The sequence below is a fragment of the Cupriavidus sp. GW822-FHT03E04 genome, from assembly GCF_058801495.1.
Window position 1 is genome coordinate 1 of the sequence record NZ_JBXANI010000022.1, and the last position, 57,671, is coordinate 57,671.

46 protein-coding genes and 1 pseudogene (1 of these 47 running past the window's edge) are annotated in these 57,671 nt (G+C 59.3%); 25 read left to right on the forward strand and 22 right to left on the reverse strand.

Annotation, left to right across the window (positions count from 1 at the left end):
- Positions 1-218, reverse strand: a 218-nt coding sequence (locus tag AC1RQC_RS28300; RefSeq protein ID WP_492885246.1) for an MSMEG_0572/Sll0783 family nitrogen starvation response protein, incomplete at its 3' end; no start/stop codon positions are given.
- 73 nt (positions 219-291) lie between these two features.
- On the opposite strand from AC1RQC_RS28300, the gene AC1RQC_RS28305 reads away from it, so the two are divergent.
- The 3 genes from AC1RQC_RS28305 to AC1RQC_RS28315 all read left to right on the forward strand — a co-directional run bounded on the left by AC1RQC_RS28305 (position 292) and on the right by AC1RQC_RS28315 (position 3,645).
- On the forward strand, positions 292-567 hold the full coding sequence (locus tag AC1RQC_RS28305) for a hypothetical protein (protein ID WP_492885248.1): 276 nt from the start codon (positions 292-294) through the stop codon (positions 565-567).
- Positions 568-638: 71 nt separating this feature from the next.
- Positions 639-2,030, forward strand: coding sequence for an aminotransferase-like domain-containing protein (locus AC1RQC_RS28310; protein ID WP_416050594.1), 1,392 nt, complete (start codon positions 639-641; stop codon positions 2,028-2,030).
- Between the two features lie 274 nt (positions 2,031-2,304).
- Positions 2,305-3,645 carry a phage tail protein gene (locus AC1RQC_RS28315; RefSeq protein WP_492814425.1) on the forward strand — a complete coding sequence of 447 codons (1,341 nt, stop codon included), beginning with the start codon at positions 2,305-2,307 and terminating at the stop codon, positions 3,643-3,645.
- Positions 3,646-3,705: 60 nt separating this feature from the next.
- Here the strand turns inward: AC1RQC_RS28315 and AC1RQC_RS28320 are convergent, their stop codons facing one another.
- The 6 genes from AC1RQC_RS28320 to AC1RQC_RS28345 all read right to left on the reverse strand — a co-directional run bounded on the left by AC1RQC_RS28320 (position 3,706) and on the right by AC1RQC_RS28345 (position 10,816).
- Positions 3,706-4,500, reverse strand: a complete 795-nt coding sequence (locus AC1RQC_RS28320) for a hypothetical protein (RefSeq protein WP_492814423.1) — start codon at positions 4,498-4,500, stop codon at positions 3,706-3,708.
- Between the two features lie 104 nt (positions 4,501-4,604).
- Positions 4,605-5,186, reverse strand: a complete 582-nt coding sequence (locus tag AC1RQC_RS28325; protein WP_492814421.1) for a nitrogen fixation protein NifQ — start codon at positions 5,184-5,186, stop codon at positions 4,605-4,607.
- A 120-nt stretch (positions 5,187-5,306) separates the two neighbouring features.
- Positions 5,307-6,251 (reverse strand): EAL domain-containing protein, encoded by a 945-nt coding sequence (locus tag AC1RQC_RS28330; RefSeq protein ID WP_492814419.1) that lies wholly within the window; start codon positions 6,249-6,251, stop codon positions 5,307-5,309.
- A 313-nt stretch (positions 6,252-6,564) separates the two neighbouring features.
- A complete protein-coding gene (locus AC1RQC_RS28335; RefSeq protein ID WP_492372909.1) occupies positions 6,565-7,686 on the reverse strand; it encodes a hypothetical protein in 1,122 nt (373 codons plus the stop codon).
- Between the two features lie 173 nt (positions 7,687-7,859).
- A complete protein-coding gene (locus AC1RQC_RS28340; RefSeq protein ID WP_492885251.1) occupies positions 7,860-9,569 on the reverse strand; it encodes a hypothetical protein in 1,710 nt (569 codons plus the stop codon).
- 470 nt (positions 9,570-10,039) lie between these two features.
- Entirely contained in the window at positions 10,040-10,816 is a 777-nt protein-coding gene (locus AC1RQC_RS28345) for an XpsR family transcriptional regulator (RefSeq protein ID WP_492814456.1), read from the reverse strand.
- Between the two features lie 715 nt (positions 10,817-11,531).
- Between AC1RQC_RS28345 and AC1RQC_RS28350 the strand changes: the two genes are divergently transcribed.
- A complete protein-coding gene (locus AC1RQC_RS28350) occupies positions 11,532-12,641 on the forward strand; it encodes a helix-turn-helix domain-containing protein (RefSeq protein WP_492814415.1) in 1,110 nt (369 codons plus the stop codon).
- Between the two features lie 31 nt (positions 12,642-12,672).
- Here AC1RQC_RS28350 and AC1RQC_RS28355 read toward each other — a convergent pair whose 3' ends face one another.
- Positions 12,673-13,503 carry a transcriptional regulator gene (locus AC1RQC_RS28355; RefSeq protein ID WP_492814454.1) on the reverse strand — a complete coding sequence of 277 codons (831 nt, stop codon included), beginning with the start codon at positions 13,501-13,503 and terminating at the stop codon, positions 12,673-12,675.
- Positions 13,504-14,799: 1,296 nt separating this feature from the next.
- On the opposite strand from AC1RQC_RS28355, the gene AC1RQC_RS28360 reads away from it, so the two are divergent.
- The 9 genes and pseudogenes from AC1RQC_RS28360 (at position 14,800) to rfbC (ending at position 24,448) form a co-directional block, all read left to right on the forward strand.
- Positions 14,800-16,188 carry an undecaprenyl-phosphate glucose phosphotransferase gene (locus AC1RQC_RS28360; protein WP_492814452.1) on the forward strand — a complete coding sequence of 463 codons (1,389 nt, stop codon included), beginning with the start codon at positions 14,800-14,802 and terminating at the stop codon, positions 16,186-16,188.
- Positions 16,178-16,594, forward strand: a complete 417-nt coding sequence (locus AC1RQC_RS28365) for a VanZ family protein (RefSeq protein WP_492885253.1) — start codon at positions 16,178-16,180, stop codon at positions 16,592-16,594. Before AC1RQC_RS28360 ends, AC1RQC_RS28365 begins: the two co-directional genes overlap by 11 nt.
- Before the next feature lie 25 nt (positions 16,595-16,619).
- Positions 16,620-18,029, forward strand: coding sequence for a UDP-glucose dehydrogenase family protein (locus AC1RQC_RS28370; RefSeq protein WP_492885255.1), 1,410 nt, complete (start codon positions 16,620-16,622; stop codon positions 18,027-18,029).
- Between the two features lie 77 nt (positions 18,030-18,106).
- Positions 18,107-19,207, forward strand: a pseudogene (locus AC1RQC_RS28375) (glycosyltransferase family 4 protein); the annotation flags it as partial.
- A 224-nt stretch (positions 19,208-19,431) separates the two neighbouring features.
- A complete protein-coding gene (locus AC1RQC_RS28380; protein ID WP_492885257.1) occupies positions 19,432-20,853 on the forward strand; it encodes a mannose-1-phosphate guanylyltransferase/mannose-6-phosphate isomerase in 1,422 nt (473 codons plus the stop codon).
- 185 nt (positions 20,854-21,038) lie between these two features.
- Positions 21,039-22,103, forward strand: a complete 1,065-nt coding sequence (gene rfbB, locus AC1RQC_RS28385) for a dTDP-glucose 4,6-dehydratase (protein WP_492885259.1) — start codon at positions 21,039-21,041, stop codon at positions 22,101-22,103.
- Positions 22,093-23,019, forward strand: a complete 927-nt coding sequence (gene rfbD, locus AC1RQC_RS28390; protein WP_492885261.1) for a dTDP-4-dehydrorhamnose reductase — start codon at positions 22,093-22,095, stop codon at positions 23,017-23,019. Before rfbB ends, rfbD begins: the two co-directional genes overlap by 11 nt.
- A 2-nt stretch (positions 23,020-23,021) precedes the next feature.
- On the forward strand, positions 23,022-23,900 hold the full coding sequence (gene rfbA / locus AC1RQC_RS28395; protein ID WP_492885263.1) for a glucose-1-phosphate thymidylyltransferase RfbA: 879 nt from the start codon (positions 23,022-23,024) through the stop codon (positions 23,898-23,900).
- Complete coding sequence (gene rfbC / locus AC1RQC_RS28400) at positions 23,897-24,448, forward strand: dTDP-4-dehydrorhamnose 3,5-epimerase (RefSeq protein ID WP_492885265.1); 552 nt, start codon at positions 23,897-23,899, stop codon at positions 24,446-24,448. Before rfbA ends, rfbC begins: the two co-directional genes overlap by 4 nt.
- Positions 24,449-24,550: 102 nt before the next feature.
- Here rfbC and AC1RQC_RS28405 read toward each other — a convergent pair whose 3' ends face one another.
- The 8 genes from AC1RQC_RS28405 to AC1RQC_RS28440 form a co-directional block, all read right to left on the reverse strand.
- Complete coding sequence (locus AC1RQC_RS28405; protein WP_492885267.1) at positions 24,551-25,669, reverse strand: glycosyltransferase family 4 protein; 1,119 nt, start codon at positions 25,667-25,669, stop codon at positions 24,551-24,553.
- A 1,172-nt stretch (positions 25,670-26,841) separates the two neighbouring features.
- Positions 26,842-28,152: a hypothetical protein gene (locus tag AC1RQC_RS28410; RefSeq protein WP_492885269.1), complete on the reverse strand. Its 1,311-nt coding sequence runs from the start codon at positions 28,150-28,152 to the stop codon at positions 26,842-26,844.
- 11 nt (positions 28,153-28,163) lie between these two features.
- Entirely contained in the window at positions 28,164-29,105 is a 942-nt protein-coding gene (locus AC1RQC_RS28415; RefSeq protein ID WP_492885271.1) for a glycosyltransferase family 2 protein, read from the reverse strand.
- Positions 29,106-29,107: 2 nt separating this feature from the next.
- A complete protein-coding gene (locus tag AC1RQC_RS28420) occupies positions 29,108-30,295 on the reverse strand; it encodes a glycosyltransferase family 4 protein (protein WP_492885273.1) in 1,188 nt (395 codons plus the stop codon).
- 21 nt (positions 30,296-30,316) lie between these two features.
- Positions 30,317-31,792, reverse strand: a complete 1,476-nt coding sequence (locus tag AC1RQC_RS28425) for a flippase (RefSeq protein ID WP_492885275.1) — start codon at positions 31,790-31,792, stop codon at positions 30,317-30,319.
- A 209-nt stretch (positions 31,793-32,001) separates the two neighbouring features.
- On the reverse strand, positions 32,002-34,236 hold the full coding sequence (locus tag AC1RQC_RS28430) for a polysaccharide biosynthesis tyrosine autokinase (RefSeq protein WP_492885277.1): 2,235 nt from the start codon (positions 34,234-34,236) through the stop codon (positions 32,002-32,004).
- A 21-nt stretch (positions 34,237-34,257) separates the two neighbouring features.
- Positions 34,258-34,695 (reverse strand): low molecular weight protein-tyrosine-phosphatase, encoded by a 438-nt coding sequence (locus AC1RQC_RS28435; RefSeq protein WP_492885279.1) that lies wholly within the window; start codon positions 34,693-34,695, stop codon positions 34,258-34,260.
- Positions 34,692-35,831: a polysaccharide biosynthesis/export family protein gene (locus AC1RQC_RS28440; RefSeq protein WP_492885281.1), complete on the reverse strand. Its 1,140-nt coding sequence runs from the start codon at positions 35,829-35,831 to the stop codon at positions 34,692-34,694. Before AC1RQC_RS28440 ends, AC1RQC_RS28435 begins: the two co-directional genes overlap by 4 nt.
- A 1,321-nt stretch (positions 35,832-37,152) precedes the next feature.
- Between AC1RQC_RS28440 and AC1RQC_RS28445 the strand changes: the two genes are divergently transcribed.
- The 3 genes from AC1RQC_RS28445 to AC1RQC_RS28455 all read left to right on the forward strand — a co-directional run bounded on the left by AC1RQC_RS28445 (position 37,153) and on the right by AC1RQC_RS28455 (position 39,280).
- Positions 37,153-37,494: a hypothetical protein gene (locus tag AC1RQC_RS28445; protein ID WP_492885283.1), complete on the forward strand. Its 342-nt coding sequence runs from the start codon at positions 37,153-37,155 to the stop codon at positions 37,492-37,494.
- 404 nt (positions 37,495-37,898) lie between these two features.
- On the forward strand, positions 37,899-38,384 hold the full coding sequence (locus tag AC1RQC_RS28450; RefSeq protein WP_492885285.1) for a hypothetical protein: 486 nt from the start codon (positions 37,899-37,901) through the stop codon (positions 38,382-38,384).
- A 482-nt stretch (positions 38,385-38,866) separates the two neighbouring features.
- Complete coding sequence (locus AC1RQC_RS28455; RefSeq protein ID WP_492885286.1) at positions 38,867-39,280, forward strand: hypothetical protein; 414 nt, start codon at positions 38,867-38,869, stop codon at positions 39,278-39,280.
- A gap of 1,081 nt (positions 39,281-40,361) precedes the next feature.
- Here AC1RQC_RS28455 and AC1RQC_RS28460 read toward each other — a convergent pair.
- Complete coding sequence (locus AC1RQC_RS28460) at positions 40,362-40,685, reverse strand: hypothetical protein (protein ID WP_492885288.1); 324 nt, start codon at positions 40,683-40,685, stop codon at positions 40,362-40,364.
- A gap of 340 nt (positions 40,686-41,025) precedes the next feature.
- Here AC1RQC_RS28460 and AC1RQC_RS28465 point away from each other — a divergent pair, with 340 nt between their 5' ends.
- The 3 genes from AC1RQC_RS28465 (at position 41,026) to AC1RQC_RS28475 (ending at position 44,133) form a co-directional block, all read left to right on the forward strand.
- A complete protein-coding gene (locus AC1RQC_RS28465) occupies positions 41,026-42,390 on the forward strand; it encodes an SDR family oxidoreductase (RefSeq protein WP_492885290.1) in 1,365 nt (454 codons plus the stop codon).
- Positions 42,387-42,887 carry a DUF2269 family protein gene (locus AC1RQC_RS28470; RefSeq protein WP_492885292.1) on the forward strand — a complete coding sequence of 167 codons (501 nt, stop codon included), beginning with the start codon at positions 42,387-42,389 and terminating at the stop codon, positions 42,885-42,887. Before AC1RQC_RS28465 ends, AC1RQC_RS28470 begins: the two co-directional genes overlap by 4 nt.
- 85 nt (positions 42,888-42,972) lie before the next feature.
- The gene (locus AC1RQC_RS28475) at positions 42,973-44,133 is read left to right on the forward strand and encodes a GGDEF domain-containing protein (RefSeq protein ID WP_492829386.1); all 1,161 of its coding nucleotides are present in this window, start codon (positions 42,973-42,975) and stop codon (positions 44,131-44,133) included.
- 37 nt (positions 44,134-44,170) lie between these two features.
- Here AC1RQC_RS28475 and AC1RQC_RS28480 read toward each other — a convergent pair whose 3' ends face one another.
- Positions 44,171-44,632 (reverse strand): CopD family protein, encoded by a 462-nt coding sequence (locus AC1RQC_RS28480; RefSeq protein ID WP_441634672.1) that lies wholly within the window; start codon positions 44,630-44,632, stop codon positions 44,171-44,173.
- A 292-nt stretch (positions 44,633-44,924) separates the two neighbouring features.
- Between AC1RQC_RS28480 and AC1RQC_RS28485 the strand changes: the two genes are divergently transcribed.
- Both AC1RQC_RS28485 and AC1RQC_RS28490 read left to right on the forward strand, forming a co-directional pair.
- A complete protein-coding gene (locus tag AC1RQC_RS28485; protein ID WP_492814384.1) occupies positions 44,925-46,901 on the forward strand; it encodes a sensor domain-containing diguanylate cyclase in 1,977 nt (658 codons plus the stop codon).
- 90 nt (positions 46,902-46,991) lie between these two features.
- Entirely contained in the window at positions 46,992-47,453 is a 462-nt protein-coding gene (locus tag AC1RQC_RS28490) for a GNAT family N-acetyltransferase (protein ID WP_416050628.1), read from the forward strand.
- A 1,281-nt stretch (positions 47,454-48,734) separates the two neighbouring features.
- Here the strand turns inward: AC1RQC_RS28490 and AC1RQC_RS28495 are convergent.
- From AC1RQC_RS28495 to AC1RQC_RS28510, 4 genes are all read right to left on the reverse strand, one after another.
- Positions 48,735-49,757 carry a Bug family tripartite tricarboxylate transporter substrate binding protein gene (locus AC1RQC_RS28495; protein ID WP_492885294.1) on the reverse strand — a complete coding sequence of 341 codons (1,023 nt, stop codon included), beginning with the start codon at positions 49,755-49,757 and terminating at the stop codon, positions 48,735-48,737.
- A 95-nt stretch (positions 49,758-49,852) separates the two neighbouring features.
- A complete protein-coding gene (locus AC1RQC_RS28500; protein ID WP_492885296.1) occupies positions 49,853-50,674 on the reverse strand; it encodes a GntR family transcriptional regulator in 822 nt (273 codons plus the stop codon).
- A 15-nt stretch (positions 50,675-50,689) separates the two neighbouring features.
- Entirely contained in the window at positions 50,690-51,919 is a 1,230-nt protein-coding gene (locus tag AC1RQC_RS28505) for a CaiB/BaiF CoA transferase family protein (protein WP_492375807.1), read from the reverse strand.
- Between the two features lie 446 nt (positions 51,920-52,365).
- A complete protein-coding gene (locus AC1RQC_RS28510; protein WP_492885298.1) occupies positions 52,366-53,076 on the reverse strand; it encodes a GntR family transcriptional regulator in 711 nt (236 codons plus the stop codon).
- Between the two features lie 213 nt (positions 53,077-53,289).
- Between AC1RQC_RS28510 and araD the strand changes: the two genes are divergently transcribed.
- From araD to AC1RQC_RS28530, 4 genes are all read left to right on the forward strand, one after another.
- Positions 53,290-55,029: an L-arabinonate dehydratase gene (gene araD, locus AC1RQC_RS28515; RefSeq protein ID WP_492375805.1), complete on the forward strand. Its 1,740-nt coding sequence runs from the start codon at positions 53,290-53,292 to the stop codon at positions 55,027-55,029.
- A gap of 13 nt (positions 55,030-55,042) precedes the next feature.
- Positions 55,043-55,801 (forward strand): ribonuclease activity regulator RraA, encoded by a 759-nt coding sequence (locus AC1RQC_RS28520; RefSeq protein WP_492375804.1) that lies wholly within the window; start codon positions 55,043-55,045, stop codon positions 55,799-55,801.
- 137 nt (positions 55,802-55,938) lie between these two features.
- Entirely contained in the window at positions 55,939-56,943 is a 1,005-nt protein-coding gene (locus AC1RQC_RS28525; RefSeq protein WP_492885300.1) for a Bug family tripartite tricarboxylate transporter substrate binding protein, read from the forward strand.
- Between the two features lie 146 nt (positions 56,944-57,089).
- Positions 57,090-57,671 carry the 5' portion of a tripartite tricarboxylate transporter substrate binding protein gene (locus AC1RQC_RS28530; RefSeq protein WP_492375802.1) on the forward strand. Its footprint extends 408 nt past the window's final position, so only the first 582 of its 990 coding nucleotides appear in the window; it begins with the start codon at positions 57,090-57,092; the stop codon falls past the right edge of the window.

Here is a 57,671-nt window from a genome sequence, read left to right on the forward strand (position 1 = left end):
CCCGGGCCGTACAGCAGGATGGAGGTCTCGAAGCCCTTGCGTTGCAGGCGCGTGGCCTGCAGCAGGTTGACGAAGCCGATCGAGCCTTCGAAGGCCACGGTGTGGAAGGTGACCAGCGCCTTCTCGCCCGGTTCTGCCTTGACGTCCTCGAATACCTTCTCTTCGTAGTCGACCAGGAAATCGCCTTTCTTGTGGGCCGGTTTGTTCACTGCGGGCATGTTGCACTCCATAGGGTTGGTGGATCTGTCGATCGATCGGCGCCGGGCCGACACCAAACCTTGAGCATGGGACATGCCATCTGCCATGCCCATCCATGCGATCAATGACCGATCAAGCCGCGAATCGCTCGTTGATCGCATCGCTGATTTTCCGGATGGCGAAATGTGCGGGAAACGCTTGTGCGCTAGCCGCTACCGGCCCGCTGCGGGCCTTTTGCCGCCATGCACTGTGGTGGAACACGCCAGCCGGGAAACACGCCCGGGCGCGGTGCAGTCCCGCCATATCGCACCATCATTGCGCAAACAAAAATGCAATCATTTCAAGCGCAAAAAACGATCATTGTGGTAGCCTGAGGCCTCAGCTAACCCAGCTGAAGCCGCATCCGACAACCGCGAACAAGCGAACGCCAGGAGCCCACCGTGCCCGGACTTGCCAGCCACTGGCTCAAACGCCTCGGCGAGAGCACCAAACCCGCTTACCTGATGATCCCCGACCTGATCGAGGAAGACCTGGCAAGCGGCCGCTTGCAAGCGCGCGACCGCCTGCCGGCGCTGCGCGACCTGGCCGAAGCGCTGCAGCTCAACTACACCACCGTGGCCCGCGCCTACGCGGAAGCGCGCAAGCGCGGGCTGATCGACGCCAAGGCCGGCAGCGGCACCTTTGTGCGCGGGCGCGCGCCGGCCCTGCCGCTGCGCGCGGGCACCGGCGCCGAAATGACCATGAACAACCCGCCCGAGCCAGCGGCGCTCACTGTGAGGCTGCGCGAGTCGGCAGCGCGCCTGATGAGCACGACGGATCCCTACGACCTGCTGCGCTACCAGGATTTCGGCGGCACGCCGGCGGATCGCGCCGTAGCGGTGGACTGGCTCAAACGCTATGTGCCCGCCTGCCGCGCGGATACCGTGCTGATCTGCCCGGGGATTCACAGCGCCCTGGTGGCGCTGGTGTCGCTGCTGGCCCGGCCCGGGCAAACGATCTGCCTGGATACGCTGGCCTACCCCGGCATCAAGGCCATCGCCACGCAGCTCGGCGTGCGGCTGCAGGCCCTGCCCAGCGATGAGGAAGGCCCCCTCGGCCCGGCCTTCGAAACACTCTGCAAGACGCAAAAGCCAAGCGCGCTGTACTGCAATCCCACGCTGCAGAACCCCAGCACCAAGACCATGCCCCAGGGACGGCGCGAAATCCTGGCGGATATCGCCCTGCGCTACAGTGTGCCGATCATCGAGGACGATGCCTACGGCATGCTGCCGCAGCGCACGCCGGATGCCATGGCCACGCTCGCGCCGGAACTCACCTACTACGTGACCGGCCTGTCGAAATGCTTTGGCGCCGGATTGCGCATTGCCTTTATCCACGGCCCCACCGCGCGCCAGACCCAGCGGCTGGCCGGCACGCTGCGCGCCACCACCGTGATGGCAAGCCCGTTCAATACGCTGCTGGCCACGTCGTGGATCAAGGACGGCACGGCCGAAGACATGCTCAAGGCCATCCGCGCCGAGTGCGTGGCCCGCCAGCTCCTGGCCCGCGACGTGCTGGCGGGGCGGCCATATGATGCCGACCCGGAAGGCTTCCATCTCTGGCTGCCGATACCAGCGGACAGCGGCTGGCGTCCTTCCGAGCTGGCGCTGCATCTGCGCTCGCGCGGCATCGGCGTGGTGTCTAGCGCGGCGTTCGCCACCGATGGCAATCCCCCGGATGCGATCCGGATCTGCCTGGGCGGGCCGGGCGAACGCGACGAGGTCGAGGAATCTCTGCAGATCGTGGCGGATACGCTGGACGATCCGCACCATCTGCATTCGGCCATGCTGTAGCGCGCCACTGCGCCTTCGCCCTGCCGGCGCTTGGCCGGCGCTGGGCCGGCTTCGTTGGGTTTTGGCAACGGCATCAATGTCTGCCGGCGAAACCGCAAATGACTTTGCCGTCTCGCGGACAACCGTCGATAAAATACGCCCCGCTGCGCCCGGCAGGCGCTGCCATTCCATTTCGTTCCATTTCGTTCCATTTCAATACGTATAAAAAGTGCACCTCGGCATCGACCGAGACGTGTGCAAGCGGATCACTGTTTTTGGGAAATCACGGGAAATCATGATGCAAACAAAATTGCGGGCCCTCTATCTGTCCATGGCCGCGGCCTCGCTGCTGAACGCATGCGGCGGCGGCGGCGGCAGCGACACCGCGCAATCGTCCGGCAACGCGCCGGTCACGGTGGCACCGGCAGCCTCGATCTCCGGCGTTGCCGCCACCGGTGCGCCGATCGCCAACGCCACCGTGGCACTGAAATGCGTGGCCGGCACGGCCTCCGTCACCACCTCGGCCACCGGCGCCTGGTCGGTCACCACCGCCGGCCTGGTGCTGCCGTGCGCGGCCCGCGTGACCGGCCCGAACGGCGTGCTGCACACGCTGATCCTCGGCCCCGGCGTGACCAACATCACGCCGATCACCGAGCTGGTGGTGGCCAGCGCCACCGAAAACCCCGACACCGAAGCCTTCTTCAACACGTTCTCCGCCACCTCGGCCGGCGCGGCAAGCAACCGCCTGCCCACTGCCCTGGCCTTGACCAAGCAGCGCCTGGCCAACCTGGGCGTAACGGTGGACACGCTGAACCTGCTCAACCAGGTGTTCCAGCCGCAAGCCGGCGACGCCTATGACGACAAGCTCGAAGCGCTGATCGTGCGCCTGAAGGCCAACAACGCCACCCTGGTCACGGTGGCACAGGAACTGGCCCGGGGCGATGTGGGCCCGGCAGGGGCAACGGGCGCGACCGGCGCCACGGGTGCCGCAGGTCCCACCGGGGCTACCGGGGCTACCGGCGCTACGGGGGCAGCCGGCGCACAGGGTCCGCAGGGTGCCGACGGGAGCAATGGCGCCACTGGCGCTACCGGCGCGACCGGAGCGACTGGCGCAACCGGTGCGCAGGGCGTGACGGGGCAGACGGGCGCGACCGGGGCCACTGGCGCCACCGGCATGCAAGGCCCGACGGGAGTCACCGGCGCCCAAGGCGCCACGGGTGTCACTGGCCCGACGGGCGCTACCGGCGCCACCGGTGCGCAAGGCGTAACGGGTTCCACGGGAGCGACAGGGGCCACGGGAGCAACGGGAGCAACGGGAGCAACGGGCGCTACCGGCGCCACAGGCCCCGCCAACCCGGATCTGGGACAAAACACCGGAAACGCGGCAGGCGGCGGCACCGGCGCCCAATGTACGATAGGCAGCGTGTGGCTAACCGCCACGACATTCGGGCAAGGCCTGCCGGCCGATGGCCGGCTGCTCCCCATCGCGCAAAACACGGCGCTGTTCTCGCTGCTGGGGACTAACTTCGGCGGCGACGGACGGACCACGTTCGCATTGCCAAATCTTGCGTCCGTCACGCCCAACGGCCTGACGTACATGATCTGCACTGACGGCATCTTCCCCGGCCGGAGCTAAGCAGCCGGAGGCCGGGGACACAAAAAGCCGGCCTGCTTGCCGCTCAAGCCTCGGACGCGTTCATTGCCCGGGTGGTGCCGAGCGCGGCTGCGCGGGCACCGGCGCAAGGCTGCGCGCGATCACCAGTTGCTGGCTGTCCCCGCTCGCCAGTGCCAGGTCCCGCAGCTTTCTCCGGATACGAGCCTGGAAATCCGGATCGAGCCCCGCCTTGCCGGCTTCATAAAGGCCGAGCATCTGCCGGAACACCAGCGCCGGCGCAACGTCGGCCGGCAGCGCGGCGATCACCTCCGCCTCCCGCTTGCACCAGGCAAAATCCGCTGCGCCCAGGTCCGTACCGCCCACCGTCAGACTTAGCGTGCGCACCTGGCGGCTCTGCGCAAAGTGCGTGCCACCGCGGCTATTCGTCATGCCGCAGAACAGATAGCTGCCCTCGACGTCCAGCACATACGTCATCTTCGGCACCGGCGCGCCATCGGCGCCACCCGTTGTGGAGAATGCCCGGCCAAAATCGCCCTCCCCCACGATGGCGTCGAGAATCCATTGCGCCTGCGCATGGCGCTCGGGCAGGCGCACCGACACGGTACGGCCTTGCCGGTCGGTCATGCCGAAGACCACGCTGGCCTTGTCCCCCGGGCCAACCGGTATGCCGGCAATCTGGTGCTCAGGCAGGGCCAGCCGATAGCGCGCTTGCGGCATCGGTGCTCCGGTCACTGCATCGCGCAGCACGAACTGATGCCGGTATGGGCCTTCACCGACCGTTCCGGGGCCGCGATATTCGCGGGCCTGGGAGATGCCGGGCAACGCCAATGCCGCCAGCAGGATGACGCTGCTCAGGAAAGGGGGGGTTCTGGCCATTACCATTCATGTCGGATTGAATTCGCCCACACTCAGCGATTTTGCTGTTTATGGCGAATTTCAAGCGACGGATTCTACGTCAGCCAGGCCGCTGGCGTGGCTGCCTAGCGCCAGCCGATCACCGCCTCGGTGCCGTGACAGCTAGCGTAGTTGTCGCATCCGGCGCAGGCCGGTTCGGGACACGGGTGCAGGTCCAGCCGCCGGCATAGCTCGTGGTAGAAGAACTTCTTCCACTTCATGTCCGTGGTGTTGGCCGCGTAGAGCGAGGGAAAATACGCCTGCAGCAAGCGCGAAACGTCATGCCGGCCCGACAGGCCCATGTCGTGCCAGAGATGGGAGCCACCAAAGCAGCCGCTGGCCAGCGCGTGGGCGGCCCAGCGCATTTCGGGGCGAGCGGGGCGAGCGGGATCGCCCGATGCGATCAGCATCTGCACCAGGTCAGCAAACTCGCAAGGCAACGCGGCGGCATCAACCGGCGCCGACTCCGGCGCCCACCCCGCCGCCCTGGCACCCGGAAAACAGTGATCCAGCATCTGCCAGAACTCGGGCTCCGCAAGCCCGAGCCACTGCGCGAACCTGGGCAGCCTGGCAGCGTTGGCGCTTTCCAGCACACCCGCCAGGGCGCGGCAGGCCGGCTCGCCGGGAGCGAGCGAAAACGCGTCTAGGATCAGCAACGACTGGTTCACTGGCAATGCCTTGTGGAGCCGGGCCGGCAACAAAGAGGGGAGAATGCCCTGTGACCGCAATATAGCGATGTATATAACGACAGTCAAACGCAGGCCAGAGCATACCGGGGCAGGCATCGCCTAAAGCTGGAGCCGCTCGAAGGGCATCGGGGGTGAAATGGCATACCCCTGCAGCAGATCCGCGCCGAGCGACCTTGCCAGCACCACGTCGTCCGGGCTCTCCACGCCTTCGGCCACCGTCTGCAACTCCAGCGAGCGCGCCAGCGCCATCGAGGAAAAGAACAGCCGCCGGGCGCGCTCGGTATGGCGTGCGCGGTGCAGCAGGATCTTGTCCACCTTGACCTGTTTGAACGGCAGCAAGCCAAGGGCTTGCAGCGAGGCATAGCCCGAGCCGAAATCGTCCTGGGAGATCACCATGCCGCGGGCGGAAAGCGCGCTGAGGTTTTCCAGCAGGCGCGCCTCGCTACCGCGGGAAATGCGGGTCTGCTCGGTCAGCTCCAGCACGACGCGGGCGATATCCAGCCCATGGGACATGCTTGCGCGCACGAATCCCTGGACGAAGCCGGCCGCCGCCGCGGTCCTCGGGTTGACGTTCAGGGAGAACCGGCCTGCGTATTGCGGAAACCGCATGCGCACCCGGCCGCATGCGCCAAGGAAATGATCCAGCAGCAGTGTCTCCACGCCATGGCCGGTGATGCTGCCGACAAACTTGTCCGGGGCATGGTGCCGCCCCTTGTCGGACCAGCGCGCCAGCACCTCCAGCCCGACGATGCCGCCGTGCTGCGCGCTGATCTGCGGTTGGAACACCGGGTAGATATGCCCGAACTCGATCGCACCGATGAGGTCGCCCCGGGTGAGCGAGAGCAATTCCTCGTGATCCAGGCCGCGTTCGGTGGCATCCATGTCCTGCGGCCCGCCTGAAGGCCACGCCATCCTCTGGCGCAGCCCCGCCAGGCGCGCGGCTGCCGGATCGGCGAAGCCACCGTCGGTGCCGGCGCTGGCCCCGTCCGGATGCGGGACCCTGGTACCGGGAGACGCCGTGCCACTGAAAAACGCGTAATGCAATCTAAGCTCCTGGAAGGCATTTGGACGGCCGGGTGCGACATGCACACGCATCACGCAGGTTCCCCTCTGAAGGAGGACCACCTACCAAGGCAGGGTACTGACGTAATACAAGCCGTAAGACAATCCGTTCTAGCAAGACTGACCCCTTGCTGAACTGTTCAAGGGGTGTAGGAGCACCCTGCGCCTACACCTCCTTTTTTTTGCCCGGGTGTCCCGCACCTGGATCCAGGTGCAGCCCCCCGCCCAAGCCCGCATTGCCCCGATCCCTGTTTTGAAATTCCCGTTTTAAAATCCCTGCTTTAAAACCCCTGCCTTAAAACCCCGAAAAGCGAATACCGATCGAGCCATAGCCGTAGTAGCGATCGAGCTTGCCTGCGGTAGCGGCGTTATAGAGAAACGGGATCGTGCCAACGAAGTTGTACAGCGATGCCTGCCCACGCAGGAACACCTCGACATTTTTCACCACCGCATACGACAGCTCCATCCCCAGCGTGTGGTTTGACTTGATGGGGGAATAGCCGTAAGCACTCGCGCGGCTATCGACGTTGCTGCGCAACAGGTACTGGAACTGATAGCCCAGCCGCGCGCTGAAGTTCTCGTACTTCCAGCGCCAGGAGCCACCCAGGTTCAGGAAGCCGGCCGTGTAGTTGAAATCATCGTTGATGTTCAGGCCGTACTGGCTGGCATCCGTTGAAAACGACGCCGACTGCAGGTTGGTGTTGCCCACGCGGCAAGGCGCGGCCAGGTTGCCGCTGGCAATATTGTCCGAGCCGATGCTCACATTGAAATTGCACCCGCCCTGCTGCAGCCGCGTATTGATGCTGCCGATTGTCACGCGGCTGACGCCCAGGCCAATAAACCCGGTGAGCTTGTTGCGCTCGGTAAGGTCGCCAGAAAAAATCACATCGGCCTGGCCCTGGATGTCGTTGGCGTCGTTGACCGTGACGCTGTTGAACGTGGCATTCCTGACCTTGAGCGCGGATGAGCGGGTCAGGCTGCCGGCGCGGTCACCCCAAAGGGAAAAGCGCAGCATGATGCGGTCCCGCGCGCCAGGCTCGGCCAGCGGGTCATAGTGCAAGGCCAGCATCCAGCTATCGATCTGGTTGTTGTCCTGGCCGTAGTCGATGCCACGGCGCCAGTACGTGGCCGATCCCGACCACTTCGGCGAAAACTTGTAGCCCAGCATCAGCTTGCCGCCGCGATAGTCGCCGGCATTGTCCGGCACGGCACCCTGGCCCTCTCGCAGGTTAAAGACGTCCACGGTCTTGTTGACCATGTCATAGCTGGCCTCCACGCGAAATGACGTGAACTCGCCCGTAGCGGGCTCGGCCTGCAAAAACACATCGTCGGGGGCCGCATGGGCAACGCCGACGCACGACAAACCCAGCATCAAGGCACCGGCATGGCGGAGCCGGCGCGTGCGATACAACAGCATAGGGAGACTCCGAGGCCGGGAGCGGACCTCATCCATGGCGTCAGCCAGTTCTTGGTCCGGCCGACTGCACACAAAAAGAAGCCGGTCACCCGTCACAAGCACCAGAAGGCGCACATGACGGATGACCGGGCAGGCCCTCCCCTGACCATGGGAAGGGCTTCACTACGCACCGATCAGGGGTTCAGCGTGACCGAGGTCGTGATGCCGTTGCCGCTAACCGTGGAGGATTTGGTCTGCACCGTCCGCGCCAGCGTCTTCTGCGGGCTGCCGCTGACCAGCGTAGCGACGTTCACCGCCTTGCCGGCCAGGCCAGACACCGCGAACGTCACGGGGAAGGTGCTGGGCGACTTGGGCGTAATGGCATCGAGCTGCGCCGCGTTCAGCGTGCTTGCGCCCTTCAGCTTGGCCAGGAAGACCGAGAAAGGCAGGCTCAGTGTACCGCTGCCGGCGTACAGATTGTCCGCGACCGCGTTGGTCAGGGTCGTCTCGGCGGAAAGGCTCCCGCCCGTGGCGACGCGGAACGAGTATGTGGTGTTGGCAGGCACCTGCGCGGCCGTCAGCACACCGCTGCTAAACGTGAGCGCAACCTTTTCGATGATGACATCGACCTGGTTGCCGTTATACGTATAGCTCAGGCCCGCACGGACTTCAGCTGCGCCATCGCCAAACGGCTTGCCGACTTGCGAGGTCGCGACCGTGATGCTGCTCAAGGCACCGCCGCCCGTGACGGTCACGGCATCAAAGTTCGTGAACGGCTGGCCGTTGATGGTCATGCTGGCCAGCTGGATGAAGTCGGTCGGCTTGACGGCGTTGACCACGTCGGTGATGGCGCCGCTGTTGACGTTGCCGCCTAGGCTGCTTGCCGCGTTCTGGATTGCCGTGGCGTTGCCGGTAGACACGGCAGCGCCGAGCGCGGCCAGGTTGGTCGTCAGCGTCGGGTCAGCCAGCGCGGCCGGCGTTACCGCCGCCACCAGCGCATTGCTCGTCGTGGACTTGGCGCTGTCGGTCACCGCATTGACCGAGCCGCTTTGCTGCAAGGCAGCCAGCGTGGCAGCGGGGTCGGTGCCCAGCACGATCGTGCCCAGCGCGGTGTTCACGTTCGACACCTGGGTGGCCACAACCGGGCCGGCCAGCGCGGCGACGTTGGCCGCCACCGCGGCAATGTTGGCCTGGACGCTGGCCGGGAAACCGGCCTTGGCGTTCTGCACCGCCGAGTTGATCACCGACGTGACCAGCGTGCTGTTGGCCAGGTTAGCGGTACCGGTGGCGTTGTTCACCGCGCTAGCCACGGCACTGGCCGCCGCCGCTGCGGCAGCTTCCGCCGTCAACGTGCCGCCCGTCGCCTTCGACAAGCCTGCCAGCGTCTTCGCGACCTGGTCCACCAGTTGCTGCACCAGCACGGCTGCCTTGAGCACCGCAGCGTCCTGCATCGGGTCCAGCGTGGTGAGGTCCTTGCCTTGCAGGCCAAGCTTGGTCGCCAGCGCCGCGGCCTGGGTTGCGCCCAACTGCGCAACCAGCGTCGTCAGCGGCGTGATCACCGGGGTCTGGCCGGCCTTGTAGGCCACTGCCGGTGCCTGCAGCACGCCGGTGAACGGCAGGTTGGTACCAATGTCGGTACCGCCGGTCACCTTGAGTGCGCTGGTGGAGCAACCATCCGGGAACGTGAAGTCCCCGTTCGCCTTGGTCGTGGTGGTCTTGTTGCTGCAATCGAGGAACGTCACCGTAGCCTGTGACAGGTAGAAGTCGACGGCCTTGCCTTGCACGGTAACCGATGGCGTCGTCGGGGTCGGCGTCGAGTCCGAGCCGCCCCCGCAAGCCACAAGTGCCGCTGCCGCGGAAGCCATGATGCCGAGGGTAAAGATATTCCTGATATTGGTTTGCACTCTTCTCACTCCTGAATCGATACGTCGATTTGTCAATGCGTCAATGCGTCAATGCTTTAATGCGTCGATACGTCGATAGGTCAATGGGTCACTAGGTTGTCTATGGATCCTGACCACGCCTTGGCTGCGCACCGCATGCGGTGCCTTACGCTGCCCTGGCTCGTCGCATCTCATGGATACCCTGGCTGGCTCTTGCGATCGGAATCGGCAGCACTACAACAAGACTGCGCTACTGCCTTTGCCAGCTTCACTAGATAAACAATCTCCACAACCGTGTCACCCCTACTAGGAGGGGGAAAGCGCAAGCTTGCATGTCAGCCCGTAACCCCCACCCTCGCGAGAGTCGCAACGGCATCGCTGCCGCGTGCCGTTCCTACGGTTATCAGGACGCGTAAAACGATGCCGGCTAACGCGTATCCTTGCATTGCCTCGCATCGCGTCGCCTCGCCTCGCCTCGCATTACCTCGCGCCTAGTGCAGAACCGGAAAATCCGCCGGCACCAGCCAGCGCGCCACATATCGGCCCATGGCTTCGAGCAATACATCGGAAGTCAGCCCCGAAGCGCCCGCCAGCGCGGGGCACATGATCCAGGTCGTGCCATCGTGCTCCAGCACGCGCAGCGTCTTGGCCAGATCGGCCGGCTGCAAAATGAAATCCCCCACCCGGGCTTGCTCAAGCCCGAACGCCAATACGAAATCCAAGAAATGCCGCTCGCCCAGGCACACCACCACCTTGGGCTTCCACTCCCTGCGAATGCCTTCGATAAAGCGGAAGCGGTTGCCAGCCCGGCACAGATCCAGGTAGCGCTGCTTGGGCACGAGCGCCGGCTGTCCGCGAAATGCCTTGGACCAGGGCGTCTGGCCAATCAGGTGCGCCGGCAACGGAAACAGGCTGAGCTTGAACTCCGCGCCCCCCGGCGCATAGAGATGCTGATCGAAGTAATGCTTCCAGTCGCACTCGCTCTGCGGGCGCGCAAAGGTCTGCGCACGCGCCGCCGCCATGATCCTTGCGATCTTCTGATGCGACTGCCAGCGCTCCATGCTCTCGCGATGGCGCTCGCGATACGCGCGGTCCCAGGCGCCTGGTTGCATGCGCGGCTCCAGCGGCGCTACCAGCGACTCGACCCATGGATGCGGTGTGCTGTCGCAAAACCAGACTGCCGCCGCCGGATTTCCCCCTTCCATACCAACGTAAGACGCGAAGTACGCGTCCAGCTGCTCACGTGAGAATACTGTCTTCTGTTCTATTTCCATGCCCCTACCGCTTGGTGGAATTAAAGATGCCCACGCGCTGAGGCAGTACTTACCTATACGACGTGACGGGCCGTGAGACGCCTCGAATGCAACGGCAAATCTCTAATAGAACGATGGAGACAACCCGCTGACGGGGAATGCAGAGCTTCCCGCGCTTCCCGCGCTTTTCGCGCCTCCCACCTGCTTCGTCTCGGATGCCGGCCGGCATAAAACCAAAGCCTGGCTCCAACGGATTTGACCTGCCTACAACCAATCTGGATCAGTGCTTTTCCCTTTGGGAAAGCGATTGCCGGAACGTATATCGTCAATCCCGCGACGCTCCGGCTACCGCCCCAAAAAGCCCGATCTCGTTTGCGCGAAACAATCACTTGGCGGTGCAAGATTCTGCGTGAGATTTGATCATGACGCGCCCCCCTTTGGAGGGATTCGCGGCAGTCTTCTTTCCCTTCTTACGCGGGGTAACGACACTTTGCGCGGCATCGCACAATCGGGCGGCGGTAAATGGCGAATGCACGGCGAATGCACGGCATATGCACGGTATATGCACGACATGTGCGGGGCGTGTTCACAACATGTGCGTGGCAAGCACAGGCATGGAAGTGGGACAGCCACAACGCGTTGCCTGCAAGAACCTCGGTTTTTCGATAGAGTGGTGCCGATGCGCCGGCGTTTTGCCGGTCCTATGCAGCACCGGGTGCGCCCAACGCCCATGACCGAGCCTCCCATCGCACTTGCACCGACCCAATCGGAACCGCAGCCCGCGCCCCCGGACGCGCGTCTGCCGCATACCCATTTCCAGGTAGGCGGCGACGGGCCCCGTGCCACCAGCGTGGGACAAATCCTCGCCTGGCGCCAGCGCGTCGGGCATGTGATGGACGTCAACCTCACCCGGGACACCCTGGCAGCCCCGTTCCAGGCCTGCATCGACCGCTACCTGGTCGAGGACATGCTCTTCACCGACTGCCGCTGCGATGGGCTCACGCTGGAGCGCAACGTCGCGCGCATCTCCACGGACACCATGCGGCACTATGCGCTCCAGGTGTTCGTCGAAGGCAGCGCCGGCGTGGTCGAAGGCATGCGGCACAACCCGATGCCGCAACACGGCGGCATCCTGCTCACGGACCATGGGCAGCCCATCCACATGCACCGGGGTGCCGTGCGCGCGCTCTCGGTCTTCGTGCCACGCACGATGATGGATTCCATCTTTCTCGGCGCCGAGGCCGCGCACGGGCGCATCGTGCAAACCAACACCCCGCTGACCCGGCTGGCCGTGGAGCACCTGACGGCGCTGAGCCGCGAGATCCCCGGCATGGCGCCGCAAGCGGCTGTCCAGGCCATGCACGCCAGCGTGCAACTGCTCACCGCCGCCTTTCGCAAGGGCGCGCGCCTTGAGGAAGGCGCCCGCGCCGCCGCGCGCAGCGCCATGCTGGCCCGGGCACGCCGGCTGATCGACGCCGACCCCGGCGCGGCGGAGCTGTCCCCCGGCAAGCTGCTCGCCAGGATGGAAATCTCCCGCCCGACCTTATATCGATTGTTCGAGCAAGAAGGCGGCGTGCAGGCCTATATCCGCAAGAGCCGCCTGCGCGCCGCCGCCGCCGACCTCGTGAAGTTCCCCAGCTTGCCGATCAGCAATATCGCCTACGGACTGGGCTTCAATAGCGCATCGGACTTCACCCGTGCGTTCCGCCGATCCCTGGGCATGTCGCCCAGCGACCTGCGCGCCTATGCCACCAGCCCCGAGAACACCGAATTCAGGCTAGCCGCGTTCGCAGTGCAAGGCGATGACTTCCGGCAGTGGCTGCATCGGCAACAGCGTTGAGCTGCGCGCCCGCGGCCACTGCATCGCCATCTCAGGCCGGGTAGTACTCCGCCTCGCAAAGCTCCGCCTCGTGCGGCCTTACCTGAAAATCGGCCATGGTCAGCCATTGGCTGATAAAACGCCCCATGGCGTTCAGCAGCACATCGGACGCTAATCCGGCCGCCCCGGCCACCGAGGGGCAAATAATCAGGTTTGTCCCCTCGCTGACATAAACGCGCAACTCCCTCGCCTGATCGGCCGGCTGCAATGTGTGTGTGGTATATGGCACGCCCCGCATGCCAAAGGCCTGCAGGTAATCCGCCTCGAAGCGCTCGCCAAGGCAAACCACCACCTTGGGCCGCTCGAGCCGGCGCAACTGGGCGATAAAGCGGAACCGGGCACCATTGCGGCACAGCGCAAGGTATTTGGATTTGGGGTTCAGCTCCGGCTGGTTGCCGTGCAGTTGTGTCCACGGCAACCCGTTCTCAGAACGGATGGCCAAGGGGAACAAGCTCAGCTTGAAATCCCATCCGCGCGGCCGGTAAAGATATTGCGCAAGGTAGCGCTGCCAATCGCCGCTATCGTCCCGGCCGAACAGCACCATCTCCCGGGCCGCCGCCATGATGCGCGCGATGCGCTGGTGCGTTTGCCACTTGGCCATCTCGCGCAGATGGCGCAGCCTGAATTGCGCATCCCACGCCGGCACCTCAAGCACCGGGACAAGCTGCGCGGGCAGCCGCGTGCTATCCGAAGTCGGCATGGCGTCGCAGAACCAAACCGCGCTGGCCGGACTGCCCCCCTCCATACCCACGTAGGAAGCAAAGTAAGCATCGAGCTGCTCGCGGCTCAGGGTGCCCCCGCCCTGCTCCGTCGCTCCAGACATATCAGACAAACTAGCCAAACCAGCCAAACCAGATAGATCAGCCATCACCAACACCCCCATCATTCCCGTCGTACGCCTATTGACCCGTCAAGACACCGGATCGCTGCCGGCATTGCCCCGGCTGCGTCGGTTCCCCCCTCTCTTCGAGTTCCGGGGCAGGGGTCGCCAAGCATCCCCCCTTTCGCGCACGCCTTATAGACAATGGTCTCTAGCGTCCAAGATTAAAGCCACACCCGCGCGCCTCTTGACCGTGCGTCTCACTTTTTGGCAATTGGTGCGGTGATTGACCTGGTGACGGGCTCCGATTGGCGCGTCAGCCACACCGGCAGCCCGGCATGCCAGCGCCTGAGCCGGGTCAGCCAGCCGCCCGGCCACCCCCGCCAACACAAAAAAGCGTCAAAAAAATCACTTACAGCCTTCGCCCGCAAGCCTTCCGCCGTCGGGCTTTCGCGATGAGGCGCGGGGCGAGAAGGCGCTGCCGCTGGACAGCGGCTATAAGAACCGGCTGCACCCGCAAAAGGGGGCAAGCTGCAAGACAGCGCGAGAGAGATCGCAGCCATTTCCCCTACCTAATATCCGCATTCATCCGGCAATCCCCCCTCTGAAGCGGGGATAGAAAATTCAAAGGGAGAAAATCCCCCGCCTTTAGAAAAAGGCTTCATCCGACTTTCGTGTGGGTCGATGTATCTCTGGGCTAAATCCAGCACTGCCGTAGCTCCCCCATACAGTACCCACACAAAGGTCCGAAGCACCAGAAAAATCAAATATCGATCCTGATACAAACTCGATACGTCATTGAACAATCCACGCACCAACATCATCCATCGGCACCAAGACCGCCCCAGCATGCACAAGTCCCGAGCGCAATGCGCGGCCTCGCCAGCAACCCCGCGCCATGATGCCAACAATCCCCTCGCGTTCCCTTCTCTCGCAGGGTACCGGTAGATGTCGCTGCGCCGCACTATCTGCCCCATCGATAAGACGAGCAAACCGGCGCCCATAGCGCCTGTTTAAAACGAAGCGACGATATTCCAGCGACGCGTCCTTGCATGGACGACGTATGGGCGCCAGGGTCAGCCGCCCCAAGTGCCACGGAATCGACTGCACACGCTGCAGCCAGCGCCGACTTCCTTCGTCCGATCAAAAACGCCATGCCATTTGAGACAGCGCGCATGGCCGGGCCGACGTAGTCAATGGCACGTCGCCTTTACCAATTGGGGATAAATGGTTCGGCCGCACCAGCGTGCGGCGGGATTGCGAACGCTTTCGGGGAAGATCATGGGAGTTTATCGCGACATGTTTGCCAGGCATTACGACCAGCTAACGCTGGCCGCACGCCTGCTGGACGTAGCTGTCATCTGGATTGCCGGCTACCTGGCAACCGAATTACGCTTCGCAACGGACGCCACGCCCAGCGCGCCCATCCACCAGTTCATCCAGTATTTCGGCTGCACCGTCGCGTTTATCGTATTGCCCGCGTTCGACCTGTACGCCTCCTGGCGTGGCCGCAGCGCCTTCTCCCTCTTCACACGCATGCTGGCCGGCTGGACCCTGGTCTGGCTGATCAGCATCCTGGTCTGCTTCCTCCTCCATCAAGCCGACTCGCTCTCGCGCCTTTGGGCCACCTATTGGTATGTCGGGTCCATCGTTGGCCTGCTGGTGCTGCACATCGCCAGCCGCTCCCTCCTGAGCCTTGTCCGCGGCACCGGTGTGAACACCAAGCACGTACTGATCGTTGGCTACGGCCGCACCGGCCAGGAAATGTACCTCCGCGCCACCGCCAACCGCCGCACCGGCTACAGGGTGGGGGGCATCTACGCATCGCCGGTCGAAGCCACGCCGGCCGGTGTGCTGCGTGTGGAAGACAGCGCCAAGATTGCGGACTTCGCGCGCCAGCACAAGATCGACGAAGTCTGGATCACGCTCCCCATGAGCGCCACCCGCCAGATGCAGAGCATTGCGTACTCGCTGCGCAACGACTTCATCGACATCAAATGGATCCCCAGCCTGCTGGACTTTGACCTGCTCAACCACAAGGTGGGCGATTTTCTTGGCATGCCCGCGGTAGAACTCAACCGCCCGCCATCACTCGGCGTGCGTGGCGCAGTAAAGTCAGCATTCGACCGCAGCTTTGCCGCCCTGGTACTCGCGGCCCTCTCCCCGCTGTTCCTGGTCATCGCCGTGCTGATCAAGCGCAGCTCCCCCGGCCCGGTGTTCTTCAAGCAAGAACGCCTGGGCCTGGACGGCCGCGTGATCCACGTCTACAAGTTCCGCAGCATGAAACCCCACGACGAGCACGGCGTGGTCACCCAGGCCACCAAAGGCGACAGCCGCATCACCCCGATCGGCGCCCTCCTGCGCCGCACCAGCCTGGACGAGCTGCCCCAGTTCATCAACGTGCTCAGAGGCGAGATGAGCGTGGTAGGCCCCCGCCCGCACGCCATGGCCCACAACAATATCTATAAAGAACAGCTCGACCTGTACATGCTCCGCCACCGCGTCAAGCCCGGCATCACCGGCTGGGCGCAGATCAACGGCTACCGCGGCGAGACCGATACGCTGGACAAGATGGCCAAGCGCGTTGAGCACGACATCTTCTACATCCGCAACTGGTCGTTCTGGATGGACTTGCGCATCATCTTCTGGACCGCGTTCAAGGGCTGGACTGGACAGAATGCGTATTGAATCGCCGCCATCGGCGCGGCCTGCCGCGTCGATTCTTACCGCCCAGGCAACGCTATGGCTACCGGTAGCAGCGGTGTTCTACGCCGTCATGCTGCTGGTAGGCAACCTCCCCGGCAATGCGCAAGCCATGTCCCGGGAATTTGGCGACAAGCTGCTTCACTTTGCTGCCTACGGCTGCCTGGCCGGTGCGATTTACCTCTCATTCAAGCGGTACCGCGCTGTGATCACGCTAGCCGGCATCGCCCTGCTTGGCGGCCTGGACGAATTCATCCAATCGTTCTTTCCCTACCGCTCCTCGGACCTGACGGATTTGCTGACCGATCTGCTGGCAGCCGTCGTTGCTATCGCGCTGCTATCCCTGGCCTGCCGGCTCGGGCTAGCAAGCGCCATCCCAAGCAAACACTAAATTCTCAATATCTCAAACCGCAGTCATGAAAATCACAATCATCGGTAGCGGCTATGTGGGCCTGGTCACCGGGACCTGCCTGGCCGAACTCGGTAACGACGTACTCTGCCTGGACCTGGACGTTGCAAAGATCAGCATGCTCAACGCCGGCGAAGTACCCATCTATGAGCCCGGGCTGAAAGAGCTGATCCAGCGCAACCACGCCGCTGGCCGCCTCCAGTTCACCAGCGACATTGAAGCCAGCGTTGAGTTTGGTGATGTCCAGTTCATCGCCGTTGGCACCCCGCCCGACGAAGACGGCTCCGCCGACCTGCGTTACGTGGTAGCCGCTGCCCGCAATATCGGCCGCTACATGACTACACCAAAGATTGTGGTGGACAAGTCCACCGTGCCGGTCGGCACCGGTGCCAAAGTCCGCCAGGCGATCGAAGCACAACTGGCCGAGCGTGGCGTTCCCGAATTGGAATTCTCTGTGGTGTCCAACCCCGAATTCCTGAAGGAAGGCGCCGCCATCGAAGACTTCATGCGGCCGGACCGCATTGTAATTGGCACCGAGCCCGGTCCCGCCGGCCTCCATGCTCGCGAGGCAATGCGCACGTTGTACGCGCCGTTCACCCGCAATCATGACCGTCTCCTCAACATGGATATTGCGTCGGCGGAATTCACCAAATATGCCGCCAACGCCATGCTGGCAACCCGGATCTCGTTCATGAACGAGTTGGCCAACCTAGCGGATGCGGTAGGCGCAGATATCGAACTGGTACGCCAGGGCATCGGTTCAGACCCTCGCATCGGCTACAGCTTCCTGTATGCCGGCACTGGCTATGGCGGGTCGTGCTTCCCGAAAGACGTGCAGGCATTGGAGCGCACTGCCGCTGAATATGGCCAAACACCACGCATCCTCGCTGCTGTCGAGGCGGTAAATCAGCAGCAGAAGCACATCCTGGTTCAGAAGATCGTTGGTCACTATGGAGAAGATCTCTCCGGTCTGACCTTTGCTCTCTGGGGGCTGGCCTTCAAGCCCAATACGGACGACATGCGCGCTGCGCCTAGTCGAGTGGTGATCAAAGAATTGCTGGCGCGCGGGGCTAGCGTTCAAGTCTTTGACCCAGTGGCCATGGAAGAAGCCAAGAAGTCCCTCCAGATCGACCTGCTAGCAGAATCTGGCGCGCTCGCGCGTGTCCATTTTTCCCAAAGCCAGCAAGATGCACTAGCAGGCGCGGATGCGCTAGTTGTTGTCACAGAATGGAAGTCCTTCCGTTCGCCGGATTTTTCCACGATCAAGGCCACTTTAAAAACGCCGATTATATTCGACGGTCGCAATTTGTACGAACCTACGGAACTGGCTTGTTTGGAATTCACCTACTATGCAATTGGACGAGGCCGTCAATCTCCCCAAGCGCGCGGTCGCCAGGCGATGGTGACAACGGCCTGATAGCGGCTCTTTCTTCATTGCAGAAATTTACATTTTTCTACTAGCCTGCCACAAAACGCAACTCCTCATTTAGATTACCCATGAAAATCGCAATCGTCCATGATTGGTTAGTTGTCTACGGAGGCGCGGAGCGTGTGCTAGAACAGATGCTGTACTGCTTCCCCGAGGCGGACATCTTCAGCATTGTCGACCATCTACCTCCTACTGATCGAAAGTTCCTCCACGGAAAAAATGTAAATACCAGCTTCATTCAAAATCTTCCATTCTCAAAAAGAAAATATAGAACCTACTTGCCTCTGATGCCATTGGCAATAGAGCAATTCGATCTATCGAAATATGACATCGTAATATCTAGCTCGCATGCTGTCGCCAAAGGCGTTATTACTGCGCCAGCACAATTACATATAAGCTACGTTCACTCTCCAATGAGGTACGCATGGGACCTGCAACATCAGTACCTTCGGGAGTCAGGCCTTGATGTCGGATTGAAAGGTTGGCTCGCAAAATTCACTCTTCACAAACTCCGCCTATGGGACCATAGGACGGCGAACGGAGTGGACTATTTTGTAGCAAACTCTCGATTCATATCTCAGAGAATACGAAAAGTATATGGTAGAAATTCGGACATCATCTATCCTCCTGTCGATGTCGATTCATTCTCCATTTGCACGAATAAAGAGGACTTCTACTTAGTGGCATCTCGCTTGGTTCCTTATAAGCGAATTGACTTAATTGTTGAGGCATTCTCCAGGATGCCAGATCTTAAGCTTCGTGTTATTGGATCCGGTCCTGACATAAACAAAATAAAAGAAAAATCCACCTCCAATATAGAAATAATGGGGTATCAACCTTTTTCAACTCTGCTGCAGTCTATGCGCTCAGCGAGCGCATTTGTTTTCGCCGCTGAGGAAGATTTTGGCATAGCCCCGGTTGAAGCGCAGGCCTGTGGAACTCCGGTGATTGCTTTTGGTCGCGGTGGCCTAGCGGAGACAATTGTCACCAGGGGAGACTCGCCCACTGGAATCCTGTTTGACAGCCAGACACCTGAGGCTATTTGTTCAGCAGTGAGAGCGTTTGAACAAAACAAAGAAAAATACAACCATCACAGCTGCAGAAATCGAGCCGAAATTTTCTCAACAGAGGTATTCAGAGAAACCTTCTATGAATACGTAAAAAGCCGCTGGGATATCTTTCTTCACAATAACAGAACTTTAGATAGTCCAATATATCCTCCTGTCAGGAAAATCACCGATACGGCATCAAATGATGCGATCTCTGATGACACGATAAAGCACCCCGCTAAACACATCCGACCCTCATAAAGACTGGACCCGCCGTAATAATCGCATCCTATCTTGGGGTCTACAGATTTAAACCGAAGCTATCTTTCTGAGAGCTGGCAATGAACATTTATCCCGTCATTCTTTGCGGTGGTAGCGGTACGCGACTGTGGCCGATGTCCCGCGGAGGATATCCGAAACAGTACTTGAAGTTTGATGGCGAGCATACACTCATGCAGCAAACGGTACTGCGTCTTCAAAGCGTTTGCAATACGGTTGCCCCCATTGTTCTTACCAACGAAGACCAACGTTTCCTGGTTGCAGAGCAACTCCGTAGTGTCGGCATACACTCATCTACGATTGTGCTAGAGCCGGTTGGTCGCAATACTGCGCCGGCAGTGGCTGTGGCCGCCATAATAGCCATGCAAACAACAGCTGATGCCATATTGTTTGTTCTGCCAGCCGACCACGTTATCTCAAACGAAGCAGCCTTTAGTCGTCTCGCTAACCGTGGAGCCGAAATTGCGAGAGATAATTATTTGGTTACCTTCGGAATTGAGCCGACCGAGCCGCATACCGGTTATGGATATATTCGCAGCGCAGAAGAGTCAACCACGGGTGATGGCGTCTATTTAGTTGATCGCTTTGTAGAAAAGCCGGACGCACCTACTGCCGCACTCATGATACAAGAAGGCGGTTATCTCTGGAACAGTGGGATTTTCATGATGAAAGCATCCACATATCTTGAGGAACTCGGACGCCATGAACCGGAGGCCCTGCGCCAGGCAGAACTGGCTGTGGAGGCCAGCAAACACGATGCCGACTTCCTTCGACTGGATGTGGAGGCGTTCACAGCAAGCCCCAGTGTGTCGATCGACTATGCCGTCATGGAGAAGACTAAGCGTGCAGTGGTGGTCGCGGCCGCTGGCCTGGGCTGGAACGATATTGGCTCATGGACAGCTCTCGCTGATATTGCCGAGGTCGATCCAGATGGGAACGCTCTGTCCGGCGACGTGTTGACAGAGGATGTCTCCAACACCTACGTACGAGCCGAGCATCGAATGATTGCGGCTGTTGGCGTGAAAGATTTGATCATCGTCGAAACTGCCGATGCCGTCCTAGTCGCCCACCGCGACAAGGCACAGGACGTGAAGAAGATTGTTGAGCAACTAAATCGCTCAGGCCGACAGGAATCGGTAACTCACCGCAAGGTATTTCGGCCCTGGGGCTCCTATGAGGGTATTGATCAAGGTGATCGTTTTCAAGTTAAGCGAATCATTGTAAACCCAGGATCTCTTCTCAGCTTGCAGATGCATCATCACCGTGCAGAGCATTGGATTATTGTCCGTGGCACCGCCAGAGTTTTCAACGGCGATCAAGTTATTCTGCTTACAGAGAATCAGTCAACTTACATTCCTTTGGGAGTAACGCATCGCCTAGAGAATCCTGGAAAAATACCTCTTGAATTGATTGAAGTTCAATCTGGCGCTTATCTTGGAGAAGACGATATCATCAGGCTCGAAGATCGATATTCGAGAATATAATATTATTCTACGATTTAAAATATTTATAAAAATTTAATACTTATATTTTATAACATAAAATTCAAATATATTCACCCATAAATATAAATACAATCACTTCCATAGCTTCACCTCGCAAAAATACACGTTTTTTTCAGGTCAATAGGTAGTTGACCTTATCGCAGTTCCAAATGGGGAGTTTATACTTGAAAAGTATCGTTGTAACCGGCGGCGCGGGCTTCATCGGTGCAAATTTCGTGCTGAACTGGCTTGCCCAGTCCGGCGCTGACAGCGTTGTCAACGTCGACAAGCTCACCTACGCCGGAAACCGCACGACACTTGCATCGCTTGAAGCTGACAGCCGCCATGTCTTTTCGCAGACGGATATCTGCGATCGCGCCGCCCTGGACCAGTTGCTGGAAATCTATAAACCGCGCGCCGTGGTGCACTTTGCCGCGGAGAGCCATGTCGACCGCTCGATCCATGGGCCGAGCGAGTTCATCCAGACCAATATTGTCGGTACGTTCACGCTGCTCGAGGCAGTGCGCACCTATTGGACGGTGCTTGATGACGAAGCCAAGGCTGCCTTTCGCTTCCTGCATGTCTCCACCGACGAAGTTTTCGGCTCACTGGAAGCCGATGATCCCCAGTTCTCCGAGACTACGTCCTACGCACCCAACAGCCCGTATTCGGCTTCTAAGGCGGCATCAGACCATCTAGTCCGCGCTTATCATCACACGTATGGTCTGCCTGTTCTCACGACAAATTGCTCTAATAACTACGGTCCCTATCACTTTCCCGAGAAGCTGATTCCACTGACCATCGCCAACGCGCTGGCTGGCAAGGCACTGCCTGTCTATGGTGATGGCCTGAACGTGCGGGACTGGCTTTATGTTGGCGATCACTGTGCGGCCATCCGTGAAGTGTTAGCACGTGGCCAATTGGGCGAAACGTACAACGTTGGTGGCTGGAATGAGAAAACCAACCTGGACGTAGTGCACGCCCTGTGTGACCTGCTCGATAACCTGCGCCCGAAGGCTGCGGGCTCCTACCGGGACCAGATCACTTTTGTCAAAGACCGTCCGGGCCATGACCGACGTTACGCCATTGATGCTCGCAAGCTGGAACGCGAACTTGGCTGGAGACCCGCCGAGACGTTCGAAAGCGGTATGCGCAAAACCGTCCAGTGGTACCTGGAAAACCAAGCCTGGGTGCAGGATGTGATGTCCGGAGAATATCGGAATTGGGTGGCGAAACAATATGCCGCATAAGGTTCTCGATTTGCCCACCCTCCTTCTAACAGGATGCAACGGCCAAGTCGGCTTTGAACTGCGCCGTAGCCTGGCTCCGCTGGGTCATGTAATCGCGCTGGACCGGTCGACATGCGACCTGACGAATCCAGATGCCTTGCGCCAATTGGTTCGTCGGTACCGGCCGGACGTGATTGTCAATCCAGCTGCTTACACGGCGGTGGACAAGGCAGAGACCGATGCCGAAACCGCATTTTCGGTCAACGGCACGGCGCCTAGCGTGTTGGCGGAAGAGGCCGCGACGCTTGGCAGCCTGCTGGTACATTATTCGACCGACTATGTATTCGATGGGAAGAAGGTAATCGGATATGTCGAATCGGATGCAGTCAATCCGCAGTCGGTCTATGGCAAGAGCAAACTAGCCGGGGAGCAGGCGATTTCAGCATCCGGCGCCAAGGCACTGGTACTACGTACCTGCTGGGTGGCGGGTGCCCATGGCGGCAATTTCGCCAAGACGATGCTCAAGCTGGGCCGCGAGCGTAATAGCCTGCGTGTGATCGCGGACCAGTTCGGCGCGCCGACCACGGCTGCCCTGATTGCAGATGTTACCGCACAGATCCTTGGGCGTTTCTGGTTCGGTGGCCAGCAGAGTGCGTTTCCTTCCGGCATTTATCATCTGGCCGCTGCTGGCGAAACCACCTGGCATGGCTACGCTACCGAAGTGCTGAAGTATGCGAAAGATCGGGGCATGCCATTGAAGGTCGCCCCTGCAAGCATAGCAGCGATCCCAGCAACCGCCTATCCGCTGCCGGCCCCCCGCCCAGCCAATTCGAGGCTAGATACCAGCAAGCTGCGCCGGGCCTTCAATATCCATCTTCCCAACTGGCAGCAGGGTGTTCACATCCTGCTAGACCAGATCCTCTCCTGCGAGAGCTAAATATGCGTAAAGGCATCATACTTGCCGGCGGCTCTGGCACCCGGCTTTACCCCATCACTCGATCGGTATCGAAGCAACTGCTCCCGGTATATGACAAGCCGATGATCTACTATCCGCTCTCCACGTTGATGCTCGCGGGAATTCGCGACATCCTAATCATCTCGACTCCGGAAGACACGCCGCGCTTTGTGGAGATGCTGGGTGACGGCAGCAAGTGGGGAATCAACCTGCAGTACGCCGTGCAGCCGTCGCCGGACGGGTTGGCGCAGGCCTTCATCATTGGCCGCGACTTTATTGGCAATGATCCGTCCACGCTGATTCTGGGGGACAACATCTTCTATGGTCACGATCTTGTGCGGCAGCTCGACCGCGCAGCGGAGCAGCAGGCGGGCGCTACGGTGTTCGCGTATCACGTGCATGACCCCGAGCGATATGGTGTGGTGGAATTCGACGAGAGCTTCCGTGCGCTATCGCTCGAAGAGAAACCGGTGAGGCCACGTTCGAACTACGCCGTAACCGGCCTTTACTTCTACGATCAACAGGTTTGTGACATCGCGGCCGACATCAAGCCCTCTGCCCGCGGCGAACTTGAGATTACCGACGTCAACAAATGCTATCTGGATATGGCACAACTCGACGTGGAGATCATGGGGCGCGGATATGCGTGGTTGGATACGGGTACGCATGATTCATTGCTCGAGGCCGCCAGCTTTATCGCCACTCTACAGAAGCGCCAGGGTCTGATGGTGGCATGTCCGGAAGAAATTGCGTACCGCAGACGCTGGATCAATGCCGAGCGAGTTGCTGAACTTGCCAATCCACTGGCCAAGAATGCTTATGGACAATATCTACAGCAAGTTATTTCGGAGTCGATCAAATGAGCGTGAAAGTCATCTCCACTATTCTCCCGGAAGTTCTGATTATTGAACCAACGGTCTTCGGCGACGATCGGGGCTTCTTCTACGAAAGCTTTAACGCGCGCCAGTTTGCCGATGCCAACGGCACTCACCGTACATTTGTGCAAGACAATCACTCCCGATCAGCACGCAATGTGCTGCGCGGGTTGCATTATCAGATACAGCACCCCCAAGGCAAGCTAGTGAGGGTTATCGTTGGCGAAGTATTTGACGTCGCAGTGGACATAAGACGCAGTTCACCCAACTTCGGTAAATGGGTAGGCGTAAGCCTATCTGCAGAAAATAAACGCCAACTTTGGGTGCCGGAAGGCTTTGCGCATGGTTTCTTAGTAATATCAGAGGCCGCCGAGTTTTTATATAAAACCACAGCTTACTATGCTCCAGAGTTCGAACGAAGCATACTATGGAGTGACCTCACGATCGATATTGATTGGCCATTGACCGTGGCTCCATTACTTGCAAAAAAAGACAAATCGGCCGTTTCCTTAAAGCATGCCGAAGTATTCCCATGAGGCTTGCGACGAAGGAAAAGGCCAGAATATCCTCCGAGAAAAAGTGTATTCCTCCGCCCTCTTCCCGCACCATATTGGTCCACGCTGGAATTCTTCTATAGCTTAATTTATAGATTCCGCAACCGCCTTCGATTTGCAAGAGGGCGGGCGCAAGAGTGCCAGAAACCGCCTAACTGAGACATCCCATTGGAAGGCATTTGCGTGCGCAAGCCCACGCTCCCTCAACGAGGCTACCAGTTCTGGATCTTCGCTCAACTTGATGATCTGGGAAGACAGCTCCTCTGGTGATTGCGGATCAAAAAACAATGCCGCATCCCCACAGATCTCGGGTATCGCGGCAACTCCTGCCGCAATAACTGCACATCCGCAACTCATGGCCTCAATCGGAGGTATTCCAAACCCCTCATATAGAGACGGAAAAACAAAACATAGTGCCTCTGAATAAAGAGCTTTTAATTCAGAATCACTAACGTACCCCAACCTAATAACGTTCTCCTCATCAGATTTCCCCTCAGACGCAAAGACCTTCTTATTACCCCCACCGGCTAAGACTACCTTAATACCGGCCTCCCCCAACTTCGAAGCGGCACCAATAATTGCTCTTTGATTCTTGTGCTTCGCCGAGCTACTTAATCCCAAAACAAAAGAGCCGCGCGTCAACCCATATCGCCTACACACCGAGGAGCTGGCGCCAATCTTCGAGATATGATCGCATCCTTGCAATACAACCGATACTTTCTCTTTCGGAATTAAGAAGCACTCTGAAATTTCTCTTTTTGAAAATTCCGAGACTGTGAGGATATGCCTCGCCACACGTCCCACCATCGGCAGCAGCACACGGTAAACCACACGAAATCGCATACTAAACGATTCCGGTATTCGTACCACCGCCGCATCATGAATAACAACAACCTGATTTCGCATAAAAATGGGGGCCATGTTGCATAGATTAATCAGCAACTCACCCGACTCCACGCCCGCGGGAAGGATAAATTGTTCCCATACATAGCCCGTCACCGAACCAAAATGTCGATATCTAATATTCCTGAATTTAGGAAAATCTCCAACGCCACCCCTAGGAACAATCACGGTAACATCTATTTCGCCCCGAATATTGGGATCTTCTAGCAATCTGTCGATCGCCCAAACCAATTCCGTAGCGAAGCGCTCGACGCCAGTAATAGATCTGAGCAAAAAACGACCATTAATAGCAAGCCTCATATCACTCCTTTCAATATGAAATCCGGAGCGGCAACCGAACCACATCTCGAACCCTATTGCGCAGTGCCCCACCCATTGATCGCCACAAGACGAAATACAAAAACGGACTGTCACCGCTACTCTCAAAGTTCTCTGATCTTGAGTTCTCATCGATCAACGAATAGTAGAATGACGGGAATGGCATCCCTGCGGACCACGCATACATTGGCGTCGCGCCAAGCAACATGCGATCTTGGGACCAGTTTACCAAGTCCTTCGACACGCTGTAATAAACTCCCCTTTCCTTCTCGATCCCCACCCCAATAAACTGCTTAGATTTTTCGTGATATACGATAGAACTGATGAATCTTCCGAACACAACTTTGCACGTTTTTGCTACATCGCCCTCTGGCCGGTTGTAAGGATTGTCGAGCCGAACATTGAACCCCACCCCATCCCAGGCAAGCCAAGGCTCCTTTAGCGGATCTCGTGAGCGAAAAACGCAGGCTCCATAATCCATCCCACGAAATTTTGACGATGTAGCCAAGAAATAGTAGTACCCATCAATCTGACTCCTGACAATATTCGTGGGGTCATGAATTCCAAACCATCTTGACTCACTGCTAAAACGCTCAGTCGCGGTTGCAATGACCCCTAGTGGACCGGTTACTCTTTGAAAAGATTTACCACCGTCCTCCGATTTTGCCGCTGTAAGGCTCGCATATGTACAGATTGGAGCCCCCAATGAACTATTTGAAGGAACACGCTTCCGACAATCGGCGTTATAGCGAGCGCCATGGTATTCGTTATGAATAATGGCATAGATAGTTCCACTTGGTAGCCGATATGGAGACACTAACCATTCATGGTCCCTCAATGCGCCCGGATCAGGGTTCAAAGCGGAGATAAAAACTGATTTACAGTCCTTCCGCGCAAGATTCCTTGGGCTCAGACCATCATAGAGTCGATTGTCTAGATGCGAGGCGAACCCGAGTACTCTAGCACCATTATCCCGGATTAGTCGTAGTGGTGCATCAGGGATATCTGCTTTCAGTTCTGTACTCCTATCCTCCGTCGCACAGGCATCGGGAGCGGAGGAAATAACAGTCTCAGGCGAAAGTGAAGTTGGCTCCATTACAAACTCTGAACTAATTGCTTGTCTCGACAATATCAAATACAAACAAAAGAGGACTCTACGCATATACTCTCGCATGATCATCATAAATCTCCGCCACCATGAACTTTGATATCCAAGCGACCAAAAGGACAAAAATAAACTCAATTCTCAAAAGGAAAATGTTAAACGCACCAAACCAGCACAATATACTGACCGCGATATATGGGTATGCAATTACCCCAAAAACCCTATAGGAGCGAAAACTACTCCAAGCAGCCGCAGCGATTAGTCCATACAAAACAAATGCGATGATTGAAAACCATCCCATGTCATAGTAAAAACAACCGAATGAGGTCAACCAGTTATACGAGTGATCCAAACCGGTACTGGCAACCCCATCAAATAGGGCATACCAAAGCTCGTTATCCGAAGGAATCCAGCCAAATCCCATCGCCTTCAATGAATCTTTAATCGGCAGAAATGAACCAGCCCCTGGAATATTTAGCAAAAAACCAAGCGTGAAACCCGGAAAATCGAACGGCAATTTGAAATCACCATTTATTACAATTGGTATTCTGTTGAAATTTGCAACAAAATATCCAAATATAAGTTGTATAGTCCCTGTCAACGGAGAAAACGAGGAATCAATCTGCGACCTGGCGAATGAGAAGGCCACAAACACGCCCCCCATAACAACTAATGCTAGTAAAATCGACAATCTAATCTGAGACCAAGTAAGCCGCCCACGCTGCTCGCGAGTCACTAAAAAAACCATCAAACACATAAGCAAAAGAAAAAGCAAATGGCCTCTTGTTTGGCCTAAAACATACTCGAATGAATTCAAAAAGAACAATACAATGGCCAATACTACGTAAACAAATGAGCGCCTAGCATAATTGGAAACAAACACGAGCAGCGGAAGTGTCGCAGCCCCCAGCGAAGAAATGAACCCCATATTAGAACCAGTGAAGATATCCCGAAAATCTCCTCTGATTGCTGTGGTCGAGTAATCTTGCGGCGATACAATCATAACAATTACACTGGACATTCCCAGCTCGCTCACCAACTTATACACACGAACTGCGGAAAGAAATGTTACAACAATTGCAAAAATTCCGACCCTAACTCCATTTATTCGATATGCCCTAACCTGCCGGTAGCCTTTCGATGCAGAGTTGCTATTTATTGCTTCATTCAATTTCAAGCCAATAAAAAATCCGAACCCGCATAGCACAAGAAGTGTAAGGGTCCCCACATCCAGGAACATTAAATTCCGCTCCTGAATAATTGCCTCATAGATTTTCGGAGGGATCAACGTCGTGAGTACAGCGAACGAAAACAAGGCGAACGCCAATCTACCCGGATTTAGTATCGAAATTGGATTCATTGCAATCGCGTCTATTTCAAGCCAAAAACACAAAACTGAAGGAACAGAAAAATTCCATTCCTAGCGGAACGAATCGATTTAGCTAGATACTTGAATGCGAGAACTCGATCTGGGAACGCGGCTCCTGATTTATCGAGCAAAAACAGTACGTAATCTTTTTTTTCAGAATCCATCCTTTTACCGTGAATCTCCAAGAGCCGCCCCATCAGGTATTTTGGAGTAACTACTGGATAATTTCCCGCCAATTCACGCGCTTTTTTCCTTACCAATCCCAATACGGTATTACTAGCACCAATGACGTTGTTGCCGTGTTGGCGATAGAGTATAGAAACCACTTCGTCATAGAAAACCTTCCCGGTGGCCGCAACCGACAGATAAGCCCACCAATCATGACATTTTACTGCACGCCCCTTCCCCGCAAGTATTATGTCTCTCGCCGTGTTGTTGAAAACGACAGTACACCCCACCGCAGCATTAGCAAATACCGCGTAATTAAAACCAAAAGCCGTAATTTCTCTTGAACTGCCTATTTCTCGAAGATCAGAATCTACTAGTGTTTGGCGCGAGAAATATAAATTCGGCGTCGCCTGTGATGCACCAAGAATATGCCTTGCGCGAGCCAACTTCTCTGGAAGCCAGACGTCATCCTGATCGCAAAAGCAATAATACTCATAGCCCCCACCCGCGAAACTCAATACATCGAGAAAGCTATCGCAAACACCTATATTTTTTCCTAGATATACATGAATATTTTTATTATCTTTCGCATAATCTTCGAGTATCTCAACTGTGCCGTCCGTGGATCCATCATCTCGAACAAACAAGTCCACATTTCGAGCCGTCTGTTGAATAATTGACTCTATTTGCTGTCGTATATATTTTTTTCCGTTATACGTAGACATGACAACAGCGATGGAACCCAACTGATCATCCTGTGAATAATAATTACTCATAGCTATCGCACCAGGCTCTTATACATGTCGATGTATTCAGTTGCCATTCTTTCGGGGCTTAAGAACTTTTCTACACTTTTCTTGGCATTACCAGACAGCCTCTTCAGGAGATCAAAGTCCTCCACCATCATCTGTAGTGCATCTTCAATCGAGTCAGTCCGCTCAGGATCGAAGACAAGTCCATTCTCCTGGTGTCGAACTACATCCTTAAGGCCACCTCTATTTGAAGCAATAACCGGAATACCGTTGGCGCAGGCTTCCACGGCCACCATGCCTAAAGGTTCATCCCAAATCGACGGAACTACAATCACATCCACTTTCGAGTAGAATTCTGCAGATTTGCAGTATCCCAAGAATGAAATTCTATCCGATCGATATTTTTCTTTTAGGAGCGAAAAATACCCTTCCTCACCCACACCAGCAACAAGCAAGCGTGCTTTACGCGGTAGTTTTTCAAATACCGATAGTAGGGCCTCAACGCCTTTTGATGGAGCGATTGTTCCTATATATCCGAAAATGATGTCGTCTTCCGGAGAGGGATCTCGGCCTCTTCTACTTGAATATATATCCCTAGCATTACTGATTACTCGCCACTCTACTCCGCGAAAATAACCCCAACCCCTAAATTTCTCGATAATGTCAGTGCTAATACCCACTACGGCAGACAGATTTGAAGATTCCTTCGGTACACCTGATCGCAGCACGCTGCATTCAAGACATTGATTTCTACAAGTAATATTAGCTTTAAAACAAGTAGCCTTAAGGCATCGAAGATAGTAATCATGTAGGACCTGCACACTCGGAATTCCAGCCTCATGTGCCACCTTCCATATGGCTCTAGACCAGCCCGAAAGATTGTGAAAACTGATCAGATCAGGCCTAAATTCTTTTACAATTCTCCGAAATTCTGAGACCATTTTCTTGTTTCGGCTATCTTTCAGATGCCAAAACATTTTTTTGGCCGCGGTTCGAGTACTGCGGTCATGCTGCCAGTAGCTATTATTTGGCGGAACTCTATGGACTTCGATTGAACCTATGATCTCTTTTCGGGATGACTGAATATTGGCGGTGCATGCAACAGCAACTTCATGCCCAGCAGAACTCACGCTCTCGGCCAATAGTTTCAGTGTATACTCGGCGCCCCCGCCATAGTCTGGAGCATAAAGAGAGTTTACGTATAAGATTCGCATTTTAGATTACGATAATACTCTTCATGTCGCTAGACGGACGTTTTTAAATACTCGAGATGAGAGCATTGTTATTATGACTCCCGCGCTGAAAATATTAACTCCACGCTCCAAAAAATCGCCGGCACCTAATAGGCCAACAAAAACCGCTGCCAAAAGCGCTAGAATACATATCAGAGTCGCGGATATATTTTTAAGCTGAATATTTCTCTTTGAAACCTCGCGAGCGGCCACGCTAAGAAGGATGAGATCGACTATCGTTCGGAGTGCCCAAACTGAAGCCGCGCCGAGAAGCCCCCAATTTGATGCCGCTGCGTAAAAAGCAGCGAGGTAGAACGGCATCTCTAATAGGTTAATTATGGCAGAGATATCCGGGCGGCCCGCACCCTGCATATAAGTGAACGGAACTCTTGCTATGGAGTTTGCTAGATAGCCGACGCTGAACAATTGGAGGCAGAGTGCGCTGCCAGATGCGAAGCTACCGCCGAGCCAGATATCCAGAATCGGATGGGCTAAAAAGAACAGCAATGCCGACGGAATTGCTGTTAGTACAAAGGAAAGATCAATCGACTTATTAAATAGATTGATTTGAGTTACTCTACTACTTGATGCGGACCTGGAGAATTTTGAAAACAGAACGGCGGTAATAGCCGATGGAATTACAAAGAGCCGGCCAATTACTTCCGCGGGCACAGTATAGTAAGCGACACTTGCCAGTGGAATTATTGCGGCGACAATAAATTTATCAATCTGGGCCATAAGCGGATTCACAATATTTGAAACCGCTATCCATGAGCCAAATCTGAACAGACTATGAAGTACCGAGAAATTAAAATCGCCGATATTTATCTTCAGTTCACAATGCCAACGACACTGTAGATAATAAGCCCCGATGGCCACGATTCTGGAGCAGAGGATCAGAATTGCAACAGACACAAGGCCCCACTCATTCATGGCAGCTAATGCAGGTAGCAAGAAATTCGAGCACCCCAGGCAAAGACGAACGACATTAACTTTGTCAAATTTTTGATGCGCCTCAAGAACTCCAACCAAGGCATTTGAAAGCATTACGAAAGGAATACTTCCCGCGACAACCATAATGCAAAATTTGGTCTCCGAAAGCAGCGCTTCGTCGCCTTTAACTACAGCATGTGCAAGAGTAGAGGCACCAATCGCCATCAAAACGGCAATGAGAGTTCCAAGCACAAGGATGGCCGCGATTCCCACAATGGCGTGGGTATTTGCGCTTTGATTCGTACCTCGGCTTAGCTGCATGGCAACCGCGTTTGTAACGGCCCGCCCCAAACCGAGGTCAAAAATACTAAGATATCCAGTTAACGCCCAAATAAGGGTAATAATTCCGAAACGCTCAACGCCGAAACCGTGCAGAAGATAGGGAGTGCTACAGTATCCAACGACTAGCGGCGCGCCCATTCCCAACAGGTTCCATGCAACACCCTTGAGTGAGGAGGACTTAAGTATTTCTGACAACCTCTTCACGATTCCACTATCTCCGATATGATCTACCCAATGTGAATGTATTCAATCATCGAGTGGAAGCGATCCGTTGCAAAATTAAGCGGCATTAGTTATCCCAATTTAAAATTGGCCGCAAAGAACATATAAATGCCGTGCATTTTCAAAGGTTTCGCGGAAACTAAAAATCGCTACTGTTCTAAATAGACAAATATGGTTTACTTAAACCATATTTACCGATCATCAATGGGAGCGTATTCGTACGTCGTATAGCGGTATCTACCATACTTCGATCCATACCCATAACGGTAGGCACTGAGATCTATTCCGTTAAAGATTACACCTTTTATTTCTCTATTTGCGTGCTTAAGCTGCTTAGCACTTTCCGAAATTTCGCCAATTGTGCTTTTTTCAAATCTGGTAACTAAGAATGTCGTCCCGCAACGAGACGAAAGTATTGCGCCGTCGGACACAGACAGCAACGGTGGCGCATCTATCAGTATGAGGTCGTATTCTTTGCTCAACGAATCCAGCAACTGGGGCAACCTTTCATTCAGCAGAAGTTCCGCGGGATTTGGAGGGAGGGTTCCAGTGGTGAGGAAATCCACATTAGCAACCACGTTACGATGAATAATATCGCCATCGGGAGAGTTATCGGCCAATATATTCGATAGTCCCGGTTGTCGATCTTTTCCAAAATATTGGTTTAAATAACCCTTCCGTAGATCGGCGTCAATCAGAAGAACTCGCTTCCCAGCTGTTGCCATCACAACGGCCAGGTTCGCGGAAACAAAGGATTTTCCAACGCCGGGAGTCGGACCTGTTATCAGCACTCGATTATTATCGGCATCCAGCATAGCAAATTGCATTGCCGTACGTAGACTACGTAGGCTTTCCACTGTCGGTTCATTCGGCTTGGCAATTGCCAACAGATGACGCCCTGGTTTGCGAGATGCCGCGTTCGCACTCAGCAAATCCTGGTCTCTGGAAAACGGAATTGTTGCGTACACGTTGAGCCCCGAATGCCTCTCAATATCGTGTGAGTCGGTGACTCCCCGATAAAGCATGTTTCGTAGAAATGCTGCCAAGATGCCCGTCATCAGGCCAAGTAGTGCTGAGAACACAATTACTAGAGGCTTCTTTGGTTTTACCGGCTCCTCCGGAATCGCTGCCTTATCAACAAGGCGAACATTACCCACTTTCCCTGCTTTGACCAACTTGAGTTGCTGCATGTTATCGAGAAGGCCGACATACAGATCATTATTAACCTGTACATCGCGCATCAGGCGCAAGGTGTCCTGTTCGATATCCGGAAAGGACTTCATTCGGCTGCCGATGCCACCCACTTTCGCCTTGAGCGCCGCAATCTGCTGTTCAAGCGCTATAAGCGAGGGATGTCCAGGCGCAAAACGTGTCAGAAGTTCCGCACGCTTCTGCTTAAGTTCGAGCAAGCTTGTTTCCGCGTTTACACTTTCCTGTAGAAAAGCTTTGCCTTCCTCGCTCAAATTGAAAGTTCCGCGCCTGTCTCGCATTTTGTTGTAGCGTACTTCCGCACGCTCAAGCTCGGCTTTTATTTGGGGCAACAATTCATCCAAGAAAACTAGTGATTTCTCTGCTTCAGCTGCCTTGCGTCGTATATTCTGCGCAACATACTCACTCCCGATCTCATTCAGAATTGCAGCAGTGCGTACTGGATCATCACCCTGAAGCGATGCACCGATAATCCCGCTCTGCTTTCCTTTTTCAGCTATTTTTAGGTCATCTTGCAAATCTTCTAGCGTTTTAAGTCGGGAATCTCGAACCAGTTTGAAGGCAGTACCTGGCTTAGCCTGGATTTCGCTTACCAGCAGAGTGATCTTTCCGACCTCTTGTGTCACTTCTATTTTTTTCCCTATGACACCTTCGATGGGAGAATCCAGATCAGGTTGCTCCAAACGGAAGCGGCCCTCACCGAGAGTGATAAGGCTGAATTTTTCCCCTTGTAGCAGCTCGGGTACGTCAAACTCGGCGACATTTATCGACTCCGTTCCCCAAGCAAATCCGCCAAGCCCGAATATGCCAGGATCAGAGAGACGTTTTGCATTTCCGGCAATTATTCTTCCTATTACAGGAAAATATTTCGGCTTTGCTGTAATATAAAGTTGAAGATTATCAACTGACTTACCTACTACAAGGCGGGAACGTAGAATTTCGATTTCGGCGGAGGCTTGCGTTTTTACATCGAACAGAGACGATACATCCCCCAGGAGGCTGTTTGCACTATTCGGATTGTCCTCGACCTGCACAAGGATATCCGCCTCAAATATGGGACGAGCAAGAAATGCGTAGGCAACGCCTAGCGCTATCGTCATAGCAACAATACTAGCAATCAGGCGACGGTTTGCCAGTAGTACATCAAGATACCTAACGAGTTCAATTTCGCCATTTTCTGATTGAGGTTGAGAGACGTAAGTTGAGTTCTGGTTCATAGTAGGAGTCTACAAATTCAATTAGTCTACGGCCAGGATACGCGGTACCCAGGCATTGACTCCGCGCTGAATCAGATCGAGCGCGCCTTCAAACGCAGGGCGGGCCTTGCTATATGGGTCGGGTACATCTAGCTTTATTAGCTCGCCCAACCGAAAAACGCGACCTGTGCTTTCCGGATGCAAATGATGAATTTCTTGCCTCTGCGCGCCACCCATCACAAAAATAATATCCGCCTGCTTGACTAGATGACTATGCAATTGTTGCGCGCGATGCCCCGTGATATCCAAACCTAGTTCCCTCATTAGGGAAACCGCGTGCGGATCTGCAGGTCGCCCAACGAGCGCACCCAAACCAGCCGAAATAACCTTTGTCCCTGCCATTTTCTGGCGAAGTAATGCTTCTGCCATTGGGCTTCGGCAGATGTTACCGACGCAAACGACTAAAACGGTCTCAATCATTTCAGAGCATTGGCTGTCGAACTGAAAAAGGTACCGCCCGGAACCAATTGGTTTACTACGCGGCCCCAGCGAACTACACCTGCCGCATCAACGTAAACGACGTCTTTCGGCTTCAGTTCAAACGATTCCGCTAATGCCAATGAAACTGGCGACTTTCCGTCAAGATGGAAGACCTGCGCTTCACCATCCGTGCTCTTGCGAATAACGTACACTTCCCTGGCATCAGCAGAATTCGGATTGACGCCACCCGCTTCACCGATAGCTTCGTTCAATGTCAACCTACCATTACGAGGAAGTACGATGGATGGTCGCATTACTTCCCCTGTGACAAAAACCTTACTATCTTCACGTTGTTCCACTCGTACGATATCGCCATTGCGTAGCAGAATTTTCGACGGATCTATACTTCGTCGCAGCAGTTCTGGCATGTTTACATAGTAGGTCTTGCCTGCACGTGCGATGCGAATGCGGCTGTTATCACCGGTAAGTACGTTGACTCCCCCGGCACGATTCAGCGCCTCGACTAGCGTCATGGGTATGTCGTCGATGTTCTGAGTTCCCGGGACTTTCACCTCGCCATCGAGATAGACTCGCTTGCTCCGGAATGCCAGTACACGCACGGTGACTTGTGGCAGAGCGATCACTTTCTTGAGCTGAATGCTGAGCTCGCCACGAATTTCTTCCGGGGTCTTACCGTCGACGTGAAGTACCCCGGCGTAGGGAAATTGAATCGTGCCGGCAGGGCTAACCACGTAGCCTGGTACATTCGCCACACCACTGTAGTTGGGCACGTCATACGCCGACCCGATTGAGTACGTCTGAGTAGGGAAAACTAGCTCCGGATGATCCCATACGACAATTGAAAGCACGTCGCCGGCCCCAACCTTGTATGGACTTGGAGTTCCGAATAGATCTTCTACTCCCTCATTAACCCTCGCCGTCTCCGCCTTCTGCATGCGTAACAACTCCGGCGTGATCTGAGTCACCTTGGGAGCCGAATTTGGATCATCAGGGTTCAGCGGACGCTGCGGATCGAATCGCATGCCAGGAGCCAATGCGCACGAGGCCAGCAACGGAAGCATCGCAAACGCCAATACAGCGCTGCGGAAAGGCTGAATACTAGAAAGCTTAAACACGTCTGAATAATTCCCTTGATACCCGAAAGTCCGCGCTCCTGGCCGTCTCCCGGCTTGGGATTGCTGCGACGAATCCGCTTGTCCAACATGGCACACGTCGGTGCCTTTCCGCTGCGATGACCTGCAAGGCGGAGATAAACGTTGCGGCGGTGGCTTCTTGATGCCTGCACGCTTGGCTCTTGCAGTGCATCACTGCGCGAAGACCGGCGAAGTGTATGGCTCTTGGGGGTAGATCTTCAAGGCGATACGGCCGTTTTTGCCGTGTTTTCTATCCCTACTGAAGAGTGGACCCGACAAAAGTAGGGATGCCCCTAAAAGGGGTAATGCAGAAGAATTTGGTTTGTGTTCATGATGGAGTTTCCTGCCTCTTTTGGTATGTTGTCACCCGATTGGGCTACGCGGTTTTGCGCGGATTTTCCGGGGTTTTTTGCGGTTTTCCGTTATCGCGTAGCGGAGTGGCTTGCGGAAGGAACGCGCGCGCTCATCGCCCCTATTTCGCCGGTCACGCGGTGGCCATGCATGGACCCTGCGGGGCTTTCATTTCCCCACCAAGGTGGGGATCGAATAACTTCGGGGGGACTTCCCCGGCGATGCGAATTCGTGCTTGTGTGGAGATGGATATATGGGCTCTCGGCGAGCGCTAAAACATCATGTTGTGATTCATTGTTGCTGCGCTCTGTTGAGCATTTCCGATTGCCATGCCCTTAAAAAATGAACCTCTGACTTTTGTGTGGGTGCTGCATGCGGCTGCGAATGCCGGAAGCAAAGCGCTGGTTTGCTCCCCTCGCCCAATGAAATGGGTGAGGGGCCGGGGGAGAGGGCGGGCGCTCGCTCAACGTGATGCGCCTCGCGCTTGCGCAGGCCCGCCCTCTCCCCCAACCCCTCTCCCGCCGTGCGGGAGAGGGGAGCTACGGCAGCGCTGGAATTGGCCCAGCAATGGCTGGAACTAGCCCAGCGATGCATCGACCCACACAAAAATCGGATGAGCCTAAAAATCAGATGAACCTAAAAAAAAGGGTGTAGGCGCGGGGAGTGCCTACACCCTATCGGGAATTAGCAAGGGGTCACGCTTGCTGGTGCTGATTATTGGTGCACATGTCTATTACAGTTACCCCGCTAAGGTAGGTGCCACGCTTAGGTGGGGATAGGAATGTGCTGTCGCCGTCGATATGGCATTGGCGGCCGGGCGGGGCATGCCTTTGTCCAGACATTCTTACCCTGCGCCGGGGTGGGTCCTACCAAGGCAGGGTACCGACGCTGCGTTTGCCTAACGAGAATGGTTCGCTGTTGCACTGGTTGTCACCTTGAAGGGCAGAAGCAGATGCTGGATTCAATCGAAAAAAACCTGGCGGCCGATGCGGCGGTGTTTGCATCGGGCGAGGCGTGGATCGAGGCGCATCTGACGCCGTCGGGCTGGGTATATGGCAGCTACAAGGAGGAGGATGCGCACCCCGTCTTGATTCCGGCGCCCGGCGAGTCGGTGCTGACGGTGCGGCGGCACTATATAGTGAGCGGCGCGGCCGCACCCCGGCGGCTTAGCGAGATCCGCACGACGCGCGCGGATTCTGCCCGGGAGATCATTCGCTTGCTGGAGGCCTACGGCGAGCCGCATTTCAATATCAAGACGCGCCAGGTGCCGAGAGTCCCCGGCGTAACGTTCTGACTGGCATTGTCTTGTTGCCTTGCCTCCCCGCCTGATCACGGCGCCTGCTGGCGCCGGGTATTCCTGGCCTTCGCCCTGGCCTTCGCCCTGGCCTTCGCCCTGGCCTTAGCCCCGACCTTATTCCCGACCTTAAGCGCCAGAACCTAGCCCGAAAGGATGACGGGCTAGGGCAAACGGTGAATTGACGGCCTATGCTCGGGCGCTACCATCGAATTAATCTGGCTCGATCTCCTTGGCTACGGCCTGTTCAGCCGGACACAGCAGGGAAAGCGCCTCTGGCTGCATGCGTATACACTGCCGGTTCTCCGCGGGGGACAGGGTCCTGCGAGTGCCGCGCCGGGAGCGCGATTTTGCAGCGTGGTCTAGCCTGCGCGGCCGTAACAACGAGACAAGACAATAAAACCATGAAAGTTTCGACCACCAACGTCCTCAACGTCCTGGAGCAGGGCGAAATCACTGCTGTCCGGGATCTGGCGCGGAACATCTCGCATCCTCGCGCATTTGTTCTGCTTCGCACTGCGTTTATCGCGATGGCGGCGGTGGCCGTGCTGTGCTTCGCAGCGAGTAGCTTCCATCTCGACGGTTTCGAGAACGTGGGGATTGGCGCGGCGGTGGTGGCCGCGCTGCTGCTCCTTGGGGAGCGCCGCTGGTTCGGTAACCGCGACGAGGTGGTGGTGCCGGCCGAGCAGGTTGCGATGCTGCGCGGGCAGCTTCGCCAGGAGATGTTTGGCAAGCTGGAGGAGGTGGCGAGGCGCCTGACCCATGATGGCCCCGGGGATGGGGTGATCCGGGTTCGCACCTTGTGGCAGTTCCTGTCGGAATCCGTGGCCAGCGATACGCTCAAGCGCCGGGATGCGCGCCGGCCGGCCAAGGAATCTCAAGCGGGCTGAGCAAGCACGCACGACCGGGGCGGCCAGGCCGGCCCTCCGCGACATCCTAGCCACATCGCCAACGACCACGCTGCTTGACCGCGCCTAGCCCTTGTGCGGCAGCCTATTTGCCGCCCCTCGTTCTGTAATATTTCTATGCGCGAACGTTACAGATCAATGGGTTAGCTGATTTCGCCTAAGTATCTGCGTAAAGCAGCATCCAGCCTTGCGGGTGGATCGTTTGATGGCTCAACCGGCGGCAGAACGACAAATCCAAGCTCAAATCGTCGAGCAGTCCCCGTTTTGGGATGTCGGGGGTACCCCCTCCGGATCAGTAAGCCGCATGCGCTGCCCCCCTTCGTGCATCCCCTCATCAGAAGGGTACGCATGCCGGTGCTATGCAGCACACTATCAACGGTGACCTGATCCCGTGTTGCCATTCCTCGAGGGTTAGGCGCTTTTTCCTTGCCGCCTCCCACCTTCTCTATCGACCGGAATACAGCATGAGAGTCACTCTTCTTCTTGCCCTGCTAATAATCTCGGGCGGCGCTCACGCGCAACTCTCCAGCTACAAATCTTCTGGCGCCTATGCTTACGGCAACCACTCGGCCATCGCATCAAGCAAGCACGGAAGCACCACGTATGGCTCGGCAGCACAAAAACAGCGTGATTTGCTATCCGGAGTGAACGGAGATATCACCCAGCGCTATACCGCCCACCCTGATCGCCAGCAGAATAGTTTCTCCTACGGCGCAAACGGAGACATTGCACGCCGCTATAGCAACGTCCAGAATCGTAAGGGGCAGGACAATACTGGGACTGGGGAGAATGACGATACCGTACAGCGTTACAGTGGACAAAAAGCCGCCAACACGAGCCGACCCGCAACTGCTCCGAACTCCAGTTCGAGCAACTGACCACACGCTTGCACGCACTTGGGCAAATGGGACTGGACTCCCATTTGCCCCACCCCACTTGCACGCCGCCACTGCGGCCTGAAGCCGGAGCTCATAACCAACGTCCAGCATAAATTCAACCAACGCTGCGCGAAATAGCTCGAAGTCGCTGTCGGTCGCCGGCACCTTCGCCAGCGGCCGGTCCGGCTCGGGTCCTCTGATTCTTTGGACCGTCGTCCTGACGACCGGCTACGATGGTCGATTGCGAGAATATGAACAGCACCTAATGGTTGAGCAGTTGGACATGGCTCAACGCGACTTTCGGCCAGACGAATTCCTGATTCCGCTGCCCTCATTTCACCAGGATCACCGGTACTGTTGGGAAGCAGGCATTGCAGCGACGCGCCCCAGCGCAGCACAACATTCCCCGCCTCTTGTCGCCGCTTACGAGTATCCTGGGAACTGCCGGCCGCCCAACGAGAGCTCGCCGAGTACCATGGGCGGGATATATGTAGACGTGAGCGATACCTGGAGCCAGAAGTCAGATGCCCTACTCCAGCACAAAAGCCAGGTTCTGGATCGCCCTGGCCTCCTGATCGGAATCGAAGGGGTCACTGCCCTAGCAAAGCTGCGCGGCATTGAGTCTGGGTGCGAGATGGCGGAGAGACTTCACTGCCTCAGGCTTCTTGTGCGTTGACTTGTCCCAATCGCTGCACCTCCACTGCGCATCGTGGCTATCGTCCTTGATCTGGCGTTCCAGTCAGCGCGGCGGAGCAATTCGCCAAGCACTCCGAGGAAGTCGTCGGCTAGCTGGCTTACTCTGTCAGCGGCTGGCAACCCCTTACGGTTCTTACCCACACTTCTCAATAGCTGAAAGGAATGCACGCCAGTGGCGGACGAACTCGTCAAGTGACGTGCTCCGCCTCATCTGATCGAGTGCCATTTCCGCACTGGCGAGTTCTGCACGAGCCGCAGCCAATGGAGCGTTCTGAGTCGTTGTCGACCTTGCTTCATCCTCATCGGTGCCTTAACCCCAACGTGAAGTTAGACAATGCTGCTCAAGTTAGACGAAATAGACGAAAGGACTAGCGAGTAAAACCCGCTAGGCCGTCTTAATAGTGGTCGGGGCGAGAGGATTTGGATCTCCGAGCACCTGCATCTCTCGCTCCGCCGCGAGTTCGCTCAGCACCAGTATTTCTTGCGCCAGTCCGGTCGCCAGCGAGAGCAGAGGGCCCTGGATGTCTGCGACCAGATCACCGAATGTTCCGGCGGCGGCGCTGTCGCGGGTCATGAAGAGTAGCGCGTAGAGTTGTGCTGCTTTTTCGCCAGCGAGGCTCCGCGGGCTTTCGCATGGGGTATGGGCGGTCACGAACATGTCCGCACCGGAATGTTCGGCAGTGACGCCGTAGCGGCTGTGCCTAAACATGGGAAGCCTCCGTCGCGGTGGCGTTCCGGTGTGTGTGGGCGAGTGGACTGGGGCGGGTCAAGCGTTGCCCGGAATGGGCGAGCAAAGACAGGGGCATGGGAGTGCCTCCTACGTTAGCGAATCGAAAAATCCCGCCTTGCGGCGGTCGTTCGTCTACGTTTTTCGGGCTGCTATTCCCGGCCGCTGTTTTGCAGCGACGAGCAGAGTATACCTCGACCAGAACCCGGAGAGAAACGTCACGCTGGGTCACCCCATCCCCCTGAGCGGCAGCGCTTGACTTCCCGCCCCCCGTTCTGTAATTTCTGTCTACACAGAAATTACAGAACTAACAGGTGACGCGATGAAGATCTTGGTGACCGGGGCGAGCGGGCTGGTGGGATCGGCGCTGGTGGCCAGTTTGTTGGCCGAGGGGCATCACGTGGTGGCGCTGGCGCGCCGGCTCGATGCGCTGCCCCGTCATCCGCGGCTTCACCGCGTTGCGGCGGACTTGTCCACCTGGACCACGCCGGCGCATTGGCTGGCGGCCTTGCGCGGTGCCGATGCTGTCGTCAACACGGTGGGCATCTTTCGGGAAACCGCGCTGCAGCATTTCCAGGCCTTGCATGTGGATATGCCGCTTGCCCTGATGCGGGCCTGCGAGCGGGCTGGCGTGCGGCGCGTGGTCCAGCTATCCGCGCTGGGCGCGGCGGCGGATGGGGCTACCGCCTACTGGCGCAGCAAGGGCATGGCGGACGATGCCTTGCGCGCTAGCGCGCTGGACTGGGTGATCGTGCAGCCGTCGCTGGTGTATGCGCCGTGCGGCCGCAGTGCCACATTGTTCCGGCGCTGGGCGGCGTTGCCCTTGCTGCCGGTGCCGGCGGATGCCGGGCATGTGCAGCCGATCCATATCGACGACCTGGTTGCGCTGCTGCTGCGGGTAGTGCGCACTGACTGCGCGGGCCGGCGCACGGTGGCGGCGGTTGGGCCGGTCCGGCTGCGGTTTGGCGACTGGCTTGGCGCCCTCAGGGGCGGCATGGGGCTGCGCACAGCGCGGGTGCTGCGTGTGCCGGGCTGGATGGCCGGCCTTGGGGCGCAATGCCTGGCGAGGCTGCCGGGCAGCCTGGCCGATGGCGACAGCCTGGCCATGCTGCGCACCGACAACAGCGCCAGCCCGCGCGCCGCGGCCACCTTGGCCGCGCGGCGCTTGCGCGCGCCGGCCGCCTTTGCCACCGCTGCCGAGCGGCTGCCTGCCTTGCTGTTCTGGACCCTGCTGGCTGCCCGGCTGTCCATTGCCGCGGTCTGGCTGGCCACCGCCTTGATCTGTTTCGCGGACCCGGCCGCGGGCACGGCCTTGCTGCGCGAGGCGGGGCTGCCGCCGGCCTGGCGCGCGCCGCTGGTGTGGCTGGGCGCGGGGCTGGACCTGGCGCTTGGCGTGCTGGTGCTGTGGCGCCCCACCCGCGCGGTGTGGGCCATGCAGATGGCGCTGGTGCTTGGCTATACAGCGCTGATCACCTGGCTGGTGCCGGCGTGGTGGGCGCATCCCTTCGGGCCGGTGCTGAAGAACCTGCCGATGCTGGCGTGGTTCGCCCTCTTCCTGCAGCTGGATACCGATACCGATGCCGATGGTAGTCCCGGGATCGACACCAACATCGGCACCAACATCGGCATCGACACCAACGTCGGCCGGCAAGCCACCGCATATGGATCAACCGAGGAGCAAGCATGACCTACCTGACCGTCAAGTGGCTGCATATCTTGTCCGCCACCTTCATGTTTGGCACGGGCTTTGGCACCGCCTTCTATCTGTTCTTCGTGAACCGCAGCAAGAACCTGCAGGCCATGGCGGTGGTGACCCGCTGGGTGGTGCGCGCCGACACCTGGATCACCGCGCCGGCCGTGGTCTTTCAGCCGCTGAGCGGGCTTTACATGATGCATGCGGCGGGGTATCCGCCTTCGGCGTCCTGGCTGTGGATCTCGCTGTCGCTCTATGCGCTGGCCGGGGCTTGCTGGCTGCCGGTGCTGTGGCTGCAATGGCGGATGCGCGATATGGCCGGGCAGGCTGCGCAGGCATTGCAGGCATCAGGCGGCGCAACCGATGCCGCCGATGCCGCCGGGCTTGCGCCGCGCTACTGGCTGTATGAGCGTATCTGGGTGGCGCTGGGGTTTCCGGCGTTCGGCGGCTTGCTGGTGGTGTACTGGCTGATGGTGAGCAAGCCGGCCTGACCCACCACGCAAGCCGGCGGGCAACCCTAGCCGATCAGTCTTTGGTAGGATGGCCAATCGCCACGGATTGAGATGCGTGCTGACAATGCCCCAGATCGACCTGAGAACGACTGTCTTGCTGTCAGCGGTGATGTCGGCCCTGATGTCGGTCGTGCTGTTGTCGGCGTATTACAGTTTCCCGCGGTCGATCAAGGGAATTGGGCGTTGGGTCAGCGGCTCGCTGCTGCTGATCGTTGCGCCGTTGCTGTTCTGGTTGCGCGATATCGCCCCGGACTGGCTCTCCATCGTGGTGGCCAACTGCCTAGTGATGGCTGCCATGGCCCTGTGGATGCTCGCCGTGCAAGCGTTCTACGGGCGGCCGCAAACATGGCGGTCCGCCGCCGCGCTGACGGTGCTGGGCACGCTGCTGCTGGCCTGGTATGCGCTTGGGCAGCCGAACTATGTGGCCCGGGTGACCATCGTGACCTTTGTCGCCGGGATCTTCTACGTCGCGCAATGCGTGCTGATCGTGCGCTATGGCGAACGCCATTTCAGCACCTACTTCTTTGGCACCCTGATGATCGTCCAGGCGCTGGTGGTGGAGCTGCGTTTCGTCACCAGCCTGTTTGCCGGGATGACCAGGCAGTCCTTTTTTGCCCCCGGGGACGTCATCCAGATCATCTACCTGAGTTCCAACACCCTCATGGACCTGGCCTTGTCGGTCGCCTTCATGCTGGTGATCACGCGGCGCCTGCACGTGGAACTCGACATGCTCTCAAGGACCGACCCGCTGACGCTGCTGCTGAATCGGCGCGCCTTGAATGCGGCCGGCCAGGAGGCGCTGGAGCGCATGGCCGAGGACGGTAGCGAGATGGCGTTGCTGTTGATCGACCTTGACCACTTCAAGCGCGTCAACGACAGCATGGGGCATGCCGAGGGCGACCGGGTGCTGATGGAGTTCTCGTCCATGCTCAAGCGCGAGCTGCCGCCCGGCGCCTGCCCGGGGCGCTTCGGGGGCGAGGAATTCCTGGTGTTGCTGCCGCATACCGGCATGGCGGGCGCGCTGGCGCTGGCGGAGCGCCTGCGGGCTACGTCGTCCCGGTTTTTTGGCGAGCGCGTCACGCATCTCACCATCAGTATCGGCGTGGCCTGCGTGGAAAAATCGGAGACGCGCCTGGACGACGCCATCGGCCGCGCCGATCTTGCCCTGTACCGCGCCAAGAGCGCGGGCAGGAACCGGGTCGAGGCGGTGATGCAAGCGGCCTGAGGGGACTGAGGGGGCGGAGGGGACTAAGGGGCAACCATCAGGCGAGCAGCCGGCCCAGCGTGGCTACCGCGATGGTGAGTGCGCCAAGTGCCAGGTTCAGGCCGACGGCCTGCCGGATGCGGCCCAGCGCGGCGCCGGCGGCCTTCCAGTCCTGCGCATCGACGCCGCGCCGCAGCGCGCCGTAGGGGCCGAAGAACACATAGGCAAAGATCCCGATCATGATCAGGCCAAGGCCGAACATGATGTGCCAGTGGACAGGCGCGGCGGCAAACCCGAGCGCGCCGAGCATGGACACGCCGCTGATGGCGATCAGCGCGACGGCGCCCCAGACCCAGGCCAGGAACCGCGCGAACACGGCACGCCACAAGCGCAGCCGCTGCGGCGGCTCCAGCAGGGTGGCCGCCGCCGGACGCAGGCAGACATAGGCGAAAAACATGCCGCCCACCCAGAGCGTGACGCCAGCGATGTGCAGGAAGCGGAGGACGGGATCGAGGGTCATGGGTTTTTGGATTCTTCGGATTCTTCGGATGACGGGGATGGGCAGGCTCCAGCCGGCGAACCGCGGCGGGGACTGTTGGGGGAATGCCGCATTCTAGCCCCCGAACGCCACTTGTGCCGGCCAAAGCAACGAATAAGACACACATGCCAGAGCAATGGCGTCGGCATAAGCGGAGCGCTCCCCCGCTTCTGCTAACCTACCAACCGGGTCAGTCGCCCACGATGGAACATGGGCAGCCAGGACGGATAGGCCAGTGGTCAGGCTGGTCCGCAAAACCAAGAATAAGATACTCATGCGGCACTCTTTAAAGTATCGGGTCGCCTTAGCCACGGCGCTCGTGGTGACATTCATCATCCTGGCGCGCGCGCTGTTTACCCAGTACTACGCGTTCCAGACCCTGGCTGCGCTGCGCCAGGCCCAGCAGGAAACGCTGGTCAAGCTGGTTGCCGAGCAACTCGACGAGAAATTCGAGACGCGGGCGATCGCCCTGCGCCGCCTGGGGCGCCAGCTGGCGCCCATGCTCGGGCAGCCGCCCGCCGACCTGCGGCGCTTTGCGTCGCAGGCCGTGTCCATGCCGCAGTTTTTCAATGCGGTGTTCCTGGCCTTGCCTGACGGCGACATGGTGTTCAGTACCGCAGTGCCCATCGGGCAACGCATCCACCTGTCGGACCGCGACTACTTCCGCGCGATCCTCAACGGTTCCGAGTTTGCCGTGTCGGACCTGCTGCGCGGCCGGATGAGCGATTCGCCCGGCGTGGTGCTTGCCGTGCCCCTGCGCGGCCCGGACGGCAGGCTGCTGGCCGTGGTTGGCGGCGTGTTGAATTTCTCCGAGAGCAACTTCCTTGGCCAGCTGGCGCACAGCCGGGTTGGCCTGACCGGCGGCTATTGCCTGGTTTCCTCCGGCACGAATCCGCGCTACGCCATGCACTCCGATCCTTCGAAGGTGATGACGCCGGCCAAGGCGCATGGCGAAACCTGCGGCGTTGGCGCGCCGCCCTCCGGGTGGGAGATCCTCAACCCGACGCAGCCCGTGGTGGCGCGTTACCTGCTTGAGTCCAATGGCTGGGAGGTGGTGTCGGTCCTCCCCGCCGACGAAGCGTACGCCCCGCTGTTCGCGGCCCGCCACAAGACGTTCATGATCGCCGGCATGTCGCTGTTGCTGGCCGCGCTGCTGATGTGGCTGGTGATACGCCGCATGCTGGCGCCGCTGGAGCTGCTGCATCGGGTGGTCAGCCAGGTGCCCAAGAATCCTGCCGCACTGGCTGCGCTGCCAACCGGGCGCAATGACGAGATTGGTGAGCTGGCCACCACCTTTGGCGCGGTCATGCACCAGCTCTCCGAGCGGGAAGCCGCGCTGAGCGCCGCCAAGGATCGCGCCGCCGAGAGCGAGAAGCGCATCGAGGCCATTGCCAACCATGTGCCCGACTTTGTCTCGTTCATCGACATGAGCGAGCGCTATGTCTTTGTCAACGAGGCCTACGCGCAGCGGTTCAACCTGCCGGTGCAGCAGATTGTCGGGCTGACGATGCGCGAGCTTTGGGGCACCTCCGTCTACGTGGCATCGAAGCCTTACCTGGAACAGGCCTACCTGGGCGCGTCGGTCACCTTCAGCCTGGAAGGCAAGGATGATGCCGAGTGCATGGAGGTTACCTACCAGCCCGCCTGGAATGACGGCAAGGACACGGTCCAGGGCCTGTACATGTTCGCGCGCAACGTGACCAGCGAGCGCCAGAAGATGCGCAGCCTGGAAGCGCAGACGCTCACGGACCACCTCACGGGCTTGCTTAACCGCAAGGGGTTCGACCGGCGCATGGCCGATGCCATGGCCCGGGCTGGCGCGAACCACGCCAGCGCCGCCCTGTTGCTGGTGGACGTCGACGATTTCAAGACCATCAACGATACGTTTGGGCACGCCGTTGGCGACCAGCTGCTGGCTTCCTTCGCCGAGCGCCTCTCCGCCTGCGTGCGCACTGGCGACGCCGTGGCCCGGATCGGCGGCGACGAGTTCGGCATCGTGCTGGACGACGCACTCAACATCGCAACGCTGGAGCGCATCGCCCAGGCCATCGTGCACGCAGCCCGGCGAGCGCATTTCATCGAAGGCCATACCATCGTGGCGACGGCCAGCGTGGGCATGGCCATCCATTACCCGGACGACGGCCAGACCGCGAACGAACTCTTCATGCGTGCGGACATGGCGCTCTACGAAGCCAAGCGCAGCGGCAAGGCGCGCTACACGCCGCCGCCTGCCTCGAGCAACCGAGCCTAGCGTCAATGCGCGTCAATGCGCGACAATACAACGACGCAACAACACAACAACACTGCAGCACTGCAGCACACTCCCCCTGAGGATGACCCCGTGACCGACCCGATCCTGATCCGCCCCGCCGAGCCAAGCGATTTTGAAGCGTGGAAAGTGCTATGGGATGGCTACAACGCCTTCTATGGACGCAAGGCAGAGACCGCGCTGCCGATCGAAATCACCCGCATGACGTGGTCGCGCTTCTTCGACGCTTACGAGCCCATGCACGCGCTGGTGGCGGAGCGCTCCGGCGAATTGCTGGGCCTGGTGCATTACCTGTTTCATCGCAGCACCATCCAGATCGGCCCGAGCTGCTACCTGCAGGATCTCTTTACGTCGGAGGCGGCACGCGGCACGGGCGTGGGCCGCGCGTTGATCGAGGCGGTCTACCAGCGCGCCGAAGCCGCCGGCGCCAAGCGGGTCTACTGGCAAACGCACGAGACCAACACGACGGCGATGAAGCTCTACGACAAGGTCGCGGAGAACTCGGGGTTCGTGGTTTATCGCAAGCCGGTTTAGCGCCTGGATGCATCGGACTTCAGCGATGGGGTGATGCATCGCTGAGCTAAATCCAGCGCTGCCGTAGCTGCGCTCTCCCACGCGGCGCGAGGGCTGTTGTGGGAGAGGGCAGGCCTGCGCAAGACCGGGACGTATCACCTTGGGCGAGCGCCCGCCCTCTCCCCCGCCCCTCTCCCATTTCATGGGAGAGGGGAGCAAACCAGCGTTGTGCATCTGCCCCGTCATACATCGGACTTCAGCGATGGGGCAACGCATCGCTGAGCTAAATCCAGCGCTGCCGTAGAGCAAACCAGCGTTGTGTATCTGTCCCGTCATGCATCGGACTTCAGCGAAGGGGCAAGGCATCGCTGACGCTAAATCCAGCGCTGCCGTAGCTCCCCTCTCCCGCCGTGCGGGAGAGGGGTTGGGGGAGAGGGCGGGCGTGCGCAAGAGCGACGCATTTCACGCTGCGCGAGCGCCCGCCCTCTCCCCCGCCCCTCTCCCATTTCATGGGAGAGGGGAGCAAACCAGCGTTGTGCACCTGTCCCGTCATACATCGGACTTCAGCGATGGGGCAACGCATCGCTGAGCTAAATCCAGCGCTGCCGTAGAGCAAACCAGCGTTGTGCATCTGTCCCGGCATGCATCGGACTTCAGCCATGGGGCAATGCATCGCTGATGCTAAATCCAGCGCTGCCGTAGCTCCCCTCTCCCGCCGTGCGGGAGAGGGGTTGGGGGAGAGGGCGGGCGTGCGCAAGAGCGACGCATTTCACGCTGCGCGAGCGCCCGCCCTCTCCCCCGCCCCTCTCCCATTTCATGGGAGAGGGGAGCAAACCAGCGCAGTGCATCTGCCCCCATCACTCCACGACGGCGATGAAATCACGGCGCTGCCGTAGCAAACCAGCGTCGTGCATCTGCCCTCGTCACGGATGCATCGGACTTCAGCGAGGGGCGATGCATCGCTGGGCCAAATCCAGCGCTGCCGTAGCACCCCTCTCCCACGCGGCGCAAGTGCTGTTGTGGGAGAGGGCAGGCCTGCGCAAGAGCGGGACGTATCACGTTGGGCGAGCGCCCGCCCTCTCCCCCGTCCCCTCTCCCATTTCATGGGAGAGGGGAGCAAACCAGCGTCGTGCACCTGCCCCCGTCACGGATGCATCGGACTTCAGCCATGGGGCAAGGCATCGCTGACGCTAAATCCAGCGCTGCCGTAGCTCCCCTCTCCCGCCGTGCGGGAGAGGGGCTGGGGGAGAGGGCGGGCGTGCGCAAGAGCGAGGCGTTTCACGTTGCGCGAGCGCCCGCCCTTCACTCCGGCTCGATCCCCGCCGCCTTGATCACCTTCGCCCACTTCTGCGTTTCGCTGCGCACGAAGGCGGCGAGCTCTTCCGGGGTGGACGGCGCGGGCTCGCCGCCGGTGCGGCTGAAGTACTCGGCGGCCCTGGCGTCGGTCAGGCCCTTGCGCACCATCTGGTTCATGCGCTCCACCACGGGCCTGGGGGTCGCGGCGGGGAAGAATGCCGCGGACCAGGCCACCATCTCGTAGCCGGGCAAACCGCTTTGCGCCATGGTCGGCACATCCTTCAGCACGGGATGGCGCTGCGCCGTGGTGACGGCGATGGCCCGCAGCTTGCCGCCCTGGATCAGGGTCATGGCGGGTGATATGTCCGAGATCATGAAGTCGACCTGATGGCCCATCAGGTCGGTGAGCGCGACTGGCACGCCTTTGTAGGGCACGTGGAGCGCTTGCACGCCGGCCATCATCTTGTAGAGCTCGCTGGCGATGCGGGTGGAGGAGCTGCCGCTGGCGAAGGTGAGCTTTCCGGGCGTGGCCTTGGCCAGCGCGGTCAGCTCGGCCACGGTGTGCACGGGGCTGTCGGGCGGCACCACCAGTACCAGCCCGCTCTTGGCGATCAGCGAGACCGGCGCGAAATCCTTGACCGGGTCATAGGGCAGCTTCTTGAACAGCGATGCATTGGCGGCGTGCGTGGTGTTGGTGGTCACCAGCATGGTGTAGCCATCGGCTGGCGCGGTGGCAACCGCCTGCGCTGCGATAAAGCCATTGGCGCCGGGCCGGTTGTCCACCACCACGGATTTGCTGGTCTGGCCGGTGACGGCTTCGGCGACGAAGCGCGCGCTGCTGTCGGTGCCGCTGCCGGCCGGGAACGGCACGACCACGCGTACCGGCTTGGCGGGGTAGTCGCCCGTATCGGAGGCGCGCGCCAGGCTGGCAGGCATGGCTGCCAGCGCCAGGACGGGCAGCAGCAACCCGGCGATCGCGCGCCGGGTGAGCCGGGTGAGCCGGGTGAGCCGGGTGATGGGGTGCGTCATGTTGTCTCCTCGTTTACCACTTTTACGTTTTTTTATTACGCTTTTTTACCGCTTGTGCCTTTGCGGCATCTGCTGGGTTTCTTTCGGGGTAACGCTCAGCTGCGGCTGTCGGGTACCGCGAGCGCCGGGTAGCGATCGGCCAGGTGGGCGGGCAATTCCACGTCGAGGATGAAGCGGTCCCCGCGATACCAGAAACACCCCGCCGTGAGCACCTTGCCGTCGATATCCAGCGTGGTGCGCACGATCTTGGCGATGGGCGCGGCAAAGCCGTAGGCCAGCGCGCGCGCCATCGCATAGTCGGCGGGTTCCACCGTCATGGTCTGGTGCATGATGCCAAGGCGCTCTCCCACGGCCTCGCGCAGCAGGCGGGCGATCTTGCGGTGCCTTTCACTGCCGCGCGGGAACTGGCTGAAGACGGACTCGGCCACGTACAGCTCGATCAGGCAGAACGGCTCGCCATCATGCACGTGCAGCTTGTGCAGCAGCACGTAGCGGCCCAGCGGCTCGCCGCGCGTGGGCAAGCCCGGCGGCAGGCTGACATCCCTGCGTTTGTCCAGGATGCGGATTTCCAGCTCGCTGCCGCCGACCAGCTCATCGTTGATCGCGGATCGCATGCCTTCGCTCGGCCCCGGCGGCTGGCCGGTGACGTGCGTGCCGCGCCCGCGCTGGCTGCTGACCAGGCCCTCCTCGGCCAGCACGGCAAAGGCCTGCCTGACGGTGACGCGGGCGATGCCGTAGGTCTGCGCAAGGCGCTCCACCGTGGGCAGCTGGTGCCCAAGCGGCCATTCGCCGGAGATGATCCGGTGGCGCAGCACGCTGGCTAGCTGCCGGTAGCGCGCCACGCCGCCCGTGCCATCGTCTGGCAGCGCATGCGCCTCGCCGTCGGGGGCCGCCGCAGAGTCGGCCTTTGCCTTCATGCTCGTTGCCTCACGCTAGGCCTTTGCCTTTGCATTTTCCGATCCGCGCGTGGTGCCCGCGGCCATCATGCGGTCGATGGCGGTGTCGTCATAGCCCACCTCGCGCAGCACCTCGCGGCTGTGCTCCCCCAGCGCGGGGGCGTGGCGCTGGCTGGTGGGCGGCGTGCCCGACCATTCGCTGGGGACCGCCATCTCGCGGATGCGGCCCACGCCCGGGTGATCGGTCTCGCGGAAAAAGCCGATGTCGCGCAGATGCGGATCGTCGAGCAGCGTTTCGAACGTGTGCATGGGGAACACCGGGATATCGGCCTCTTTGAGCAGCGCGCGCCATTCGTCCGTGGTGCGCTTGGCCATTTCGTCGCTGACCATCGCGTAAAGCTCCGTGATGTGGGCGGTGCGCGTGGTGATGCTGGCGAAGCGGGGATCGGTGTCGAACAAGCCGGCCTTGCCGATGGCCTTGAGGAAGGTGCGCCAGTGATGGTCGTGATAGATCAGGCAGCACACATGGCCGTCGCGCGTCTGGTAGGGCCGGCGCTCAGGCGACAGCAGGCGCGGATAGCCAAAGCCGCCGCGCGGCGGCACGAAGGTCTCGCCGTAAAGGTGGTCGCCCAGCACATAGGGCACCATGGTCTCGAACATCGGCACGTCCACGCGCTGGCCCTTGCCGGTGCGCGCTTGCGCGTACAGCGCGGCGCAGATCACGCCAAAGGCGTAGAGCCCCACCGAGCGGTCGGCAATGGTGATCGGGAGATAGCGCGGGATATCGCCGCTGCCCTTGGCCACCGCCTGGGGCAGGCCGCAGGCCGCCTGGATCAGGTCGTCGAACGCGGCCTGCGGCGCGTAGCGGCCGCGCTGCGAAAAGCCGAACATGCCGACATAGACCAGGCGCGGGTTCAGCGCGGACAGCGTTTCGTAGTCCAGCCCCAGGCGCTGCATGGCTTGCGGCCTGACGTTGTAGGCCAACACGTCGGCATCTTGCACCAGCCGCAGCAACGCCTCGCGCCCGTCTTCCGATTTGAGGTCCAGCACGACGCTGCGCTTGTTGCGGTTCAGGCCAAGGTAGAGCGGCCCCATCTTCTCGTCGCCGCACGGCCCGATGCCGCGCGTGACATCGCCCTCGGGCGACTCCACCTTGATCACGTCGGCGCCAAGGTCGCCAAGCATCTGCGTGGCCGAAGGGCCCATGAATACCGCCGTGATGTCCACCACCTTGACCCCGGACAGGGCGCCAGCCGTCATCTCCATCGTCTCCCCCAACGTACGTTCGAATAGTTCTATGAATAGTTCTATGAATGGGACTATAGGAAAATAAAACCGATGGGACAAGGAAGGATCCGAACGCCGCCGGGCGCGGGGAACCTGGTCGAACAGCCCCTGCCGCCAGCCATTCGAGCAAACCCTCTAACCGCTTGACAATTTATGGCGCCCCATGAACAAAGCCCGTTTTTATGGGTCGTGTTATCCACAAATACTGTGGATAACAGGCACCTTGCTTCCCGCCAACCGGCTTGCAGCCGCCAATCCGGTCGGACTGCCTATTGTTTCAGCAACTTGAAGATTTTGTGGCACATTCATGGCAGGGATGCCGCATCGAAGCCACGGGCGTCGATCGCCACCCTTTGCCGGGGTATCGCGCAAGGCCGCGATAATGTGCTTATTACGTCGTACCGGCTGCTGCTTGCTGCTTGCCGCTACTGCAGGAAGTTTCCGTAGCGAGCGCGGATCTCTTCGAGATTGGCGAGCGTGCCGGAAAGGTGCCGGCGCAGGCTGGCCTGGGCGGCGTCGGGGTCGCCGCTGGCGATCGCATCGACGATGGCAGTGTGATCCGCCACAACCGCGTTGGCCTTGCCGGCGATCGGCAGGTGCAGGCGGCGCAGGCGGTCCAGGTGGCCGCTCTGGCGGCGCACCAGCATCCACAGGTCCGGCACGCGGGCGGCTTCGTACATCTGGCGGTGGAAGGCCTGGTCGAACAGGGAGAACTCCGCGAAGTCCTGGGCGGCCAGCATGGCCTGCTGCCGCGCCACGCTCAGGCGCAGCCGCTCCACCAGCGCGGGGTCGGGTTGCTCGGCCAGCGTGCGCACGATTTCCAATTCCACGGAGCGCCGCAGGAAATGCGCCTGCTGGGCCAGCGCGATGCTGATGGGGCTGACCACGGTGGCGTGCTGCGGGAAGATATCGACCAGCCCTTCCTCGGCAAGGCGCATCAGGGCATCGCGCACCGGCGTCTGGCTGATGCCGTACTGCGCGGCGAGATCCGTGCGCGACAGCACCGTGCCGGGCGGCAGCGTCATGGAGATGATCATGTCCCGCATATGCTCGAACACCTGCGGCGCGGCATGCCGGGTGCGGTCGAACTGGAATTGAATCTGCGGGGCGGACAAGGTGGCTTCAGTGGCTTCCATCGGGCGTTCTGGTTTCACTGCACGGGCGTGGCTTATCACGCACAAAGACGCTGCATTGCGTCTCATGGCAGCAGTTTAATGGAAAGCTTTACGGTTTGACACACTAATATATTAGTGCTTTAATCCATCCGACGATATCAGATGTCGTATCTCTGCCGCCAAGTTCTGGCACCAGAGGTCCGGCCCAATGACAACATCCGTGGAAGAGACAACATGACGTCACGCAAGAAGACGCCCGAGACCCTGCGCAGCGCGCGCTGGTTTGCCCCCGACGACCTGCGCTCCTCCGGGCACCGCTCGCGCATCATGCAGATGGGCTACTCGCCCGACGAATGGCTGGACCGCCCGATCATCGCGATCATCAACACGTGGTCCGACATCAATCCTTGCCACTCCCACTTCAAGCAGCGTGTCGACGACGTCAAGCGCGGCATCCTGCAGGCCGGCGGCTTCCCGATCGAGCTCCCCGCCATCTCGCTGTCGGAAAGCGCGGTCAAGCCAACCACCATGCTGTACCGGAACATGCTGGCGATGGAGGCGGAGGAACTGATCCGCTCCCACCCCATCGACGGCGCGGTGCTGATGGGCGGCTGCGACAAGACCACGCCGGGCTTGCTGATGGGCGCGTCGAGCGCGGGCGTGCCGGCCATCTACGTGCCGGCCGGCCCGATGCTGCGCGGCAACTGGAAGGGCAATGTGCTGGGTTCCGGCTCCGACGCCTGGAAGTTCTGGGACGAGCGCCGCGCCGGCAATATCAGCAAGACCGAGTGGATCGGCATCGAGGGCGGCATCGCCCGCAGCCACGGCACCTGCATGACGATGGGCACGGCCAGCACCATGACGGCGATTGCCGAGGCCATCGGCATGACGCTGCCGGGCGCCTCGTCGATCCCCGCTGCCGATGCCAACCATATCCGCATGTGCTCCGAGGCCGGACGGCGCATCGTGGACATGGTGTGGGAAGACCTGACCCCGCAACGGATCCAGACGCGTGCCTCGTTTGAAAACGCCATCGCCGTGGCCATGGCGATGGGCTGCTCCACCAACGCCATCATCCACGTGATCGCCATGGCGCGCCGCGCCGGGCATGACATCGGGCTGGAGGATTTCGACAAGACCAGCCGCCACGTGCCGGTGATCGCCAATATCCGCCCCAGCGGCGACAAATACCTGATGGAGGATTTCTTCTACGCTGGCGGCCTGCCCGCGCTGATGAACCGCATCAGCGACAAGCTGCACCTGGATGCGCTGACCGTCACCGGCCGCACGCTGGGCGAGAACATCGCGGGTGCCGAGGTCTATAACGACGACGTGATCCGCACCAAGGAAAACGCGCTGTACCAGGAGGGCGCGCTGGCCGTGCTCAAGGGCAATATCGCGCCGGACGGCTGCGTGATCAAGCCCAGCGCCTGCGAGAAACGGTTCTTCAAGCACACCGGCCCGGCGCTGGTGTTCGACGACTACCCGTCAATGAAGGAGGCGGTGGAGCGCGACGATCTGGACGTCACCGCCGACCACATCCTGATCCTGCGCAACGCCGGCCCGCAAGGCGGCCCGGGCATGCCGGAATGGGGCATGCTGCCCATCCCCAAGAAGCTGGTCCAGCAAGGCGTGCGGGACATGCTGCGCATGTCGGACGCGCGCATGAGCGGCACCAGCTACGGCGCCTGCATCCTGCACGTGTCGCCCGAATCGTATATCGGCGGCCCGTTCGCGCTGGTGCGCACCGGTGACATGATCTCGGTCGACATCGACCGCCGCAGCATCCACCTGGAGGTGTCCGACGAAGAGCTGGCGCGCCGCAAGGCCGCGTGGACGCCGCCGCCGCCGCGCTTCGGGCGTGGCTATGGCTGGATGTTCTCCAAGCATATCCGGCAAGCCAACGACGGCTGCGACTTCGACTTCCTGCAAACCGATTTTGGCGCGCCCACGGGCGAACCCAGCATCTACTGATAGCGGACCCATCATGACCGATACCACGACCGATACCACGACCACAACCCAGGCCGGCAAGCTCAGCCAGCAGACCATCGAGCAGTTCAAGACCGTCAGCACCGCGACGTTGTGCACGGCGCTGTTCAAGCGCGGCTTGCGCAACCAGTTCATCCAGGACGTGCACCCGCTCAATCCCGAGCGCGGCAACATGGTTGGCGAGGCCTTCACGCTGCGCTACATCCCGGCGCGCGAAGACCTGAACCCGATCTCGGTGTTCCTGGATCCGAACCATCCGCAACGCCAGGCGGTTGAGCAATGCCCATCCGGCGCGGTGCTGGTGATCGACAGCCGCAAGGACGCGCGCGCGGCCTCCGCCGGCTCGATCCTGATCACGCGCCTGATGCAGCGCGGCGCGGCCGGCGTCGTCACCGATGGCGGCTTTCGCGATTCGCCGGAGATTGCGCGGCTGGCCATGCCGGCCTATCACCATCGCCCCTCCGCGCCGACCAACCTGACGCTGCACCAGGCCATCGAGATCAACGGCCCCATCGGCTGCGGCGACGTGGCGGTGTTCCCGGGCGACGTGGTGGTGGGCGATGCCGAAGGCGTGATCATCGTGCCGCGCCACCTGGCCGAGGAAATCGCGGCGGAAGCGGTGGAGATGACCGCGTTCGAAGACTTCGTCACGGAGGAAGTGATGAAGGGCCGCTCGATCATCGGCCTGTATCCGCCGACCCAGGAGCAAAGCCGGCTGGACTTTGCCGCCTGGCGCGAAACCAAGGGCCGCTGAGCATCGCCGCCTGCCAGACGGGACAAGCCTCGGCAAGCTACGAACAAGCCAAAACAAGCCAAAAACAAGCCACAAACAAGCACATGAGCCAGCCGGCTCCCGACGCGAGGGGCAAGGCGGCCACGGATGGAGACAAGATGCATCACAACAAGCGAGGCGCGCTGCGCCGCGTTGCCGCCCTCGGCATGCTGGCCGCGGCCAGCGCCCTGTTCCTGTTCAGTACCGGCGCGCAGGCCGAGGACAAATGGCCGTCGCGCCCGATCACCTGGGTGGTGCCGTTCGCGGCGGGCGGCTCCACCGATATCGTCGCCCGTACCATCGGGCAGGAAGTCTCGAAGGCGCTGGGCCAGCCGGTGGTGGTCGAGAACCGGCCCGGTGCGGCCGGCGCGGTGGGCGCGGGCTACGTGGCGCGCGCCAAGCCGGATGGCTACACGCTGTTTGGCGGCACCATCAGCACGCATGCCATCAACGCGAGCCTGTACAAGAATCTCTCATACGACCCGGTCAAGGATTTCGAGCCGGTCTGCCTGATCGCCTACGTGCCCAATGTGCTGATGGTCGACGCCAAGCTGCCGATCCACAACGTGAAGGAGCTGATTGCCTATGCGAAAAGCCATCCGGGCCTGAGCTTCGCGTCGTCGGGCGCGGGCACTTCGACGCATCTGGCAGGTGAGCTGTTCGCCGACATGATCAAGGTGCCGATGACCCACGTGCCTTACAAGGGCAGCCCGCAGGCGATCCAGGACGTGGCCGCTGGCCTCGTTCCCTTTCTCTTTGACCAGCTGACCGCGGGCGACGCCATGATCAAGGCCGGCAAGCTGCGCGCGCTGGCCGTGACCTCGCCCAAGCGCTCCGCGCTGGCGCCCAACGTGCCGACCATGGCCGAGGCCGGTGTGCCGGGCTTCGAGATGGTGTCGTGGCAGGCGCTATACGCGCCGCACGGCACGCCGAAGGACGTGGTGCAGCGCCTGAACGCCGAAGTGGTGCGCGCGCTGAAGCAGCCCGCCGTGCAGCAACGGATGACGCATCAACTGGGCATGGAAGTGGTAGGCAGCAGCCCCGCCGAACTTGCGGCGTTCATGGGCAAGGAGATCCCGCGCTGGGCCGAACTGGTGAAGAAATCGGGGGCGACGGCCAATTGATGGCTCGTCCGGCGTTGCCACGGTTTGCTCCCCTCTCCCACGAAGTGGGAGAGGGGAGCCGCGCAGTTGCGAAATGATGCGTTGGCGCTCTCGCTGCGCGTTGGATGGAAAGCATTAAGCCGAAACAAAAACGCACAGGAGACTACATGCACTTCTACACCAAGCCCATTGCCGCAGCACTAGCGGGCATCGCGGCCGCACTCGCCTTGGCCGCCCCCGCCACCCATGCCGCCGAAGGCAGCTACCCCACCAAGACCATCACCATCATCGTCCCCGCCTCCCCCGGCGGCGCCATCGACCTGGTAGCGCGGCTGGTGGGCCAGAAGATGACCGAAGCCTGGGGCCAGTCCGTGGTGGTGGACAACCGCCCCGGCGCCACCGGCATCATCGGCACCGACCTCGTGGCCAAGAGCCCGCCGGACGGCTACATGCTGGCGCTGGTGGCCAGCAGCCACGCCATCAATCCCAGCATGGTGAAGAAGCTGCCCTTCGACACCGTCAAGAGCTTTGAGCCGGTGGCGCTGACCCACGTGGTGCCGCTGATGCTGGTGGTGTCCCCTTCCCTGCCGGTGACATCCGTCAAGGAACTGATCGCCTACGGCAAGGCCAACCCGGGCAAGCTGTCGTTCGCGTCCAGCGGTTCGGGCGGCGCGCCGCATTTCTCGGGCGAGCTGTTCAAGAGCATGACGGGCATCGACATGGTCCACATCCCGTACAAGGGCAGCACG

Bases quoted from the DNA above. Each gene is read 5' to 3' on its own strand.
- AC1RQC_RS28305 (WP_492885248.1), top strand. From the start codon at position 292: ATGCCATCTGCCATGCCCATCCATGCGATCAATGACCGATCAAGCCGC.
- rfbA (WP_492885263.1), top strand. From the start codon at position 23,022: ATGCGTAAAGGCATCATACTTGCCGGCGGCTCTGGCACCCGGCTTTAC.
- AC1RQC_RS28460 (WP_492885288.1), bottom strand. From the start codon at position 40,685: ATGTTTAGGCACAGCCGCTACGGCGTCACTGCCGAACATTCCGGTGCG.
- AC1RQC_RS28525 (WP_492885300.1), top strand. From the start codon at position 55,939: ATGCATCACAACAAGCGAGGCGCGCTGCGCCGCGTTGCCGCCCTCGGC.
- AC1RQC_RS28320 (WP_492814423.1), bottom strand. From the start codon at position 4,500: ATGGCCAGAACCCCCCCTTTCCTGAGCAGCGTCATCCTGCTGGCGGCA.
- AC1RQC_RS28435 (WP_492885279.1), bottom strand. From the start codon at position 34,695: ATGATTGAGACCGTTTTAGTCGTTTGCGTCGGTAACATCTGCCGAAGC.
- AC1RQC_RS28380 (WP_492885257.1), top strand. From the start codon at position 19,432: ATGAACATTTATCCCGTCATTCTTTGCGGTGGTAGCGGTACGCGACTG.
- AC1RQC_RS28495 (WP_492885294.1), bottom strand. From the start codon at position 49,757: ATGACGCACCCCATCACCCGGCTCACCCGGCTCACCCGGCTCACCCGG.
- AC1RQC_RS28455 (WP_492885286.1), top strand. From the start codon at position 38,867: ATGAGAGTCACTCTTCTTCTTGCCCTGCTAATAATCTCGGGCGGCGCT.
- AC1RQC_RS28445 (WP_492885283.1), top strand. From the start codon at position 37,153: ATGCTGGATTCAATCGAAAAAAACCTGGCGGCCGATGCGGCGGTGTTT.
- AC1RQC_RS28485 (WP_492814384.1), top strand. From the start codon at position 44,925: ATGCGGCACTCTTTAAAGTATCGGGTCGCCTTAGCCACGGCGCTCGTG.
- AC1RQC_RS28480 (WP_441634672.1), bottom strand. From the start codon at position 44,632: ATGACCCTCGATCCCGTCCTCCGCTTCCTGCACATCGCTGGCGTCACG.
- AC1RQC_RS28420 (WP_492885273.1), bottom strand. From the start codon at position 30,295: ATGCGAATCTTATACGTAAACTCTCTTTATGCTCCAGACTATGGCGGG.
- AC1RQC_RS28365 (WP_492885253.1), top strand. From the start codon at position 16,178: ATGCGTATTGAATCGCCGCCATCGGCGCGGCCTGCCGCGTCGATTCTT.
- AC1RQC_RS28410 (WP_492885269.1), bottom strand. From the start codon at position 28,152: ATGAATCCAATTTCGATACTAAATCCGGGTAGATTGGCGTTCGCCTTG.
- AC1RQC_RS28470 (WP_492885292.1), top strand. From the start codon at position 42,387: ATGACCTACCTGACCGTCAAGTGGCTGCATATCTTGTCCGCCACCTTC.
- AC1RQC_RS28355 (WP_492814454.1), bottom strand. From the start codon at position 13,503: ATGTCTGGAGCGACGGAGCAGGGCGGGGGCACCCTGAGCCGCGAGCAG.
- AC1RQC_RS28510 (WP_492885298.1), bottom strand. From the start codon at position 53,076: ATGGAAGCCACTGAAGCCACCTTGTCCGCCCCGCAGATTCAATTCCAG.
- AC1RQC_RS28475 (WP_492829386.1), top strand. From the start codon at position 42,973: ATGCCCCAGATCGACCTGAGAACGACTGTCTTGCTGTCAGCGGTGATG.
- AC1RQC_RS28500 (WP_492885296.1), bottom strand. From the start codon at position 50,674: ATGAAGGCAAAGGCCGACTCTGCGGCGGCCCCCGACGGCGAGGCGCAT.
- AC1RQC_RS28430 (WP_492885277.1), bottom strand. From the start codon at position 34,236: ATGAACCAGAACTCAACTTACGTCTCTCAACCTCAATCAGAAAATGGC.
- AC1RQC_RS28405 (WP_492885267.1), bottom strand. From the start codon at position 25,669: ATGAGGCTTGCTATTAATGGTCGTTTTTTGCTCAGATCTATTACTGGC.
- AC1RQC_RS28465 (WP_492885290.1), top strand. From the start codon at position 41,026: ATGAAGATCTTGGTGACCGGGGCGAGCGGGCTGGTGGGATCGGCGCTG.
- rfbC (WP_492885265.1), top strand. From the start codon at position 23,897: ATGAGCGTGAAAGTCATCTCCACTATTCTCCCGGAAGTTCTGATTATT.
- araD (WP_492375805.1), top strand. From the start codon at position 53,290: ATGACGTCACGCAAGAAGACGCCCGAGACCCTGCGCAGCGCGCGCTGG.
- rfbD (WP_492885261.1), top strand. From the start codon at position 22,093: ATGCCGCATAAGGTTCTCGATTTGCCCACCCTCCTTCTAACAGGATGC.
- AC1RQC_RS28370 (WP_492885255.1), top strand. From the start codon at position 16,620: ATGAAAATCACAATCATCGGTAGCGGCTATGTGGGCCTGGTCACCGGG.
- AC1RQC_RS28315 (WP_492814425.1), top strand. From the start codon at position 2,305: ATGATGCAAACAAAATTGCGGGCCCTCTATCTGTCCATGGCCGCGGCC.
- AC1RQC_RS28360 (WP_492814452.1), top strand. From the start codon at position 14,800: ATGTTTGCCAGGCATTACGACCAGCTAACGCTGGCCGCACGCCTGCTG.
- AC1RQC_RS28450 (WP_492885285.1), top strand. From the start codon at position 37,899: ATGAAAGTTTCGACCACCAACGTCCTCAACGTCCTGGAGCAGGGCGAA.
- AC1RQC_RS28505 (WP_492375807.1), bottom strand. From the start codon at position 51,919: ATGGAGATGACGGCTGGCGCCCTGTCCGGGGTCAAGGTGGTGGACATC.
- AC1RQC_RS28350 (WP_492814415.1), top strand. From the start codon at position 11,532: ATGACCGAGCCTCCCATCGCACTTGCACCGACCCAATCGGAACCGCAG.
- AC1RQC_RS28335 (WP_492372909.1), bottom strand. From the start codon at position 7,686: ATGCTGTTGTATCGCACGCGCCGGCTCCGCCATGCCGGTGCCTTGATG.
- AC1RQC_RS28415 (WP_492885271.1), bottom strand. From the start codon at position 29,105: ATGAGTAATTATTATTCACAGGATGATCAGTTGGGTTCCATCGCTGTT.
- AC1RQC_RS28520 (WP_492375804.1), top strand. From the start codon at position 55,043: ATGACCGATACCACGACCGATACCACGACCACAACCCAGGCCGGCAAG.